This is a genomic window from Streptomyces sp. BE303 (assembly GCF_036290945.1).
In the GTDB taxonomy this organism is placed as follows: Bacteria; Actinomycetota; Actinomycetes; order Streptomycetales; family Streptomycetaceae; genus Kitasatospora.
On the sequence record NZ_JAQYWZ010000880.1, the window covers coordinates 171,672 to 227,870 of the forward strand.

Below are 56,199 nucleotides of genomic sequence, written 5' to 3' on the forward strand. Positions count from 1 at the left end.
GGCCGTCCTCGGGGTGTTCGCCGCGGCCGGGGCCGCCTCGGGCCTGGTCCTGCTGGCCGGTGGCGGTGTGCGCTGGATAGGTGCGGCCGCCGGTCTCGCGGCCGGTGCGGCGTTCTGGGCGGTCACCGGGTGGCTGGCGGAGCGGATCCGGCGCGACGCGGCGGCCCACTGATGGCGGCCCCGTTCGATCCGCTGCTCCAGCACCCGACCAGGCTCACCGTGCTGGCCTTCCTCAGCGCCTGCGCGGAGGCCGAGTTCGGCACCGTCCGCGACCACTGCGAGGTCTCCGACTCGGTGCTCAGCAAGGCCGCGACCGCGTTGGAGCAGGCCGGCTACCTCAAGGTCAGGAAGGGCGCGGTCGGCAGGCGTCCGCGCACCTGGCTCGTCGCGACCAGGGCCGGTCGGCGGGCCCTCACCGAGCACCTCGCGGAACTCCAGCGCCTGGTGGCCGCCGCCGAGGCCGCCGGCGCCGCCACCGCCGCCACCACGGCGACCGCCCCCGCCGACACCGTCCCCCCGCCCACCGACGCCGCGCCCACCGACGTCACGCCTGCCGTCTCCTGACCCGCCGCCCCCTGCCCGTCCCTGCGTACGCCGTCGGCCGCCGCCGGGCGTCTCCGCGTCTTCGCATCTCCGCGTCTCCGCGCAGCCCGTGGGGCCGGCCGCGCCGGGATCACAGGGCCCGCCGCCAGGTGATCCGGGCCCGAGGGCCGTGCGGTCCCCCGGCGAGCAGCACGGCCGGCTCCCGCAGCACGGGCGCCGGGTCGCGCCGCAGCTGGAGCGGGGTCGTGCGGACCACCGGCAGGCCGGCCACGGTGAGCCGGTTGGCCCGGGTCAGGCTCCGCTCGTGGTCGGCCGGGCGCAGGTGCCAGGCCCGGGAGTCGATCTCCAGCGCGACGCAGGCCTGCGGCCAGTAGGCGTCGGGCACGGCCAGGAACCGCCCGTCCAGCAGGAGGACCGGGTTCCAGAGCGGTTCCGGGAGCCCGGAGCCGCGCACCGCGTCCCGGGCCTCGCCCTCGACCACCGAGCGGACCCCGGCGGCCAGTTCCTCCACCACCCCGGCCAGCCCGGTCAGGTCGAGCGCGTCCGGCCGGGCCATCAACTGGTCCAGCAGCTCGCCGAGTTCGCAGTGCCGCCGCTGGACGGCCTCGGCGCAGAGCGCCCGGAACCGGCGCCGTCCGCTCTCCCGGGGTGCGAGGTCGGCCAGCGCCCGGGCGACCGTCGTGCTCCGGAGCCCGTCGTCGCGCTCGTACCCGCCCGGCATCGCTCCGGCCGCACGGTGGATCCGCACGAACCCCCGGTCGGAGACCCGTCGTGGGCCCGGGATCAGGACGTCCACCGAGGTCAGGTCGGCCGGGTGCCCGGCCGACGGCAGCCCCGCGTCGGCCAGGACGGCCGCGCCGGTCAGCAGCACGTCTCCGGCGGGCCCGTCCGCCCGGCCCTTGGGCGTCGCGTACGCGAGTGCCGCGCGCAGTCGTTGATGGGAGGTCAGCCGTCCGGTCTGCAGGCAGATCACCCGGGGAAGCACCTGTTGCCACGGTCCGCCCGGCCGCAGGCGGTGGGCGATGGTGCCGGACGGGACGCCGAGCCCGTGCAGTTGTGCACGGGTGACGATGTGCTGTTGGTCGGCGCCGAGCAGCAGCAGCGGGTCGACGAGTCCGATGGCGCGGGTCATGCCCGGGGTGCTTCCCGCCCGGGTCGGCGGTATGCGAAACGTCGCCCGTGCGGGGAGTCATGGGTCATGCGGGGTTGACGCAGGACCGGTCGGACGGGTGGGCTGGGGCCCGATGACGACTCCTCACACCGGCCCCGCGCTCGACGCGCTCGACGGCCTCTCGGTCGGCGACGCCTTCGGCGCGCAGTTCTTCGTTCCCGCCACCGCCAGGGCCCACCTGGCCGCCCGCACCGCCCCGCCCGGCCCCTGGCCGTGGACCGACGACACCGAGATGGCCTGTTCGGTGTACGCCGCGCACACCGAGCGCAGGGCCGTCGACACCTTCGACCTCACCCACGGCTTCGCCCGGCGCCACGACTTCGACCGCGGCTACGGCCCGGCCGCCAACCGGCTGCTCCGGCTGGTCCGCGAGGGCGGTGACGCCAAGGTACTGGCCGCCGAACTCTTCGACGGCCAGGGCTCGTACGGCAACGGCGCCGCGATGCGGGTCGCCCCGCTGGGGGCGGCGTACGCCGACGACCCGGGGGCGGCGGTCGAGCCGGCCGCCGACAGCGCGGCGATCACCCACACCCACCCGCAGGCCGTGGACGGCGCGATCGCCGTGGCGGTGGCCGCGGCCTGCGCGGTACGGGCCCGCGCGGAGCCCGTGACCGCGAGGGGCTTCCTGGAGTCGGTGCGGGACCTCACGCCGTTCGGAGCCGTGCGGGACGGCCTGACCGAGGCGGTCGCACTGCTGGACGAACGTGACCTCGGGGCCGTGGCGAAGGTGCTCGGCAACGGCAGCCGGGTCAGCGCCGCCGACACCGTCCCGTACGCGCTCTGGTGCGCGGCCCGCCGGCTCACCGACTACCGCGGGGCGCTCTGGGAGGCCGTGAGCGCCGGCGGGGACATGGACACCGTGGCCGCGATCACCGGTGGTGTGGTCGCGGCCCGTACCGGGGCGGGCGGCATCCCCGCCGCCTGGACGGCGGCCCGCGAACCGCTGCCCGCCTGGGCCTTCGTCGAGCCGGGCGGTGTGGCGAACGCGCCGGAGCGCGGCTCCCCGAAGCCGCTGCGGCTGCCGCGCCCGTGTCCCGTCCCGGACGTGGTCTGGAGCGAGGACGAGTGGCAGCGGATCAGGCGAGGCCTGCGCCCGCGCGGGACGGAGCAGCCGTGGGAGTCCTACACCTCCGAGGGGGTGCTCCACCTGCACCGTGCCCGGACCGGGTTCGCGATCTGGGCGGTCCGGGTGGCCCCCGTGCGGGGCGGCGGACGGCGGCCGGTGTCGGCGTTGGTCGAGGCGCATCCCGCCCACGTCGGGAGCGCGGACGGTCCGGAGCTCCTCGGCGAGGTCCTGGCCCTCGCCACCCGGGGGTACCGGCCCTGAGCACCGGTCGCCCCGGAGGGCCGTGACCGGACCCCCGAAGGCGACCGGACCCCCGGCACGAGGGCGGCCCCGAAGCGCCCGCAGGTGGCCCCGCCGCCCGCCGGCGGTCGTGTCGCCGTGACCGCCCGATCCGGGCGGTCACAGCGACACGACCGCGTCAGGCCGTGATCAGGTGCCCGCTGCCGCCGTGTCTAAGGCACTCCTGGTTGATCGCCGGATCCGGGGCGCTCGGCGAGGTGGCGGCGGCGATCCGCAACTCGATGATGTCGCGGACGGCGGGCCACTCGTCGTCCAGGATCGAGTAGAACGCGGTGGACCTGACCACTCCGTCGAGCCCGCGCGAGTGCGCCCGCCGGACGCCCTCCGAGGTGGCGCCGAGCCGCTCGATGGCGGCCCGCGACCGCTGGTTGCGGGCGTCGGCACGGAGCGAGATCCGCTGGACGCCCCACACCTCGAAGGCGTGCCGGAGCATCAGCAGCTTGGCCTCGGTGTTGATGCCGGTGCCCTGGGCGCGCGGGGAGAGCCAGGTGTTGCCGATCTCGGCGGCGTCGGGCACGGCGGTGGCCGGGTCGCCGAACGGCACGCCCGGCGCCGGGGGCCAGACCAGCGGGCCCTGCCAGTAGTCGAGTTCCAGGAAGCGGGTGGAACCGACGACCCGGCCGTCGGCCTGGCTCACGGTCGCGAACGGCAGCGACCGGCCCGCGGCCTGGTCGGCGAGGGCCCGCGAGATGTACTCGCGGGCCGCTTCCAGGCCGTGCGGGACGGGCGTGAAGGCGTAGGTCGTACGGTCCTCGGCGCCGGCCTGGGCGATGGCCTCGGCGTGGTGCGCGGCGAGGGGCTCCAGCCGCACGGTGCGGCCGGTGAGGATGAGAGGTACGGGCACGGAACCTTCGGTCCTTCATCGGTCGGAGGATGTCGGCCCGTGCCTGGGTGCGCGCGGGCCGAGCAGTGGACTTTTCGCCCCGCCCCGGAGGTCCGCCCGCCGGCACCCGCGCACGCCGGAGGTACCGGTCGGGCGGGTTGGGGGGCGGCGGCCCGGAGACGGGCAGCGCGGTGCCGGAACGGACACGGGTCCACGGACCGATCCGGCGGGATGAGCGAGGGGACAGTGTGCGTCCGCGAGATGGCCGATGAGGATACGGGAGCGCGAAGGGAAACAGGCGGCCAGGTGAAGGCAAGATGCGTCGTAGGTGGCTGGCCGAGCACCGGGCCGGGACGTGATCGACGGCGTTACGGACGACGTGACGACGACGCGACGATGCGAGGCAGCGAGAGGACGATACCCGCCAGAAGGCGGTGCGTCACTTCGCAGCACACGAATGGCCGCCGGGTGCGGCGGCGGGCTGCCTCGACGGGCCGTTCAGCCGCCCCTGACCAGGGCTTTTCCCATCGGGTGCGATCATGGTCGAGTCGGCCCTCCGGGGGCGCGCCGAGCGCTCGCGGGCGGCGCGGGACGGTGGCGGGCGCGGGCGGGCGGTGGCCGGAAAGGCGCGGGAGTCCACAGTGGGACCGGCGGAAGGCCGCGGAGGCGTTCCGGGGCCGTCGTGGGTGGCCGGGGCGGCCCGGCCGTCCGGTCGGTGCGGCGGGAGGATTCCGGGCAGCGGAACGGGGGGAGTCCCGCAGCCGGGTAGGCGAATCCCGGCAGCGGGAATTCCGGCGGAGCGCCGCACGCTGCACGAGGAGAACCGGCACGAGTCCGACGAGTAGCTAGAGACCGAGTAGAGAGCGGGGTGTGGGTACGCGGTGCGTGATCCCCAGGCGCTGTACGAGCTGGATCAGCAGGGCGTGGCCGCCGTGGCCGCGGCGAGGGCCGCGCTGGCCGACACCGGCGCGGGTCTGGTGCTGCTCCACCACTTCGAGGGCTTCATGGACGCCGGAGAGGCCGGCGGCCAGGTGGTCACCCACCTGCTGGAGGCCGGGGAGCCCCAGGTGGTGGCCCGCTTCGACCACGACCGTCTGGTGGACTACCGCGCCCGCCGCCCCGCGATGCTCTTCGACCGCGAGCACTGGTCCTCCTACGAGCCGCCGGAGATCCTGCTCCAGTTGGTCCACGACGCGGCCGGCTCGCCGTTCCTGCTGCTCACCGGGCCCGAGCCGGACGTCGAGTGGGAGCGGTTCATCGCGGCCGTCCGCGAGTTGGTCGAGCGGTTCGACGTCCGGCTGTCGCTCGACTTCCACGGCATCCCGATGGGGGTGCCGCACACCCGCCCGGTCGGTCTGACCCCGCACGGCAACCGCCTCGACCTCGCCGCCGGTTACCCGCAGTGGTTCGAGCAGGCCCAGGTGCCCGGCAGCGCGCAGGCCCTGCTGGAGTTCCGGCTCGCCGAGGCCGGGCACGACGTGCTCGGCTTCGCCGTGCACGTGCCGCACTACGTGGCGCGCACGGCGTACCCGGCGGCCGCGGTGCTCATCCTGGAGGCGGTGCAGTCCGCCACCGGGCTGGTGCTGCCCGGCACGCAGCTGCGCGAGCAGGTCGACGGCGTGTACGCCGACATCGAGGACCAGCTGTCGCAGGGGGACGGCGACCTGCGCTCGGCGATCCGCGGCATGGAGGGCCAGTACGACGCGGTGGCGGGCGCCGAGGGCCGGGAGAGCCTGCTGGCCGAGCCGGTGGACCTGCCGTCGGCGGACGAGCTGGGCCGGCGGTTCGAGCAGTTCCTGGCGGAGCACGAGCGCGGCCCGGAGTAGCGGAAGCCTCCGGAGCAGTGCGAGCCCCCGGGCCGGCGGACGCCGCCCGGGGGTGACGAATGCCCTCCGGGGGTGAGGAACACCCTCCGGAGAGACGGGCGCCGCCCCGAAGGACGGGCACGGTAGGGAGGCGCCGGAATCCGCCGGTTCCGGCGGGATCGATCCGGCGTCTCCGTCCGTTGGGATGGCGGTGCCCGGGGGACGGGCCGTCGTAGGAAGAACGCCAACGGCTCCTACCCGGGGGGATCCCGTGCCTCTGTCCGTACGCCCGAAGGGCGCGCCCACCGGCGCCCGGTCGGGCTCGTCGTCGACCACTGCGTCCGCCACGCCGCAGACCGACCCGTCACGCGCCGTACCGAGGGCCCTGACGGGTGCCCTGACCGTCGGACTCGCCGCCGTCCTGCTCACCGCCTGCTCCGGCACCGGAGGTACGGACACCGCCGTCGGCGCCGCCGTACCGGGGGGTCCGCAGGCGAACCGGGCGGCGTCGGCCACGCCGACCCCCACCCCGACACCGACCGGTCCGTACGTGGCGCTCGGCGACTCGTACACCGCGGGGCTCAAGATCAGCCCGCAGGCGGGGGAGCCGAAGGGCTGCGCCCGCTCGACGGTCAACTACCCCAGCCTGGTGGCCAAGGCGCTCGGCCTGGCGGGCGGTCAGTTCCGCGACGCCAGCTGCAGCGGGGCCCGCACCGGCGACCTGACCGGCTCCCAGGAGACGGGCAGCGGCACCAATCCGCCGCAGCTGGACGCGATCGAACCGGCCACCCGGCTGGTCACCGTGGGGATCGGCGGCAACGACGCCGGGTTCATGGAGGTCGTCACCCAGTGCGCCAAGGAGAACCTGGTCGACGCGGTCAAGGAACTGGTCGGCTCCGGCCGGGCGCCGGCACCGTGCCGCGAGCACTACGCCGCGTCGGACGGTGCCGACCAGGTGCAGCGCAAGGTGGACGCGGCCGGTGAACGGCTGGGCGAGACGCTGAAGGAGGTCAAGCGCCGCGCTCCGCAGGCGAAGGTCTACGTGGTCGGCTACCCCTCGCTGCTGCCGGCCGACCCGGCCGTCTGCGTGCCGGTGCTCGGCAAGACCGTCGCCGGGGGTGATCTGGGCTTCCTGGTGGAGAAGGAGCAGCAGCTCAACGCCATGCTCAAGCGGCGAGCGGAGGCGGCGGGCGCGGTCTTCGTGGACCTCGCCGCGCCCTCGTCCGGCCACGACATGTGCGCGGGTGAGGCCGCCCGCTGGGTCGAGCCGCCGTTCCCGGCGCCCGGTCTGGCGGGGATCCATCCCAACGCCAAGGGACAGGAGGGCGCCGCGGCGGCCGTCCTCAGGGCGGTCCGCGGCTGAACCGGCACCGGGCATCGGCTGTCGGCTCGTGAAGGCGCCGGCTCGTGAAGGCGCCGGCTCGTGAAGATGCCGGCTCGTGAAGATGCCGGGTCGTGAAGGCGCCGGGCCGTGGGGGCCAGTGGCTGCGGCAGGGGCGGCGGGAGGGCCCGGGAGGGCCCTTCCGCGGGCGGCCGAGCGTTCACGCCCCGGCCCGCGTCCCGTCGCGCGCGGCACACTTCCGGTGTCGGGGGCTCGGCGTACCGTGAAGGGCATATGGACGACACCACGCACCGCCTCGCCACCACGCCGAACCCGTACGACCACGCCGCCGAGGCCCGCTGGGTGCCCGAACCGGACAAACGCCCGGGCCGGACGGCGTTCCAGCGCGACCGCGCCCGCGTGCTCCACTCCGCCGCCCTGCGCCGGCTGGCCGGCACCACCCAGGTGGTCGCCCCGATGCGCAGCGACTTCCCCCGCACCCGGCTGACCCACTCGCTGGAATGCGCCCAGGTCGGAAGGGAGTTGGGCGCGGCGCTGGGCTGTGACCCGGATCTCGTCGAGACCGCCTGCCTGGCCCACGACATCGGCCACCCGCCGTTCGGCCACACCGGTGAGGAGGCGCTCGACCAGGCCGCCGAGGCCTGCGGCGGCTTCGAGGGCAACGCGCAGTCGCTGCGCATCCTGACCCGGTTGGAGCCCAAGCGGTTCGCCCCGCAGGACGAGGAACCCGCCCGGCTGGCCCCCTGGCCGGGCCGCAGCGTCGGGCTCAACCTGTCCCGCGCCGCCCTGGACGCCGCCACCAAGTACCCGTGGACGCACGGCGCGCACCCCACCGACCCGGCCTCGCCCAAGTACGGCGTCTACGCCGACGACCTGCCGGTCTTCCGCTGGCTGCGGGCCGGGTCCCCGGCCGGGCGCAAGTGCTTCGAGGCCACCGTCATGGACTGGTCCGACGACGTCGCCTACTCCACCCACGACGTGGAGGACGGCCTCCAGGCCGGTCACATCGACCCGGCCGCGCTGCTCGCCCCGAGCGAGCGCGCCGAACTGTTCAAGGTCGCCGAGCGCTACGCCACGGACGCCGAGCCGGAGGAGCTGTCGGACGCCCTGGACCGGCTGCTCGCGCAGGAGTGGTGGCCCCAGGCGTACGACGGCACCGCCCGGGCCCGGGCCGGGCTGAAGGACCTCACCAGCCAGCTGATCGGCCGCTTCTGCTTCGCCGCCGAGCAGGCGACCCGCGCCCGTTACGGCCCCGGCCGGCTCACCCGGTACGAGGCCGAGCTGGTGGTGCCGCGCGAGGTCCGCCTGGAGTGCGCGGTGCTGAAGGCGGTCGCCGTCCGGTTCGTGATGCAGCGCGACGAGCAGGCCCAGCTCCGGGCCCGTCAGCGGATCGTGATCGCCGAGCTGGCGTACGTCCTCAACGAGCGCGCGCCGGAGGGGCTGGACCCGGTCTTCGCCGCGCTCTACCACGAGGCCGAGGACGACCGGGGGGCCCTGCGCGCGGTGATCGACCAGATCGCCACCCTCACCGACGCCTCGGCGCTGGCCCTCCACGGCAAGCTGGTCGGGGCGGCCTGGACCTGAGCCCGCCGGGGCCCGCCACCGGACCGGATGGGGAGCGGCCCCGGGAAACCCCGGCCACCCCAGTAGACTTCCGGGGTGGCCGGGCGGATCAGGGACGAAGACGTACAGGCGGTGCGGAGCGCACTGCCGATCGATGCGGTGGTCGGCGACTACGTACAGCTGACCAACGGTGGCGGCGGCGAGTACAAGGGCGTCTGCCCCTTCCACGACGAGAAGTCCGCCTCGTTCTACGTCAACCCCGCCAAGGGCGTGTTCCACTGCTTCGGTTGCCAGGAGAACGGCGACACCATCGCCTTCCTGATGAAGATCGAGCACTTCACCTTCGCCGAGGCCGTGGAGCGGATGGCCGCTCAGGCGAACATCACGCTCCGCTACGAGGAGGGCGGCTACAGCCCCCGTCACCAGCAGGGCGAGCGCACCCGGCTGGTCGAGGCGCACAAGGTGGCCGCCGCCTACTACCAGGAGCAGCTGGTCTCCCCGGAGGCCGAGATCGGCCGCCGTTTCCTCTCCGAGCGGGGCTTCGACGAGGAGGCCGCGAAGACCTTCGGTGTCGGTTACGCCCCCGTCGGCTGGGAGCACCTGGTCCGCTACCTGCGCGGCAAGGGCTTCAGTGACAAGGAGATCCTGCTCGGCGGTCTGGCCTCGCAGGGCCAGCGCGGCGGTCTGATCGACCGCTTCCGGGGCCGGCTGGTCTGGCCGATCCGCGACATCGCGGGCGAGGTGATCGGCTTCGGCGCCCGCCGGCTCCGCGAGGACGACAACGGGCCGAAGTACCTCAACACCCCCGAGACGCCGATCTACAAGAAGTCGCACGTCCTGTACGGCCTCGACCTGGCGAAGAAGGAGATCGCCAAGTCGGGCCGGGCCGTGGTGGTCGAGGGGTACACCGACGTGATGGCCTGCCACCTGGCCGGGGTCACCACCGCGGTCGCCACCTGCGGGACGGCGTTCGCCGAGGACCACATCAAGATCATCCGCCGGCTGCTGATGGACACCTCCCAGTACCGCGGCGAGACCGTCTTCACCTTCGACGGCGACGCGGCCGGCCAGAAGGCCGCGCTGCGCGCCTTCGAGGACGACCAGAAGTTCGCCGCCAAGACCTCCATCGCGGTCAGCCCCGGCGGCATGGACCCGTGCGACCTGCGCCTGGCCAAGGGCGACGAGGCGGTCCGCGAGCTGATCGACAACCCCGTGCCGCTCTTCGAGTTCGCGTTGTCCTCGGCCGTCGCCCGGCACCGGGTGGACACGCCCGAAGGTCGGTCGGCGGCCCTGGAGGAGGCGGCGCCGATCGTCGCCAAGATCAAGGACCGTTCGATCCAGCACGAGTACGCCGTCCGGCTGGCCGGCATGCTCGGCATCCTGGACGAGCCCTTCGTCGTCCGCCGGGTCTCCCAGCTGGCCCGCTGGGACCGCGAACGCCAGCAGAACCCGCGCGGCGCCGGCCAGCAGCGCCGCCCCGACCCGTCGCAGCCGGTCCGCCCGGCGCGCCCCGTCTTCACGGTCAACCCGCGCGACCCGGCCCAGTTCGTCGAGCGCGAGCTGCTCAAGCTGGCGCTGCAGCACCCGGACCTGGTCGCCCCGGCCTTCGACAACTACGCCGAGGACGAGTTCCCCACCCCGCCGTACACCGCCGTGCGCCGCGCGATCGGGCAGGCCGGCGGCGCCGCGTACGGGGCGACACTGGCCGACTTCACCAGCACCGTGCGCGAGGCCTGCCCGGACGACCAGGTGCGCTCGCTGGTCACCGAGCTGACCGTGGAGCCGGTGCGCTCGCGCCGCAAGGTGGACGCCATCTACGCGGGGGAGTTCCTCGTCAAGCTGCGGCTGCTGGCCGTGGACCGGCGGGTGAACGAGGTCCGGGGCCACCTCCAGCGGCTCGGCAACCGGGCCGCCGCCGAGGAACTGCACGCCGTGCAGAGCGAGCTGTGGCAGCTCCAGCAGTACGGGCAGCAGCTGCGCAGCAGGGGTTCGGCCGCGCTGTAGCGCCGTCGGGGCCCCGGCGGCCGACGCGCGCCGCTCCTGGCGGACCGCGCTCAGAAAGTCCGCGCACGAGTCTCGGCCACGGAGCGTGGCGTGCCGCACACTGGAAGGCGTCCCACCTCCGTACAGCGCGGGTCCGCCAGAGTCGCGCCCGCCCCGAGGGGATGCCCGTGGACCGAGGCCTTGCCGCGACCGCTCAGCCGACCGACGAACCGCTCGCCCCCGAGGACGGGGCCTCCGACGGTCCCGGCCGTCCCGACGACGTCGAGGACCCTGACGGCGTCGAAGGCCCCGGTGGCGTCGAAGGACCCGACGGCGCCGGGGGGCTCGACGGCCCCGACGGTTCCGCGGACCACGGGCGGGCCGGGGCACCGCCCCCGGGCGGTGCCCGGATCCCCGCCCAGGGCCTCCCGGCGGGCCACCCTGAAGCCGAGGACGCGCCCGAGCGCCGGGCCGCCCCCGAGGGGAGCGGCCCGGCCGCGGACCTGCTCCGCCAGTACCTGCGCGAGATCGGCCGGATCCGGTTGCTCACCGCGGCTGAGGAGGTCGAACTCGCCCGCCGGATCGAGGCCGGCCTCTTCGCCGAGGAACGGCTGAACCGGGAGCCGCCGCCCGCCGACCCGCTGGCCCGTGACCTGGACACCCTGGTGGTGACCGGCCGGATCGCCAAGCGCAGGCTGACCGAGGCCAACCTGCGACTGGTGGTCTCCGTCGCCAAACGCTACGTCGGCCGCGGCCTGACCCTGCTGGACCTGATCCAGGAGGGCAACCTCGGCCTGATCCGGGCGGTGGAGAAGTTCGACTACGCCCGCGGCTACAAGTTCTCCACCTACGCGACCTGGTGGATCCGCCAGGCGATGAGCCGTGCGCTGGCCGACCAGGCGCGGACGATCCGGGTACCGGTCCACGTCGTGGAGCTGATCAACCGGGTGATCCGGGTGCAGCGCTCGCTGCTGCAGGAACGCGGCATCGAGCCGGGCCCGGCCGACATCGCCGCCGTCCTGGACCTCACCGAGGAGCGGGTCCGGGAGCTGCTCCGGCTCGCCCAGGAGCCGATCTCGCTGCACACCCCGGTCGGGGAGGAGGACGACGTCGCGCTCGGCGACCTGATCGAGGACGCCGACGCCGCCTCACCCGCGGAGTCGGCCACCTTCCTGCTGCTGCGCCAGCACCTGGAGGCGGTGCTCGCCACCCTCGGCGAGCGCGAGCGCCAGGTGGTGCAGCTCCGCTACGGGCTGGACGACGGCAGGCCGCGCACGCTGGAGGAGATCGGCACCCTGTTCGGCGTGACCAGGGAACGGATCCGGCAGATCGAGTCCAAGACCCTGGTCAAGCTCCGCGACCACGCCTTCGCCGCCCAGCTCCGGGGCTACCTCGACTAGCCCGGTCCCGCTCCTCGGGGCCGGCTCCCCGGATCCTGCCGGGCCGGCGGGGCCGTCCGACAGGATCCGGGCGAGGCGCCCTACGGCGTGGCCGCCGGGGACGGGGCCGCGGAGGCGGGCTCGGCGGCCGGGGGCTCGGTGGCCGTCGCGGCCGGTGCGGAGGCCATCGCCGGGGGCGGGGACGCCGGGCCGATCGGGATCGGCGTGGACGCGACCAGCCGGGCCAGGTCGGAGACGCCGTTCGTGCAGGAGACGCCCGCCGACTGGTGGCCGCAGACCTGGAGGGTGACGGCCGGATCCGCCGCGTTCACCATCGCCGAGTAGTTGTCGTACCCCCAGTGGATCAGGGCCGTCTCCGTCTCGCCGGCGCTGGTGGTGACGACCGCCTGGTTGCCCGGCTGGCCCTCGGTGATCGCCGCCCAGGCGGCCTGGCACTTCTGGCTGTACCGGAGGTAGGCGACCACCTTGCCGATGTTGGTGGTCTGCACGGTCCGTGCGTCGGCGCCGCAGCCGGTGGCCTTGGGGTCCTTGTGCGAGCAGCCGACGGCCTGACAGGCGGCCACCGTCGGGGCCGTCTTGGCGGGGGTGGACGAGGACACGGCCGGCTCGGCGACGGCGGTCGGCTCACTGCCGTCGCCCGAGGAGTACCGCATGCCGGCGAGCGCGAGCAGCACCACCGCCGCCGCCACGGCGGCGACGAGCGCGATCTGCCGCCCCGGCGTCCGGCGGGCGCGGGGCGTCCCCGGCCCTGCCTCCGAGGGCGCCGGGTCCTCCGGGTCCTCCGCGTCCTCGGGCGATCCGGCGGTCTCCGTCGCCTCCGTGGTCTCCGGGTCCGTCGTGGTTCCGGCGGTGGGCTCCGACGCGTCCGCCGCCGGTTCGACGGCCCGGTCCGCGTCCTCGGCCGTGTCCTCGGCCGTGTCCTCGGCCGCGTCCTTTGACGCCGGGCGCGCAGCGGCTCCGGGAGCCGTCAGGCCCGACGCCGGTTCAGACTCCGCTCCGGTGCGCCCATCGCTGGGCTCCCCGGCGAGCTCCGCTGCCGCCGTCGCCTCCCAGAGCGCCCGGAGTGCCGGTCCGTTGCACTCCACCGCCCCGATCAGTGCTTCGAGCGCCTGCTCGGTGACGATCCGTTTGCCGTTCAGCCAGCGCTCCCAGGAGGCCCGGCTGTAGTGGGTCCGGGCGGCCAGTTCGGACAGGGAGAGCCCTGTCACGTCCTTGACGGCGCGGAGCTCCTCCGTCAGGCGTCTGGCGGGAGCGGACAGTTCGTCCGGCAGCTTCTTCCAGGCGGAACCCATGAGGTCTTCCAAACATCCGAGGCCGGGGGCGGCGGGATCGGCGGGGCCTGGACGGCCACCGGCCCGGGCTGTGGGCGGGCGTGTCCGTCTCCCCCGACGTCAGCGGCGTCTCCAACCTCAGCGGCCCGGCGTCCCAAACCCCAGGTCCTGGAGCTGAGACGGACGGAAGTGTCTCACAACCCCGGCTGACGCTCGAACATTCATGTGTCCGTGGGGCATTGTTCTCGGGTCGGTCCGATTCACCGTCCGGGCGCTTCGTCCGGACATGTCCGTCACAAGCCGGACGATCGGCGATCCCTGACCCCCACCGGAACGAGGCAGCCTCACGGGGGGAGGCTGCCCCGGGCCGCAGGGACGCGCGGCGGGGAGGATGCTTCAGTGCAGCCCTCCCCGCCGCGACACTCACCCCCGCGCGGGGTCGAGCGCTTGCCCGAGCGCACCGTCCCGTCGTCCGCCTACCGCGTCTGTCGCGCCTGACGTCCGTCGTTCGCCTGCCGCCTGCGTCGCCGCCGGCGCGGGGCCGTCAGTGGTGGAAGCCCGACCGGACCGGCACTCCCATCTCCTTCAGCGGGACCGGCTGGCTGCGCAGCTCCGGCAGCAGCCGTTCGAGGTCGCCGAGCAGCAGGTCCGCGAGGTCGCGGGAGAACCCGTTGCGGCAGACCACCCGCAGGACCGAGAGGTCCTCCCGGTTCGCCGGGAAGGTGTAGGCGGGCACCTGCCAGCCGCGCTCCCTCAGCCGCCGCGACACGTCGAAGACGTCGAACGGCACGTCACCGGTGGTGGTGAAGGCGAAGACCGGCAGCTCGTCGCCCCGGGTCAGCAGCCGGAAGCCGCCGAGCGCCTCGATCCGCCCGGCCAGGTAGGTGGCCACCTCCCGGCAGGCTCCCTGCACGGCCCGGAAGCCGCCCCGGCCGAGCCGCAGGAAGGTGTAGTACTGCGCGATCACCTCGGCACCGGGCCGGGAGAAGTTCAGCGCGAAGGTCGGCATCTCGCCGCCCAGGTAGTTGACCCGGAACACCAGCTCCTCGGGGAGCGCCTCGTGGTCGCGCCAGAGCGCCCAGCCGACTCCGGGGTAGACCAGCCCGAACTTGTGGCCGGAGGTGTTGATCGAGGCGACCCGGGGCAGCCGGAAGTCCCACGTCAGGTCCTCGTCCAGGAACGGGGCGACCATGGCCCCGGAGGCGCCGTCCACGTGGACCGGGACGTCCAGGCCCGTGCGCCGCTGGAGGTCGTCGAGGGCGGCGCAGATCTCGGCCACCGGTTCGTAGGAGCCGTCGAAGGTCGAGCCGAGCACGCCGACCACGCCGACGGTGTCCTCGTCGCAGAGCGCCACCGCCTGCTCGGCGCCGAGGTGGAAGCGGTCGCCCTCCATGGGGGCGGTGCGGGCCTCGACCTCCCAGAAGGTGCAGAACTTCTCCCAGCAGACCTGGACGTTGACGCCCATCACGAGGTTGGGCCGGGCACCGGCCGCGTAGCGCTCGGCGTTGCGGCGCATCCAGCGGCGCTTGAGGGCGAGGCCGGCCAGCATGCAGGCCTCGCTGGAGCCGGTGGTGGAGCAGCCGACGGCGGTGTCCGGGTCGGGCGCGTGCCAGAGGTCGGCGAGGATCGCCACGCAGCGCCGCTCCAGTTCGGCGGTCTGCGGGTACTCGTCCTTGTCGATCATGTTCTTGTCGAGGCACTCGGTCATCAGCCGGGTGGCCTGGACCTCCATCGAGGTGGTGACGAAGGTCGCCAGGTTGAGCCGGGCGTTGCCGTCCAGCATCAGCTCGTCGTGGATCAGCTGGTACGCCGTGTCGGCGGGGACGGGGCCGTCGGAGAGCCGGTGCAGCGGCGGTGCCAGTTCCATCCCGCCGAGCGGGTCGGCGGCGCCGACGAACGGGTTGACGGTCAGCCGGCGGTCGTCTCCGGCCCCCTTGTGCAGTGCCATGGGATCTGCCGCCCTTCCGTCCGGTGGCCGCGTCCCCTCCCAACCTGCCATCGGCTCGGGGCCGGCGCATCCGCGCGCCGCGGTCCACCACCCGGGGGTGGGACGTCTCAGCCGGCCGTCTCCGGGTGGATCTGATCGCGGGCGGCCCGGTACTGCTGGCGCACGCCCGAGCCGATCGGCAGGTCCTGCTCGGCGTCGGGGGTGACGGTGACGGCCTCCGGGAGCTCCCAGCGCGGCGGCTCGGGGGTGCCGGCGAGCGCCCAGGCGGCCTGCCTGGCGGCGCCGCGGGCCGCGTGCGCACCGGGCGGCGGGACGACGACGGGGGCGCCGAACAGCTGCGGCGCGATCTGCCGGACGGCGGGCAGCCGGCCGGTCGCTCCGAGCAGGAAGACCCGCTTCACCTCGATGCCCTGCGCGCGCAGCACGTCCAGGGCGTCCGCGCTGTTGCAGAGCATGCCCTCGACGGCGGCCCGGGCCAGGTGCCGGGGGGCCATCGACTCGGCCCGCATCCCGGTCAGGGTGCCGGCCGCGTGCGGCAGCGCGGGCGTCCGCTCGCCGTCCAGGTAGGGGAGCAGCACCAGGCCGTACGCGCCGGGGGAGGACTGCAGGGCCAGGTCGCTGAGGCCCTCCAGGTCGCAGCCGAGCAGGGCGGCGGTGGAGCGGAGCACCTGGGCGGCGTTCAGGGTGGCGACCATCGGCAGGTGGCGGCCGGTGGCGTCGGCGAACGAGGAGACCAGGCCGGTGGCGTCGACCACGGCCCGCTCGTGCACGGCGAAGATCGTGCCGGCGCTGCCGAGCGAGACCACCGCGTCGCCGGGGCCGAGGCCGAGCCCGAGCGCGGCGGCCATGTTGTCGCCGGTGCCGGCCGAGATCAGCAGGCCCTCGGGAGTGTGTCCGGCGGGTTCGGCCGGGTCGAGGACGTGCGGCAGCCGCAGCTCGTGGCCGAGCGCGAGCTTCACGAGGTCCTGCCGGTACTCGCCGCTGATCGGGGACCAGTAGCCGGTGCCGGAGGCGTCACCGCGGTCGGTGGTGCGCCGCTTGGGGTGGCCGAGCAGTTGCCAGACCAGCCAGTCGTGGGGCAGGAGCACCTCGGCGATCCGCCGGGCGTTGGCCGGTTCGAACTCGGCCAGCCAGCGCAGCTTGGCGACGGTGTAGCTGGGGGCGGGGACGGCGCCGATCGCGGCGGTCCAGGCGGCCGGGCCGCCGAGCGCGTCCAGCAGGGCGGCGGCGGCGCCGCTGGAGCGCGGGTCGTTCCAGAGGATGGCGGGCCGGACCAGCACCCCGCCGGCGTCCAGGCCGATCATCCCGTGCTGCTGCGCGCTGACGCCGATCGCCCGGACGCCCTCCAGGAGGCCGCCGGCGGCGGCGTCGCCCAGCGAGTGCAGCCAGATCTGCGGGTCGGCCTCGCCGGGCCGGGCGTCCGGGTCGTCCGGTACGGGGTGGGGTGCCTTGCCGGACCGCAGTACCGCGCCGGTCCCGGAGTCGCACGCGACGATCCGGGTGCGACCCGTCGAGCTGTCTATCCCCGCGACGATGGCCATATCGAGATCATGCCTCAGCGGCCGTCCGGACGCGGCCCGACCGGGGAAGTGTTGCCCGTTCGGTACCGCGTCCGGGAGGCGGCGTACGGCGGGCCGTCACCGTCGTGTCACCCACCCGTCACGGGTGGGGTCCACGGGCCCCGCGGACCGCCGGTCTCACGGCCGGGAGGTGCCCCAGCTGTCGTCCTCGGCCTTGGGCCGGCTGAGGTACGGCACCCGGTCGGTGACGGCGTTCGGGAGCCGGTCGCCGACCTTGTCCGCGACGGCCCCGGCGGCCTTTCCGGCGACCGCGCCGGCCTGCTGCTTCGCCTTGTCGGCCGCGCCCTGGACCTTGGGGTTCTGGGCGACCTGCCGGGTGATCCTGGCGATCTGCTCGTAGCGTCGGCGCCCGGCCCGCGTGCCCAGGACATAGCCCGTCGCGAGTCCGACGCCGAACGACAGCTTCCACATGATCGGATTCCACCCTCTCCTGGCGGCCATTGCCGCATTGCCCTACCCGTCCGTCGGGACGGTGAACCGTCGGTGACCCCAGCATCTCCCGCGCGGTGTGCCGGGCGCGCGTCGGGCGCGCCGGGCGGGGTCGCCGGCGGGGCTGCCGGGGAAAGCGATTGGCGGACCACCCCCCCGAGTGCGCTAATGTATGTCCCGCAGCGAGCGCCGAGGAGCCCGGGAGACCGGGAGCCGGAGCGGAAGCTTGATCCCCCATAGCTCAATTGGCAGAGCAGCCGACTGTTAATCGGCAGGTTATTGGTTCGAGTCCAATTGGGGGAGCTCGGGTGCCGGCCCTCCTGGGTCGTCGTCCCGTTCGTGGTGCGCCAGGACCGCGATCCCGCATAGCTCAATTGGCAGAGCAGCCGACTGTTAATCGGCAGGTTATTGGTTCGAGTCCAATTGCGGGAGCTTCACCGGCTCCGCCCGGTGACTGCTCAGAGCGAAGGCCCCTCGGTAGACCGGGGGGCCTTCGTGTTGTCCGACACGTTCCCGGGCGTTCCCGGGCGTTCCCGCCGGGGTGGGCGGTGTCACTCGGTGGCCTGCCGGTACAGCTCGGTGACCCGGTCGTCGAAGGTCACGCTGTACGAGGTGCCCGGCGTCTCGCCGCCCTCCTGGTAGCCGCCGATCACGCCGATCACCCGGCCGGTCGTGGTGACCCACGGGCTGCCGCTGGTGCCGTCGGTGTAGCCGCCGCAGTCGAACCGCTCCTGGGTGGGACTCTGCGAGCTGGTCAGGCCCGAACAGGTGATCGGCTCGTCCTGCTCGTTGGGGTAGCCGGTGACCGACACCGCCAGCCCGAAGCCCTGGCCGGTGCCGAGCGGGTTGCCGCCGACCGCGTCCTCCACCTCCCGGCCGCCGACCGCCCGCACGGTGACGAACGCCACGTCGTACTCGGGATCGTCGTCGTACGCCCAGCGCGGATCGACGGTGACCGACTCCACCGGCCAACTCCCGTACGGCGAGTACCCGTTGCGATAGCCGGGGGTGAACACCAGGCCGTCCAGCAGGCCGATCCGGCGGCTCTGCACGCAGTGCGCGGCGGTCACCAGCAGATTGCGCCCGGGGCTCTGCACCACGCTCGCCGTGCACGCGCGGGGCCCCTGCGGGGTGCGGATCGAGAGGGTGCCGACCCGGTCCCCGGCCGGGTTCGGCGGCGCCACGTCGGCCATCCGCTCCTGCCCGCTCCCGCCGCAGGCGATGGCTGCGGCGAGCAGCAGGGCGGCCGTCGCGGCCGTTCTGGCCGCGCGCGCGGGCCGTACCGGGCGGGAGTCCATCGGGGGCTCCGTCTCGTCCTCGGGGCGGGCATCGAGGTTCGTGCGTTCCGCCGTTCGTGAGGAAGATCTATCAGGCCGGGCCGGGCTGCGCCACCGTCGCCGTCCCACGCCCCGTCATCCGCCCGCGGGCCCCTTCGGTCGGGGGCCGGTCGTCCGGGCGGTTCCCGCCGTTCGGGGGGCCTGTCGGCCCGTCCGCTTCGCCGTCGAACTGCGCGCACCCATGTGCGCCCCCGGCGCGCACCACGGGTGATCGACCGGCTATGCTGCCCGGGACGGCCTTTCGGGGCCGTCTGCTGCTGCCGCGACCGGGTGACCCGTCGTGTGCTGCGAACCGGGGCGGTAGCTCAGCCGGTTAGAGCAGGGGACTCATAATCCCTTGGTCGTGGGTTCGAGTCCCACCCGCCCCACCTTCGCCGTTTCGCCCGGAGTGCCGGGTTTGACCAGGTGCGGTCATCTGCACGAACTCTAGTGACCGGCGGCACCGCCGACCGCACCGACAGGCCGGGAATCACTCGAACAGGTCCGCGCCGGGGGCGCGTTGACGCCCGGCCGCCGCACCTCCGGCCCCGCTCCGACGCTCCGCGCTCCGATGCTCCGCCGTCCGGCTGCCTGCGCCCGCCTGTCCGCGGCCCCGCGGCCCCGCGGCCCGGTTCCGGCCCTCCGTGCCCCTGTCCGGGCGTCACGACGCCGTGGGGCCGCCACCGGTGTCCGGTGACGGCCCCACGGCCTTCGGTGCGGTGTCCGCGCGGCTCAGCCGAGCTTGACCGGCTGGACGGTCAGGGCGCCGTGCCCGTCACGCTTGAGGACGGACAACGCCAGGGCCGGGTGCTTGCCGCCGGCCGACAGCGCCTTGAGGTCGGCGACCAGCGGCGAGGTGTCGTCGACGTAGAACCGCAGGGGAGCGGCGGACGCCTCGGTGAACTTCACGATCTCCTCGGCACTGCGGCGGGTGAGCGACCAGGCCCACGGCTCCCAGGCACGGCCCTGGTTCCGGTTCATCACACTGAGCCAGATGTTGTCCTCGGCCGAGCCCCAGTCCTCGATCGGCTCGTTCCAGGCGCGGGTACCGGCGAGCGAGACCGCGACCCGGCCGTCCTGGGGGTGGTGGGCGGCGATCACGGCGATCCGTTCGGCGATCCCGGGGCGGGAGCCCTCGCCGCGCAGCAGCGCCCGTCCGGGGCTGCCCTGCCAGCCCTGCGGGCCGACCTCGGGGTTGGCGTTGCTGAGGACGGTGAAGCCCAGGCAGCCCGTGGCCGTCAGCACGGCCAGCCCGCGGCGGAACCGGGCCGAGGGGGCCCGGTGCGCACCCGGCGCCGCCGGGTCGCTCCGGCCGGCGATCACCCGGCGGCCGAGCATCGGCAGCAGGGCGGCGCCGAAGCAGATCACCCCGATCACCAGCAGCTGGTGGATCATCTTCTCGTAGAAGTAGGAGGTCGAGCCGACCGTGATCAGCTGGTACTCCATCACGCCGAAGCAGAGCGCCGAGACCGAGGCGAGGGTGATCAGGGCGACCCGGCGGGGCTTGTTGGCGAGCGAACGCCGGGTCAGCAGCGCCGCGAAGGCGGCCACGACGACGGGCAGGAGCAGGTGCCGGCCGACCGGGCCGATGCCGCCCGGCAGGGTGAGCACGTCCGCCGAACCGGCCGACTTGGCGTTGACGAACGGGGGGAACAGCACGAGGGCGCCGGCCGCCAGGGAGGTGGCCAGCACGGTGGGCCAGTGGCGGCGCCAGCCGCGCCAGTGCACGACGGCCCAGGCGAGCACCGTGGTGGCGGCCACCGGCAGCAGCAGGTAGTGGCCGAAGGAGACGCCGACCGCCAGGGCGCCGAGCGCCACGACCTGTTCCCGGGTCCGGCTGAGCGGCCGGATCGCCAGGGCGACCAGCAGGGCGAGCAGCCCGAGGGCGAAGATCTCGCTCAGGAAGCCGCGGCCGTGCATCCGGGGCAGCTCGGCGACGACCAGGTAGACGGCCATCGGTACGGCGAGGGCCAGGCCCCGCCAGCCGCGCAGCGCCGGGCCTGCGGCCCGCTGCACGGCCCAGAGGAGGGCGGCGGTGAGACCGGCGGTGACGACGGCGAACAGGGCGACGAAGAGCGAGATCTGGGCGAGCCCCGAGCCCCGGGCGGTGCCGCCGTGGAGGAAGCTGGTGAGCACCGCCATCGTCAGGTGGCTGCCCTGCGGGTAGGTGCCGAGGCCCAGTGTCACGGTCTCGGCGGCCTCGGTCTGGTGCAGGGAAGTGAGTCCGCCCAGGCGGAGGATGGTGTCGTAGAGCGCGGCGTGCCGGGCGAGGTCCTCCGCCGTGATGATGGTGGCCAGGCGGTCGATGGCGTCCCGGCGGAGGATCGGGTACAGCAGGAACGCGCCCGAGGCGGCGACGGTGAGCAGCAGCGGGAAGTCCCGGGTGGGGACCAGTCGGCGGAGCAGGGCGCGGAGCGGGGCGCGCCGGCGGGCCGGCCGGGGGCCCTGCACGAGCACGACGGCGGCCAGGGGTATCGCGGTGGCCTCGGCCAGGGCCACCGGGTGGAGGCCCCAGGGCCAGTAACTGGTCAGCAGGCTGAGCGCGCAGGCCCAGCCGATCAGCAGGCCGCCGGAGATCATCAGCCGGTCGAGGGCGGTGGTCTGCGAGCGGATCAGCGACGCGGCGGCGAACCAGACGAGCGCGAAGGTCAGCAGGTCGGCCGAGACCAGGTGGAACAGCGGAGGAAGGAGCACCAGCGCCGCGACGAGGCGAAGCTGGGGGGCACCCGGAAGCACGGGAAGCTGCCTCCGCCCGCCAGCTTCCTGTCCCGTCTTTTCCGGGATGTCCGCGGATCTGACGGGTGTCGCGATCGACATGCTTCCCCCACAATTATGCTGATAACTTGAGAATATCGAGCGGTCAGTATGAATATCCCGACCGCTACTAGTGTGAATCATGGGTGGGTGTGCGCAGCACACGGGGGGTGCCCGGGGGACGGGCTGTTTTCCGCCTTTGACCTTCCCTTGATATGGGCCTGCCAGGCGGGGTCGGGAGGGCCTCGTATCCTGACCGGATGCTCGCACCCGCACAGCTGCCGACACCCCTCGTGAATTGCCCCGACGAGGCGCTGGCGCGGGTCGGCGTGGAGCTGCGGCTCAAGCGGGACGACCTGGCGCATCCGCTGGTGCCGGGGAACAAGTGGCGGAAGCTGACGCCGAACCTGGAGGCCGCGGCCGAGCGGGGCGAGACCCGGCTGCTGACCTTCGGCGGCGCCTACTCGACGCACCTGCGGGCGACCGCGGTGGCCGCCGGCGCGCTCGGACTGGAGAGCGTCGGGCTGGTCCGGGGCGAGGAGCTGGCGCGCGCGCCGCGGAACTGGTCGCTGCGGGCCGCGGAGGCGGCCGGGATGGAGCTGGTGTTCCTGCCCCGGGCCGAGTACCGGGAGGCGGCCGGGCGCTGCGGGACGGACCCGGTGGTGGCGGCCGGCCTGCAACGGCGCTTCGGGCCGTGCCTGGTGCTGCCCGAGGGCGGGTCGAACGCCCTGGCGGCCCGCGGTGCGGCGGCGGTCGCGGCGGAGCTGACGGACCTCGGTGAGCGGGACGTGGTCTGCTGCCCGGTCGGGACCGGCGGCACGCTGGCCGGGATCGCGGCCGGGCTGCCCCCGGGCGCTCGGGCGCTGGGCGTGGCCGTGCTGCGCGGCGGGGCCGGCTACCTGGAGGACGAGGTGACCCGGCTCCACCGGGAGGCGTACGGGCGGGAGTTCGCCGGCTGGCGGATCGACCACGACCACCACGGGGGCGGGTACGGGCGGGTGCCGGCCGCGCTGGAGGAGTTCGCGGCCGGCTTCGAGCGGCGGCACGGCGTCGCCCTGGAGCGGCGCTACGTGGCCAAGCTGCTGTCCGCCCTGTACGGCCTGGCGGCGGCCGGTGCCTTCCCGCCCGGGACCAGGCTGACCGCCGTGGTCACCGGGCTGCCCGACCCGGTGGAGGGACCCTAGAGCTCGTCCGGCTCAGCCGAAGGTCAGGTCGAAGCAGGGGTCGATGTCGGCGGTGCGGCTGTTCTCGGCTATGCCGGTGGGGACGCCGGTCGGCAGCGGGGCGGAGGGGGTCGCCGCCGCGCCGCCGGGGACGCCCGGGACTCCGGGAACGCCCGGGGCGGTGCCGGCCGGGCCGGCGGCCGGGCGGTAGTCGCGGCCGAGGATCACGGTGATCCCCTCGGAGCCGGGCTCCTCGACCAGCCGGGCCTGCGGGAAGAGCTGGGCGACCTGCTCGGCGGCGGCCCTGAACGGCGGGTCGTAGGAGATCTCGGTGTGCAGCCGGCCGCCCTGGGTGGCGCCGAGGGCGACGTTCCGGAACCCCTTGCCGAGGATCGTCTCGGAGCCCCTGCCGGCCAGCCCGGAGGTGCCGACGCCGTTGATCACGGTGATCGGCACGGCCGCCTGCTCGGGCGTCAGGGGTGTGGGGGCGACGGTCGGCGCGGCGGCCGAGGGGGACGACGCGTCGGACGGCACGGCGGTCGAGGTGTCGGCGACCTGGCCGGTGCTCTGCCCGTCCAGGGTGCGGCCCTCCCGCAGCAGCTGCCAGAGGGTGTCCACGTCGGGGTGGACGAGGTCGATCCGGCCCGGCTTCGCGGTGGAGAACCGCCAGGGGGCGGTGACGAAGGTGATGTCGGCGAGCTTGATCTGCTGCAGCGACTGGGCGAAGTCCACCAGCTTCATCGCGGTGCCCAGGCCCTCGTCCACGGTGAGCGAGCGGGTGGCCGCGTCGGCCAGCGGGAGCAGGGTGGGGAGGGAGAAGCCGAGGCCCTGGATCTTGCGGATCATCGAGGAGAGGAAGGCCTGCTGGCGCTTCATCCGCCCGATGTCGGAGTTGTCGCCGAAGCCGTAGCGGGCCCGCAGGTAGTCCACGGCCGGCTGGCCGGAGATCTTCTGCATGCCCTTCCTGAGCTTGATGTCGTGCGAGTTGACGTCGTTGGGGATGCAGACGTCGACGCCGTTGATCGCCTCGGTCATCGCGGCGACGCCCTTGAAGTCGACCACGATGGTGTGGTCGATCCGCAGGCCGGTCATGGCCTCGACGGTGTTCTGCGTGCAGGCCGGGTTCCCCTTGGGGGACGCGCCGACGGTGAACGACTCGTTGAACATCTGGTTGGTCCGCGCGGTCGTCCAGCTGCCGTCGGGCTTCCGGCAGGACGGGATGGTCACCAGGGCGTCGCGGGGTATGGAGACCCCGACGGCGTGCTTCCGGTCGGCGTAGATGTGCAGCAGGATCGTGGTGTCGGAGTGGCCGACGCCCTCGTCGCCGCCCCCGAGGTCGGCGTTGCCGTCGTTGCGGGTGTCCGAGCCGAGGAGCAGGACGTTGACCGGGACGGAGGCGCCCGGGGTGGCGGGGACGGGTGCGGGCGGGCGCTCGGTGGCGACGCCGCCCGGGTCGAACGTGGTGATGTTGGTGTCGAGCCGGTGGTAGAACCAGGCGCCTGCGCCCGCCACGGACAGCACCAGCACGGCCGCGAGTCCTATCGCCGTCCGTATGATGCGCCGTCGGCGCGTGCTGCTGCTCATCCGCCCCGTCCCCCTGTTGTCCGTTCTCGGTTCCCACCCGCACGGTCCGCCGGACGGGCCGTGTCTGGTCTTCGAGAGTTAGACGTTTCGGGGGAGTGTTCGGTTACCTCCGATCGGCCGCCAATTCAGCCGGACCGGTCACCTGGCCTGTGATGCTCCTCACGCACCGGGGCCGGCGGCGCCCGTGAGCATGCGGCTGAGCAGGTCGCGCAGCTGGGTCCGCTCCTCGGGTTCGAGCGCCGCCAGCGGCTCGCGGGCGAAGTTGAGCGACTCGCGGAGCTCCTCGGACGCGGTGGCGCCGGTGTCGGTGGCGGCGACCAGCTTGACCCGGCGGTCCTGCAGGTCGGCCTGCCTGGTCACGAAGCCGCGCGACTCCAGCCGGTCGACGATGCCGGTGATGTTGGACGGCTCGCAGCTGAGCGTCTGGGCGATCTGGCGCATCGGCATCGGCCCGCGCCGCAGCAGCGCGAGGACCTTGGCCTGTGCTCCGGTGAGGGAGCGGGCGGCGGCGGCCTCCTCGTACTCGCGGTGGAAGAGCGCGACCAGATTGGCCATCAGGTCGACGACCTCACGGGTGATCTCGTCGGGCTGCGGCGTGGCGACCCGGGTCGGCTTGGTATCCATGCCCGTAGTCTACCTGAAAAGTTGACAACATGAACCTTTCATGCCCATTGTTACTTCACTGACTCAACCTTTCATGTAGGGAGTATTTCGATGGCCGCCGAGCAGGAAGCGCCCGCCACCGCCCGCGAATGGCACCTCGCCGCCCGCCCCCAGGGCTGGCCGGTCCCGACCGACTTCGCACTGGTCGAGGCACCCGTCCGGCGCCCGGGCCCGGGCGAGATCCTGGTCCGCAACACCTTCCTGTCGGTCGACCCCTACATGCGGGGCCGGATGAACGACGTCAAGTCCTACGTCCCGCCGTTCCGGCTGGGCGAGGCGATGGACGGTGGCGCCGTCGGCTACGTGGTCGCCTCCGAGGCGGAGGGCTTCGCCCCGGGCGACGCCGTGCTGCACGGACTCGGCTGGCGCGAGTACGCGACCCTGCCCGCGCAGCGCGCGGTCAAGGTGGACCCGGCCGCGGCGCCGCTCTCCGCCTACCTCGGCACCCTCGGCATGACCGGCCTCACCGCGTACGCGGGCCTGCTGGCGGTCGGCGGCCTCAAGGAGGGCGACCGGGTCTTCGTCTCCGGCGCGGCCGGCGCCGTCGGCTCGATGGTCGGCCAGATCGCCCGGCTCAAGGGCGCCTCGCTCGTGGTCGGCTCGGCCGGCTCGGCGGAGAAGGTCACCAAGCTGGTCGACGAGTACGGCTTCGACGCCGCCTTCAACTACAAGGACGCCCCGGTCCGCGAGCAGCTCGCGCTGGCGGCCCCGGACGGCATCGACCTCTACTTCGACAACGTCGGCGGTGACCACCTGGAGGCCGCGATCGGCGCGCTCGGCGCACACGGCCGGGCCGTCCTCTGCGGCGCCATCGCCCAGTACAACGAGACCACCGCCCCGGCCGCCCCGCGCAACCTGGCGCTGGTGATCGGCAAGCGGCTGCGCCTGGAGGGCATGCTGGTGGGCGACCACGCGGCACTGCAGCCGCAGTTCGTCGCCGAGGTCGCCGGTTGGCTGAAGGACGGGAGCCTGCGCCACGAGGAGACCGTGGTCGACGGCTTCGAGCACGCCGCCGAGGCGTTCCTGGACCTGCTGCGCGGCGCCAACACCGGCAAGATGGTGGTCCGGCTGGACGCCTGACGCCGCGTCCGCCGCGGCCCGGGGCTGCACCCCGCCGCCTCCGCACCGCCCCGCCGCCCGCCGGAACCCCGGCCGGGCGCGCGGGGCGGTTTGCGTACCCGGCGGAGGGGATCCGGCCGCACTACCGCATTCCGGCCCGATCCGAAAGTGCGTCATCCATGGTGCGGGGCGGCGCGGTACGGTGTTCCCGCCTGGCGATGGGGCCGTTCGGGGGAGAGATCCGGCCGAGGGGTGGACCTCGTTGAGGATTCGACTAGCATTGAGCGAAAGCCTGTCCGTTTTGCTCAATTTAGTGGCTTAATGTCGGCTAACGTGGGTAACTGTGGATCAACCGCAGGCACGAACGCGAGGCAGCTGGGGAAGGCGACCCTCGTCCACAGCCTGGAGGTCCCGGTGACGACACGTGGAGTCCTGTACGTCCACTCCGCGCCCCGCGCGCTGTGCCCGCACGTCGAGTGGGCCGTCGCGGGGGTGCTCGGTGTGCGGGTGAACCTGGACTGGATCCGCCAGCCGGCCTCGCCCGGACACTGGCGCGCCGAGCTCTCCTGGCAGGGGGAGCCCGGTACGGCCTCGAAGCTCGCCTCCGCACTGCGCGGCTGGCAGCTGATGCGGTACGAGGTCACCAGCGAGCCCTGCGCCACGGCGGAGGGCGAGCGGTACAGCAGCACGCCCTCGCTCGGCATCTTCCATGCCGTCACGGGCATCCACGGGGACATCCTGATCCCCGAGGACCGGCTCCGCGCCGTCCTGCTGCGCGCCCGCAGCGAGGGGGCGGACCTGGAGTCCGAGATCGCGATGCTGCTCGGCAAACCCTGGGACGACGAGCTGGAACCCTTCCGGTACGCCGGCGAGGGGGCCCCGGTGCGCTGGCTGCACCAGGTGGTCTGAGCCGCCGTCGCCGAACCGGCGTCCGAGGACGCCGACCGGTCGTGCCGAAGGGGCCGGCACCCACCAGGTGGGTGCCGGCCCCTTCGACGTGCCGGGCGTCAGCGGGTGCGGAAGGCCAGCACCACGTTGTGGCCGCCGAAGCCGAACGAGTTGTTCAGCGCGGCGATCCGGCCCTCGGGCAGCTTGCGGGGCTCGTCGCGGACGATGTCCGCGTCCACGTCGTCGTCCAGCTCGTCGACGTTGATGGTCGGCGGGGCGAGCCGGTGGTGCAGGGCCAGCACGGTGGCGACGGTCTCGATGCCGCCGGCGCCGCCCAGCAGGTGACCGGTCATCGACTTGGTGGCCGAGACGGCGATGTGGTTCAGGTCCTCGCCCAGCTCCTTGCGGAGCGCCTTCAGCTCGGCGGTGTCACCCTGCGGGGTCGAGGTGGCGTGCGCGTTGACGTGCACGATCTCGGCCTTGTCCAGGTCGTTGCGCTCGAACAGGTCGGCCAGCGCGCGGGCCACCCCGGCGCCGGTCGGCTCGGGCTGCGCGATGTGGTGGGCGTCCGAGGACAGGCCCTGGCCGACCGCCTCGCAGTAGATCCGGGCACCGCGGGCCTCGGCGTGCTCGACCGACTCCAGCACGACCACGCCGGCGCCCTCGCCCAGCACGAAGCCGTCCCGGCCCTTGTCGTACGGGCGCGAGGCGCGCTGGGGGTCGTCGTTGCTCTTGGACATCGCCATCATGTTGGCGAACGCGGCGATCGGCAGCGGGTGGATCGCCGCCTCGGTGCCGCCGGCCACCACGACGTCGGCGCGGCCGGTGCGGATCATCTCGATCGCGTAGCCGATCGCCTCGGCGCCGGAGGCGCAGGCGGAGACGGGGGTGTGCACACCCGCGCGGGCGCCGACCTCCAGGCCGACGTTGGCCGCCGGGGAGTTGGGCATCAGCATCGGGACGGTGTGCGGGGAGACCTTGCGGGAGCCCTTCTCCTTCAGCACGTCGTACTGGTCGAGGAGGGTGGTCACGCCGCCGATGCCGGAGGCGATGACCGCGCCCAGGCGCTCGGGGGCGAGCTTGGACGACTCGTCGGTGGCCGGGGTCTCGTAGCCGGCGTCGGCCCAGGCCTCGCGGGCGGCGATCAGGGCGAACTGCGCCGATCGGTCCAGCTTGCGGGCCAGCGGGCGGGGGAGGATCTCACCGGGCTCGACGGCGGTGCGCGCCGCGATCCGGACGGGCAGGTCGGCGGCCCACTCCTCGGTCAGGGCAGCCACTCCGGAGCGCCCGGCGACCAGGTTCTCCCACGTGGTGGCGGCGTCGCCGCCCAGCGGCGTGAAGGCGCCGATACCCGTGACGACCACGGTACGGTTTTCAGTCACTGGATCTTCTTCTCTCACATCGTGCGGGGGCGGTCGGCGGCGGCCGAAGGTGAGCCCGGCCGGGCGCCCCGGTGGGGCGTCCCGGCCGGCGGGTCGGCCGACTCGGAGGGAGCCGGCCGATGTCAGGCGTCGAACGAGTCGACCGCTCAGGCGTTGGTGAGGATGTAGTTCACCGCGTCGCCGACGGTCTTCAGGTTCTTGACCTCGTCGTCCGGGATCTTGACGTCGAAGCGCTCTTCGGCGGCCACGACGACCTCGACCATGGACAGCGAGTCGACGTCCAGGTCATCGGTGAAGGACTTGTCGAGCTCGACGTCCTCGGTCGGGATGCCGGCGATCTCGTTGACGATCTCGGCGAGACCTTCCAGGACCTCGTCCTTGGTAGCCATACTGGCTGCTCCTCTTCGGTGTTGAATGCGGCCGCCCGGCGGACGGACGCAGGTTTGCGGATGGTTCGGGCGAAAACGCCTAGGGGAGCGTAACGACTGCCGCGGCGTAGACGAGACCCGCCCCGAACCCGATGATCAGTGCGAGGTCGCCGCTACGGGCCTCGCCGCTCTCCAGCATGCGTTCCATCGCCAGGGGGATGGAGGCCGCGGAGGTGTTGCCGGTCTCCGCGATGTCGCGGGCGACCGGCACGGACTCCGGGAGCTTCAGGGTCTTGATCATGGTGTCGGTGATACGCATGTTGGCCTGGTGCGGGATGAAGGCGCCGAGCTGGTCGGCGGTGATCCCGGCGGCGTCCAGCGCCTGCTGGGCCACCTTGGCCATCTCCCAGACCGCCCAGCGGAAGACCGACTGACCCTCCATCCGGAGGGCCGGCCACTTGGTCTCCTCGCCCGCGCCGTTGACGGCCCCCTCCTTGGCGAAGGCGGTGTCCCAGGCCTGGGTCTGCGAGATGACGTCCTTCTGCGAGCCGTCGGAGCCCCAGATGACCTTGCCGATGCCGGGCGTGTCGGACGGGCCGACGACCGCGGCGCCGGCGCCGTCACCGAAGATGAAGGCGGTCGAGCGGTCCGACTGGTCGGTCAGGTCGCTGAGCCGCTCCACGCCGATCACCAGCACGTACTCGGCGCTGCCGCCGCGGACCATGCCGTCCGCCAGGCCGAGACCGTAGCCGAAGCCGGCGCAGGCCGCCGAGATGTCGAAGGCCGGGGCTGTGCCGCACCCGAGCCGCTCGGCGATCTCGGTCGCGACGGCCGGGGTCTGCTTGAGGTGCGAGACGGTCGCGACGACCACGGCGCCGATCCGGTCGGGGGAGATCCCGGCCTGGGCGATGGCCTTGCCGGCGGCCTGCACCGACATCTCGGCGACGCTCTCCTCCGGGCCGGCCCAACGGCGCTCGGCGATCCCGCTGCGGGTGCGGATCCACTCGTCGGAGGAGTCGATCCAGGTCAGCACCTCGGCGTTGGGAATCACCCGGACCGGGCGGTAGCCGCCGACCCCGTGGATGCGCGAGTACTGCGCACCGGTGGTCGGACGGATCTGGGGGGTGTTGCTCATGCCTGCTGCTCCTGCTCCTGACCGCTGTGCTCCCGGCCCGGGCCGGCGTGCTCGGCGATGAGCGCGTGGGCCTTCTCCAGGTCGGCGGGGGTCTTGAGGGCAAGCGACGCCACACCCTTGAGGTTGCGCTTGACCAGTCCGGTGAGGGTGCCCGCCGGGGCGAGCTCGATGACGGCGGTCGCGCCCAGCTGCTGCAGGGTCTCCATGCAGAGGTCCCAGCGGACCGGGTTGGAGACCTGCGACACCAGGCGGCGCAGCAGCTCGTCGCCGGCCGCGACGACCTCGCCGTCCTGGTTGGACACGTACGTGATCCCCGGGTCGGCGACCGGCAGGGTCGGCGCCAGCTTGGCCAGCCGCTCGACACCCGGCGCCATGTGCGTGGTGTGGAACGCGCCCGCCACCTTGAGGGCGACCAGGCGCGCTCCGGCCGGCGGGTCCGCCCGGAGGGCGTCCAGCTGGGGCAGCGTGCCGGCCGCGACGATCTGGCCGCCGCCGTTGTTGTTGGCCGCGGTCAGGCCGTGTTCGGCCAGCTTGGCCGCGACGACCTCCGGGTCACCGCCCAGCAGGGCGGCCATCCCGGTCTCGACGGCCGCGGCGGCCTCGGCCATGGCGAGGCTGCGTTCGCGTACGAAGGTCAGTGCGTCGTGGGGGGTCAGCGCGCCGGCGAAGGCGGCGGCGGTGATCTCACCGACGCTGTGGCCGGCCACCGCGCCGACCTGTGCGGTGGCGGTGTCCCCGTCCGGGAACAGCACGCCTGCGGTCACCAGGCCGGCGGCCACCAGCAGTGGCTGGGCGACGGCGGTGTCCTTGATCTCCTCGGCGGACGCCTCGGTCCCGGCGTGCACCAGGTCGAGCCCGGCGACCTCCGACCAGCCGCGGAGGCGGTCGGCGACACCGTCGAGCTCCAGCCAGGGGCTGAGGAAACCGGGGGTCTGGGCACCCTGTCCAGGGGCGACGATTACGAGCACGGTTCAACCCTCTCTCGCCGAGCGCCCGGGGGCGGGTAGGCGACGGTAACGAAGAAAAGCATCCCGGATTGTAAGGTCCCTACATCGGGCTCAGCCGGACTCTCCCGAGGCCGTGAGCCGCCCCAGCGCCAGTGCGATACGCAGGGTGAAGGCCGAACGAACGTCTGATGGAGCGTAGCCCGTGACGTCGGTCACACGTCGAAGCCGGTAGCGCACCGTGTTCGGGTGGACGAAGAGCATCCGGGCGGCGCCCTCCAGCGAGGACGCCTGCTCCAGGTAGACACTCAAGGTCTCCAGGAGTGCCGACCCGGCTTCGTCGAGCGGTGTGTAGATCTCCTCCACCAGCTGCTGGCGGGCCGCCTGGTCGCCGGCCAGCGCCCGCTCCGGCAGCAGGTCGTCGGCCAGGACCGGGCGCGGTGCGTCCGGCCAGGCCGGGCAGGCCCGCAGGCCGGCCGCGGCGGCGTGGGCCGAGCGGGTCGCCGACAGCAGGTCCGGCACGGTCGGGCCGACCACCACCGGGCCGGCCGCGAACTGGCCGATCAGCGCCCGGGCCGCGTGCACCGGCTCCTTGTCGCCACCGACCACCACCACCAGGCGCTTGCCCAGCACCCCGGTCAGCACGTGCAGCTTGGCGTAGCGCGCGGCCCGGCGGATCGCCTCGACCACGAGTTCGCTGTCACCGTCCGGAGCCGAGCCCATCACCACCCGGACCTGGCTCGGCTGGCCCCAGCCGAGCGCGGCGGCGCGCGAGAGCACACCCTCGTCGGCGTCCCCGGAGAGCAGCGAGTTGACCACCAGCGCCTCCAGCCGGGCGTCCCAGGCACCCCGGGCCTCGGCGGCCTGGGCGTACACCTGGGCGGTCGCGAAGGCGATCTCCCGGGCGTAGACCAGCACCGACTCGCGCATGTCCGCCTCGTCGCCGGGGGAGGCGACCTCCTCGATGGCCTCCTCCATCACCTCGATCGTGGTGCGGATCAGCTCGACCGTCTGGCGCAGCGTGATCGCCCTGGTCAGCTCGCGCGGCGCGGTGCCGAAGACGTCGGTGGAGATCGCCTGCGGGGCCTCCGGCTTGCGGTACCACTCGGTGAAGGCGGCGATGCCGGCCTGGGCGACCAGGCCGATCCAGGAGCGGTGCTCCGGCGGCATCCGCCGGTACCAGCCGAGCTGGTCGTCCATCCGCGCGATGGCGGCGGAGGCGAGCTTGCCCGAGGACTTCTCCAGCCGCTTGAGGGTCGCGACGCGGCGCTCCGCACGTTCGGCGGCGAGCCGGCGCTCCTGCGCGGTCAGGCGCGGGGCCGCCCGGCCGGGCCGGTCCCTCCCGGCGCCGGTCGTCGGGGCCTTCCCGCTCTTGTCGGGCTTGGCGGTCGGATCGCTCTTGGAGTTCGCGGAGGCGGCTGGCACAAGGACAAGACTGCCTCACCGGAGTGACTGCTTGTGCACGCCCCCCGGCGGAGCGGCACGGTGGCAACCGTCACAGTCGCGGGCCGACCGGCGCCGGCACCCCGTCCGGAGCGCCCGGGAACGCGCCCCGGACCACGCTACGGTGGGGCCGTGACCGACGCTCCCGCCCGTCCGCGCGCCGATCTGCGCCGGACCGCCGAACGCTACGTCTCCACCCCCGCCGAGGGCGTCGAGACCAGGCACGCCTTCTCGTTCTCCGGGCACTACGACCCGAGGAACACCCACTTCGGCGCGCTGCTCGCCTGCAACGAGGAACTTCTCTCCCCCGGCGCCGGGTACGACGAGCACAAGCACCGGGACACCGAGATCCTCACCTGGGTGCTGGAGGGCGCGCTGGCCCACCGGGACTCCGAGGGGCACGGCGGCGTGGTCCGCCCCGGCATGGTCCAGCACCTGAGCGCGGGCTCCGGGGTCACCCACACCGAGCGGAACGTCGGCGGCGCCGGGGGCCCGGTCCGCTTCGTGCAGATGTGGCTGCAGCCGGACACCTTCGACGCGCCCCCGGCGTACGGGCTGCGCCGGGTGGAACCGGACACCGGCGGGTTGACGCTGCTCGCCTCCGGGCTGGCGCGGGACGCCGGGACGGACGCGTTGCGGCTGCGGCGCGGCGACGCCGCGCTCTGGCTGGTGACGGCAGGGCCGTGGCAGCCGCTGCCCGAGCTCCCGGCCGCCGCCTGGCGGTACGCCCACCTGACGACCGGTTCGCTCGGCTACCGCACGGTGCCCGGGCCGCAGGGCGGCGGCCGCTCGATGGTGCCGGGCGACAGCGTGCGGATCACCGGGGACGCCTTCGCCGCGCCGACGGCCGGCGAGAGCGGCGCCGAACTGCTCCTCTGGGAGATGCACTCGCCGGTCTCGTACGGCTGAGGGGGCGGGCGCGGGCGGGCACGGGCTGAGCCGCCCGGCCCGTCCGGGGCCGTCCGAGTCCTAGAGCTCGGCGAGCACCGCGTCGCTGAGCACCGGCCAGACCTCGGCGGCCCACGGCCCGAAGTCCCGGTCGGTGAGCGCGAGGCAGGAGACGCCGGCCTCCGGGTCGACCCAGAGGAAGGTGCCGGACTGCCCGAAGTGGCCGAAAGTGGCCGGGGAGTTGGCGGTGCCGGTCCAGTGCGGGGCCTTGCCGTCGCGGATCTCGAAGCCCAGGCCCCAGTCGTTCGGACGCCGGTGCCCGAAGCCGGGCAGCACGCCGCTGGTCCCCGGGAAGGCGACCTCACGGGTGGCGGCGGCCAGCGTGGACGGGTCCAGCAGCTTGGGCGACTGGAGCTCGGCGGCGAACAGGGCCAGGTCGGCGGCGGTGGAGAGCCCGCCGGCGCCGGCCGGCGCCCGGTGGGCGGTGTTGATCAGCGTCGAGCGCATGCCGAGCGGCTCGAAGAGGGCCTCCGCGGCGTACCGGCCGAAGTCAATGCCGGCGGCCTGCTGGAGGGCCTGCGCCAGGACGTCGAAGCCGGCGTTGGAGTAGAGCCGGCGGTTGCCGGGCTCGGCCATCACCTTGTGCTCGTCGAAGGCCAGGCCCGAGGTGTGGGCCAGCAGGTGACGCACGGTCGAGCCCTCCGGCCCGGCCGGGTCGTCCAGCTCGAAGACGCCCTCCTCGACGGCGACCAGCACGGCGTACGAGGTGAGCAGCTTGGTCACCGACGCCAGCGGGAACAGGTGGTCCTGCGGCCCGTACGTGCCCAGTACCGCGCCGTCCTCGCCCCGCACCACGGCCGCCGCCGCGTTCGGCACCGGCCAGTCCTCGATCTTCCGCAAGCTCTCCATGGGCCCGACTCTAACGGGGAGGCCCGGGCCGCCGGGATGGCAGGCTTGGCCGGAGTGCAGTCCAGGCCGTCGGCGCCGACGGCATCGTCCGCCACCGGGGGTTCCACCATGGCCGTGCCCGCACCGATCGACCTCGATCCGCGCACCTGCTCCGACGTCTTCCGCACGCCGGTCGGGGAGCCGGACCGTACGCCCCGGCACACCATCGGCGAGGTGGCGGCGGCCAGCGGGCTGACCGCCCACACCCTGCGCTGGTACGAGCGGATCGGCCTGCTGGACCCGGTGGACCGGTCCGCCTCCGGGCAGCGCCGCTACAACGACGCCGACCTGCACCGGCTGGCCTTCCTGGGCCGGCTGCGGCTGACCGGCATGACGGTGGCCGACATGCTGCGGTACGTGGAGCTGGCCCGCGAGGGCGACCGGACCCTGGAGGACCGGCGCGACCTGCTGCTCGCCCACCGGGAGGAGGTGCGGCAGCAGGTCGCGGACCTGCACGCGACCCTGGCCGTGCTCGACCACAAGATCGACCTGTACGCCGGGCGGATCGCCGGGAGCGGCCCCGCTCGGTAGCCCGGGCCCGGCGGGCCGGCGTTCGCCCGGGCCCGTCGGCCCGGGGTACGCCGGTTCAGCTGCGCCGGCGCGGGTGGCGGCGCGGGTGGCGGCTCAGACCTCGCGGCCGAGGAAGGCCGCGAGGCGGGTGTAGGGATCGGCGTCGGCCGGGGCGGGGAGGTCCGGGCCGAACGGGGCGCCCTCGCGCGGGCCGGTCGGCAGTACGGCCTCGGCGATCGCCAGGGCGGTCTCGGCCAGCCGCTCGTCCAGCGGGACGCTGCTGCCGAGCGCCCGGGAGATGTCCCAGCTGTGGGTGACGGTCTCCAGGATGTAGCCGCCCACCGCGGCCCGGCCCGGGACCTCGCCCCACGGCGCGGCGGTCGGGCGGTCCAGCCGGGCGTCCTCGGCCCACGCGGCGGTCGCCCGGGTCCGGGCCCGGTCGAGGGCGGCCGGCCAGGCGTCGTCGGCCAGGTCGCCGGTCATCGCCGCGACGTCCTCGGACCGCCCGCCCTCACCGAGGTAGGCGAACCGGTGGATACCGCCGACCACGTGGCCGAGCAGGGTCCGCAGGTCGTACTCGGTGCACGGGGTGGGCCGGTCGAGCGTCTCCGGGCCGGCTTCGGCGATCAGCTTCTCCAACTGACCGAGTGCGAGCAGGTACAGCGGGCGCGGGTCCTGGGTGGTGTCCATGCGGGATCAACTCCATCGGTACGGAGGGTTTTTCGTCTCGAAGGCAATCTCCCGGTAAAACCTGACATCCGGCGTCAGGATTTCTGCGATCCTCGTGCCATGAAGGCCGACCGCCTGCTCTCGATCCTGCTGCTGCTCCAGACCCGCGGCCGGGTGCCCGCCACCGAACTGGCCGAACGGCTGGAGGTGTCGGTCCGCACCATCTACCGCGACGTCGAGGCGCTCTCCACGGCCGGCGTCCCCGTCTACACCGAGCGCGGCCGGCACGGCGGCGTCAGCCTGCTGCCCGGCTACCGCACCGACGTCAGCGGACTGACCGCCGACGAGGCGCGTGCCCTGTTCGTGCTGTCCGCCCAGGGTGCGCACAGCGATCTCGGGCTGGACGGCGCGCTCGGTTCGGCCCTGCGCAAGGTGATGGCCGCACTGCCCGCCCCGCACCGCCCGGGCGCCGAGCGGATCAGCGAACGCATCCTGGTCGACCCGGCGCGCTGGCTGCAGGCCGGCGCCCCGCGCGGGCCCGATCTCGGCGAGCTGCAGTACGCCGTCTTCGCCGACCGCCGGTTGCGGCTGCGCTACCGGCACAGCGGCACCCCCGGGCCGGTGGAGTACACCGTCGACCCGTACGGCCTGGTCAGCAAGGCCGCGGTCTGGTACCTGGTGGCCGATCTGCAGGGCGAGCCGCGGCTGTTCCGGGCCGACCGGGTGCTGTACGCCGAGACCTCCGAGGAACCGGCGCGCCGCCGTCCGGGGCTGGGCCTGAGCGACGTCTGGGGCGTGCTGCGGGAGCAGGTGGAGCGGCTGCCCAAGGAGGTGAAGGTCGCGGTGCGGGTGCGGCGCGCGCGGCTGGACATGTTCGTCCGGATCCACGGCGGGCGGCTGGCCGCCCCGCCGCCCGAGTCCGGCGGCGGGGCGCCGGAGGACTGGGTCGAGCTCGGGCTGGGCTTCCAGTCGCTGCCGGCCGTCCGTGCGCTGCTCGCCTTCGGCGCGGACGCCGAGGTGCTCTCCCCGCCGGCCGCCCGCCGGGAGATGGCGAGGGCGGCCGCGGAAGCGGTCCGGCTCTACGTGGACGCGCGCTGACGGACCCGTGGCCGCGATCACCCCGACCGCCGTCAGGCGCCGGCCGTCGGGCGGACCACGTTCTGGTAGTCGCCGAGCGCGACGGCCGCGAAGTTGTGCAGGCTGTCGGTGTCGGGGGTGAAGTAGCCGTTGTGACCGGCGGAGCGGGCCGAGGACACGTGCTCGGAGCCGAAGTCCGCCGAGGTCGGGTCGGCGCCGTGGCCGAGCCCGCCGAACTCCAGGTACGGCACGTTGCCGATCCAGTCGCTCTCGTTGCGGGTGGCCCAGACGTGCACTCCGGCGCCCAGCTCCGAGGTGCTCTCCACACCCATGCCGGGGGAGCCGAACACCACGACGTCGGTGATCCCGGAGGTGTCGGAGGGTGAGGCGGCGGCCCGGGGGATGTCGGGCGCGGCGGTGCCGCAGACCACCGATCCGTAGGAGTGGCAGAACAGTGCGGGCGGGGCCTGCGGCCGGGTCGTCTCCCGGAGCCCGGCGAGCAGTCGCCGCAGTCGCGGCGCCCCGACGTCGGCGAGCCGGGAGGTGACGGCGTCCGGGCCGAGGCCGGACGGCGTGACGTAACCGGTCCACGCGACCACCGCGGTCCGGGCGCCCGGGGACTGCCGGTGCTCCTCCGCGTACAGCGCGCGGGCCATCCCGGCGGGGGAGCGGAGCGGCTCGACCGCCTGGTCGAAGTGGCCGAGGTCGGCGTCCGAGCCGGGGACGATCACCGAGACCCGGTCGGCCGAGGCGAGGTCGCCCCAGACCTCGGTCAGCAGGCCGCGGCCGCGCGGGTCGAAGGCGAGGATCTGCCGCTCGGGGGCGAGCAGGCTCTCGACGTCGTTGGCGCGGGAGACCGCCAGCGCGTGCAGGTCGGAGTCGAGGTCCGGGTCGGCGGCGCGGGCCCGGGCACGGTCGCGCTCGGCGGCCAGTGCCACCCGGTTGGCCCGGTAGCGCAGGGCGAGCGGGGCGCCGTCGAAGTTGCCGACCACCAGCGGGTACGCCGCGACCAGCCGGTTCAGCTCGGCCTGGCCGAGCCCGGCGAAGAACTCGGCCGCGGTGGCCGCAGTGGTGGTGGCCGGGTCGGGGAGGTCGTGCCCGTAGGAGTGGTCCTCGACCCAGGCGAGACTGCCGGCCGGTGGTGTGGAGATGGCCAACTGTTCGGTGGCGGCAGCGGCTTGCGCTGCCGCCGCGCCCGCGTCGGCGAGTACCGCGCAGCCCGCGAAGGCACCGATCAGGACATGCTTCCACCGCCGACGGCGCATCGCCTCAACTCCCTGAGAGTCCCGTCACCGATCCGCGGGCGGGGCCCGAAGGGTGGTACGACTGCCAACTTCCAGCGCAAGCCTAGGGGCCCGGGAGAGGAGTGGGTGCACCTTAAACTGTGGGATGGATCACATGAACCGGAGATGACCGGACGGGCGTCACTCGTTCAGGCTATGCGTCGCCTCCGCCCGTCGACTTCGGCCTCCCCTTCGCCCGCGCCGGCTCCGCCGGCCCGGACTCCGGCCCGGCGCCGAACTCCCGGACCAGCCGCTTGGGCGCGGCGCGCCGCCAGGCCTCGGTCAGCAGGTCCCGCAGCTCGTCCCGGTCGACCAGGTCCAGCCGGACGCTCACCCAGCCGTGCCGCCCGACGTACGGGGCGCTGGAGAAGACCTCCGGCTCGGCGGCGAGCAGCTCGGCCTGGTCCTCCCGGGAGGCCTTGACGGTGACGGAGTCGCCGTCCGGGGAGCCCATCGCGAAGATCTTCGAGTCCACCCGGAGGGTCTCGGTCTCCCACGTGGGCTGCTGCGTCGCCTGCGGCAGGGCGAGGGCCATCGCCCGGAACTCGTCGAAGGTCACCATGGCCGCAGAGTAGGGCAGGGGTGCGACAGTCCGCCCCCGGCGCCGGGTGGGCGCCGGGGGCGGACGGGACGGCCGCCCGGGAGGGGCGGCCCGGGTCAGCTCAGCGAGTTCCAGCCGGAGCAGGAACGGTCGCCGCCGACCAGGCGGTCCGGGTGGCCGCTGCCGTCGGCCACCGAGATCCGGCGGTAGGTGTCGCCGTGGAACACCCAGTACTCGCTCTTGCCGCCGACCCGCTGCTGGTCGGGCACCGGGAGGAAGCAGTCCACCTTGCCGACGCCGTTCAGCGAGCCCCACTGGGAGAGTTCGCGGTCGGTGCGCTCCAGCACGTCGGTGTGCGCGGCGCCGTCGGCCACCGAGATCAGCCGGTACTGCTGGCGCCCGCCGGTGGTGTGGAACACCCAGTACCAGCTCTTCCCGCTGACCCGCTGCTGGTCGGGCACCGGGAGGAAGCAGTCCACCTGGCCGACGCCCTTCAGCGAGCCCCAGGAGGTGAGGTCGCGGTCCGGCCGCTCCAGCGTGCCGGCGTGGGTGCTGCCGCAGGTGAGCGAGACGGCCCGGTACTGCTGGCGTCCGCCGCTGCTGTGGAACACCCAGTACCAGCTCTTGCCGCCGGGGTTCTGCAGGTCGGGCATCGGCAGCACGCAGTCGAGCCGGGCGATGCCCTGGAGACAGGAGTGGCCGCTCAGCCGTCCGTCGCCCTTGACCACCCGGTCGGCGCCGGTGCCGTCGGAGACCGAGATCTTCCGGTACCGGTCGCCGTGGCAGACCCAGAACTCGCTCTGCCCGCCGCGCCGCCACCGGTCCGGGACGGCGACGATCTCGTCGCACGGGTACGCCCGGCCGGACTGCGGGGAGGTCTGGCCGCCCTGCTGGCCCTGCTGGTACTGGGTCTGGGTGCCGCCCTGGTTCTGGCCCTGCTGGCCCTGGGTGCTGCCCTGGCCGGTGAGCCGCCCGTCGCAGAGCGCCTTCAGGGTGCTGATCGACGGCGCGAAGGCGTAGACCGAGCCCTGGGTCTGGACGAACTGCTGGAAGCTCAGGGGCGTGTGCCTGACCGCGCCGTCCGAGCCTCGGCTCTCGAAGTCGACCTGGTCGGCCTGCTGGGTCACCGGGTCCTTGCCGGGCTCCGGGTTGCGGCCGGGCGGGAAGTCCGGCTGGTCCATCCAGTCGGCCTGGATGAACTCGAACTGCCGGGCGATGTCGGCCTGGTAGCAGACGAAGAGGAGGCCGCGCGGGTCGTCCGGACCGCCGGGGCCCTCGGAGGCCGGGTCGAACGGGTACCCGTACGGCGCGCCGCGCCGGATGATCCGCCGGCCGTCCAGGTCCCGGGCGTCGAGCGGCGGCACGCTCGGGTCGGGCGCCTGCAGGCCGGCCCGCGGGCTGGTCTTGCGCAGGTGGGAGAAGAGCGGGGTGGCCAGGCCCTCCAGGTCGTCCCGGAAGTCGAAGTCGTTGTCGGACGAGGCCGCCGGGTCGTTCGGGACGTCCCGGTCCTGGTGCTTGCAGACCGGCGCGCCGGAGCGCCAGCGGCCGACCAGCCGGGCGGCCAGCCACTCGGCGGTGGCGGACTCCGGGACGGCCTTGGCCTGCTTGAGCTCCTTCAGCTTGACCGAGACCTGGGCCCACCAGCCGGGCACGTCCTGGGACAGCCGGCGGACCACCTGGAAGGAGCCGTTGCGGGCCCACTCGGGGAACTCGGTGGCGCTGCCGGGGGCCGGCTGCTCGCCGACCACGAACTCGCCGGCCGGGACGATCCGGGTGCCCGGGTGTCCCTGGACCTCCTCGGGCCGGTTCGGGTCGGGCTGGTCGAAGAAGCGGACGCCGGGTTCGCTGATGCCGTCCTTGAAACCGAAGTGCTCCTTGCCGCGGCGGCTGCCCTTCAGGGTCTGGGCGTTCTGCTGGAACACGATCACGATCCGGTCGGTGGCGGCGGCCTCGCGCTGCGCCTCGACGGTGGTCCTCAGGTCCTCCTCGGTGTCCGAGGCGATCGTCAGCACCGCGTGCACCGGCTGGCTCTTCCCGTTCCCGAACAGCCAGTTCTCCGGGGAGTTGTCGCCGGTGTCGCCGAGCGCGCCGGCCCGCTTGGCCGAGCCCTCCTTGAACGCCTCCAGGCCGGTGCCGGGCGGCGCTCCCTGCGGGAACGGGTCGGTCGCGGAGAGCTGACGCATGCCCTCGTAGGTCAGGCTGAGGCCCAGCCAGGTGGCCCGGAGCGTCCGGGGGTCGTCGCCGCCCGAGGACTTGCGGGCCTCGCTGAAGGCCGCGTTGAAGCCGGCGACCTGGCGGGTGGTGGCGATCTGCGGGGCGAGCCGGCGCAGCCAGTCGCGGGCCCGGGCGGCGTCCTCGAACTTGAGGAACAGCAGGGTGACGTTGTCCTTCTTGAAGCCGGCGACGATGTCGCCCTGGATCTCGTCGCTCTCGCGGAGTCTCAGATCCGTTGCCGTGGTCATGGGGGTTGTTCTCCTCGTCGCGCGTGGGAGGTCGTCGGGTCAGGCCGAGGAGCTGAGCTGCACCCACTTGGCGACGGAGGGCACGCCCTGGTCGTTGAGCAGGAAGAGCATGTACCAGCCGGGCGGCGCCGCCTTGGCGTCCGGCGGGGCCTGGAGCTCCAGACGGTTGCCAGCCCGGCTGGTGACCCGCAGTTCGAGGTGGCGCTGGCTGGTGTTGACCGAGTGGGTCGCGGTGGTGGGCGAGAGCAGCACGGCCTTGGAGACGAGTCCGGGCGTGGTGGTGGTGACGAGGAAGTTCTTGTCGTAGCCGACCGCCGTGGTCGGGGCCCGGTCGATCGACGGACGGTTGCCCTGGTGGAGGTAGGCGGGCTCGTAGATCTCGATGCTGCCGTTCATGTTGTCCGTGATGTCCGGGTCGTTGGCGAGCTGCTGGAGCTCGTCGCCGGTCACCATGATGCGGCCGTCCGGGAGCACCACGGCGTTGGAGTGGTAGCCGCGCGGCAGCCGCTGGACCGGGCCGAGCTTCCAGTTGCCCTGGGCGTCGCGCAGCTCCGTCTGCCGGTACTTGAGGTCGGCGTTCGGGTTGTACGGGCCGTTGCCGTAGTCGCGGATGTCGTAGGCGCCGTTGACCGTCAGCAGCGTGCCGTTGGGGAGCAGCAGGGTGTCGTCCTGGGTGCGGCCGAAGGCGCGGGACTTCTCGGCGGTCCAGTTGCCGTTGGAGAAGCGCAGGGTGCTCGGGTTGTCCCGGTCGCCGCCGAGGAACAGCGTGGCCTCCGGGCCGTTGGGGCCGCCGGGGAGGGGGACGGCCGAGCCGTAGCCGCGCTTGCGGCCGTCCGGGCGGGCGAGGAGGTCGCGGCGGGTCTCGTTGACCGGGTCGAAGACCCACTGCTCGTCCGGGTGGCGGCCGAAGGCGTAGACGTTGCCGTCGCGCAGCGAGAACAGGTGCGGGTAGTCCAGGCTGAACGGGGCGTCGGCCTTGAAGCGGTCGACCGGGGTGTTCCTCGGGGTGTCGGTCTTGAGGGAGGGCACCGGGTAGGACTTGGCCGGGAACCGCTCGACCACCGGTGTCGGGGTGCCCCAGCCCAGCTCGGACTGGCCGGACATGATCAGCTGCCGGCCGTCCGCGCCGGTGACCACCGACGGGTACCAGCGGCCGACCGACATGTCGGGGTTGCGGGTCCAGGTCTCGGTCCAGGGGTCGAAGATCAGCGACAGCTTGGCGCCGGTGCCGCCGTTCCCGCCGAGGTTGCCGCCGAAGACGCCGAGCATGCCGTTGGGGAGGAAGGAGTGGCCGGCGCAGAAGAACGGCGCCGGGCGCAGCTCGCCGAGGCCGTCCGGCATGTCGATCACCGGCGGGGTGACCTTGGTGAACGAATCGGTGCCGGAGCCCTTGGCCGGGTCCCAGAGGTAGGCGCGCCCGGCGTTCTCCTTGCCGATGGTCTGGGTGGGGGCGGGTTCCTTCTCCGGGTTGGTCTCGATCCGTTCGAAGGAGAACAGCAGCACCTTGCCGGTCGGCAGCATGGCGATGTGGGCGGCGAAGTCGGGGGACGGGAAGTACGCCTTGAACGCGCCGAAGACGGCCGGGTCGAAGGCGGCGTTGAGGGTTGCCTGGGAGTCCGTCAGGGCCTTGAGCCGGTTGGTGCGGGTGGTCTGCGGGTACTCGCCGACGCCGCGCATGGCCGCCCGCGCACCGGCGTGCTCCTCGGCGTGCTCCTGGCCGAGCGCGGCGACCTCGTCGTCCCGCAGTTCGGCCTGCACGCGGGGGTCGGTGATGCGCGGGGCGGTACCGGCCGGGGCGTCGGCGCCGGCCGGGTCGTGGTGGCCGGAGCCGTGGGTGCCGACCAGGGCGGCGGCCGGGCCGGCGGCGGTCAGGACGGTGCCGGTGGTCAGCGCGCAGACCACGGCGGTGGCGACGGCGGCGGAGTGCCGCCGGCGGGTCCGCGGCCGGCCGGTGGGCCGCGGTAGGGACAGGGACATGGAACTCCTCGAAAACGTGGGAGGTAAGGAGTGAGGGGGACATCGGGGCATCGGGGGCGAACGGCGCGGGGGGACGGCCGTGGCGGTCGCGGGCGCACGAATGGTCGCCGACCGTCACAGAACATCACAGTGCGTGGTGGTTCGCATGCGGATGCACTGCGTTCGGCGTGTGCGTGTCGCAAGTGGGTGACGGCGCGTCGGCTGCGGGCGGAGCGGGCCGGTGCGGGGCGGCACCGGACGGCGTGGAACGACCGGTCCGGCGCGGTGGCGGGCACACGAGCGGGGCGTGGACCGCACCGGCCCACGCCCCGCCCTCGCTCCGACCGCCGGGGCGTTCAGACCACGCCCAGCGCGTACGCGGCGAAGAACGCCGCCCCTGCTCCGGCCACCGCCTTGACGGGCCGGGAGAAGGCCGTCCACGGTCCGTCGAACCGCCGGGTGAACCACCCGATCCCGATCAGCGCGGCCCCGAACAGCGGCAGCAGCGCCAGTCGGACGGCCACCCAGCCGAGCGAGTCCGGCGCCACGGTCAGCCCCGGCACCTCGCCCAGGACGGCCGCGCCGGGCACCGCGACGGCCAGCATGGCGCTCTGGTGCCAGCAGAAGATCGTCATCGCCGACAGGTTGACCGCCACCACCGGCAGCCAGAGCAGCGGACGCCGGGTCAGCAGCCGGCCGAGCCGCTCGCGCAGCAGCACCGCGGCGCCGCACTGCACCGAGGCCAGCGCCAGCACCAGCAGGGACGGCGGGTGGGAGTTGGTCCGCTCGGCGCCCGGCACCCCGACCATGCTGGCCGGGTAGTGCCAGAACAGCAGCAGCGCGGCGAACAGCGCGCCGCCGCCGAGCAGCAGCAGGCGGCCGGCCGGACGGCCCAGCCGGCCGCGCGCCCAGAGCACGCCGAGCTGGTAGCCGAAGAGCCAGCCCGGCAGGATGTTCAGCAGCCCGACCCAGGACGGCACCGCCTCGGCCCACGGCCCGTACCGGAGCACGTCGACCACGGCGACGGCGGCCAGGAGGACGCCCGCCGACCAGCCGCCCAGCCGCCGGGCGGCGGCCACGCAGAGCGGGGTGAGCGCGGTCAGGCCCAGGTAGACGCCGATGTACCAGAGGGGCTGCACCACCAGCGTCGACCCGGTCCGGACGGTGTCGGCGGGGACGCCGAGGTGTCGCAGCACCGGGATCAGCAGCGCCCAGACGGCCGTCACCCCGAGCACCGGGCGGAGCAGCCGGACGGCCCGGCCGCGCAGCCAGCGGGCGTTGCCCACGCCCTTGGCGCGGGCCCGCTCCAGCGAGTGCACCGCGGAGTGGCCGCCGACCAGGAAGAACACGCCGAGCATCTGGAGCATCCAGCTGGCCGGTGCGAAGAACCCGAGCGCGGGGGAGGAGAGCGGGCTGGCGTTGTGCAGTGCGCCGTCGGAGGAGAGGGTGAAGCCGCCGAGCAGCCAGTGGCCGACCGGTACGCCGAGCAGGGCGAGGGCGCGCAGGCTGTCGAGGGCCCGGTCGCGGGTCTCGGGGGTGCGGGTGTCCACCTGGTGGGCGGCCCGGCGCAGGGCGGTGAGCGGGCTGGGCATGACGGGGTCTCCGTTCGCGGGTGTGGCGAAGGGGCGGGGTGGCGGCGGGGCGGCCCGGGTGCGGGCGGCGGCGGTGCGGTTGCACGTGCGGGCGGCGGCCGGGGTCGGCGGCCGGTGCGGCCGGCCGGGTGCGGTCGGCCCGGGTCAGCGGCCGAGTGCGACGGCGGTGAAGGCGGCCAGCGAGGCGGTGCCCGGCGCGAAGTAGCCGGTGTGGCCGTGTGCGCCGGTGGCCGGCAGCGGGCGGGCGCCGAATTCCGGCCCGGTCGGATCGGCGCCGTGACCGAGACCGAGGAACCGGACGTAGGGCACGTGGCCGATCCAGTCCGAGTCGTTCCGCTTGACCGCCCAGAGCGGCACCCGCGGGTCGAGGTCGGCGGCCGAGTCGACCCCCAGGCCCGGCGAGGCGAGGACCACCACCCCCGAGGCCTGTTCCGGGCCCGGCCGGGCCAGCCCGCAGACCACCGAGCCGTAGCTGTGGCAGAACACCGTGGCCGGCGCGTCCGGGCGGGTGGTGACGGCGAGTCCGTCGAGCAGCCGGCCCAGCCGCCCGGCGCCGGCCTCGGCCAGCGTCTCGGTGGCGGCGTCCGGGCCCACCCCGACCGGAGTGGTGTAGCCGGCCCAGGCGATCACGGCCGTACCCCCGCCGGTCGCCCCGTGCAGCGCGCGGGCCATGCCGGCCGGGGTTCCGTACGGGTCACCGGCGCGGTCGAAGGTGCGCAGGTCGATGTCGGAGCCGGGGACGACGACCGCCGTCCGGCGGGCGGTGGCCAGGTCGCCGTACACCTCGGCGATCTGGCCCCGGCCGCGCGGGTCGAAGGCGAGGAACCGGCGGCCGCCGTCCCGCACCCCGTCGAGCAGCGTGCGGTACCGCGCGGCGCGCTCCCGGGCGGCGGTGTGGTCCTGCGGGGTGAGCGACGGGTCGGTGGCGCGGGCCAGTTCACGCCCGAGTTCCTCGGCGAGCGCCGCCTCGTTGGCCCGGTAGCGGAGCCGGACCGGCGCGCCGTCCAGGTTGCCGAGCACCAGCGGGTGGCGGACGGCCAGCGACTCCCGGGCCGCGGCCGGCAGCCGGTCGAAGAAGGCGGCCACCTCGGCCGGGGCGGCGGTGGCCGGGTCGGGCAGCCGGAGCCCGAGCGTGGTGTCCGCGACCCAGGCGGCGGTGCCGGGCGGGGGGCCGGTCACGGCCTGCTGGCCGTCGGCGGCGGCCCAGCCGCCCGCGCCGAGGACGGCGGCCAGTGCCAGCCCGGCGGCGGCGACCGTCCGCCGGATCCGCCGGGGCCTCCGCTCGGCGCGCTGCCGGGTACGCCCCTGGCCGGGCTGCTGGCTTGGCTGCTGCCGCATGTCCGTTCTCTCCCTCGTCCGTTCGACGTCGACGGGGAGGACGGTAGGAACGCGACGGCCCTGCGGACGTCACTCCGCAGGGCCAACTCCCGGGTGCTACCCGGGTATCACTGAGGTTTTCCCCACCACGGGGGCGGGGGCGGACCCTACTGGCCGGGCGTCACCAGGCCGGACTCGTAGGCGAGGACGACCGCCTGGGCGCGGTCGCGCAGGTCGAGCTTGGCCAGGATGCGGCCGATGTGGGTCTTGACGGTCTGTTCGGCGAGCACCAGCCGGGCGGCGATCTCCTGGTTGGAGAGGCCGCGGGCGATCAGCTCCAGTACCTCGGTCTCACGCGGGGTCAGTGCGTTGAGCCGCAGCTTCGGGTCGCGGCGCTTGGCCGGCCTGGTCCGGGCGAAGTCCTCGATCAGCCGCCGGGTCACCGAGGGGGCGAGCAGTGCCTCGCCGGCCGCGACCACCCGGACGGCCGCGATCAGGTCGGCCGGGGGCGCGTCCTTCAGCAGGAAGCCGCTCGCCCCGGCCCGCAGCGCCTCGTAGACGTAGTCGTCGACGTCGAAGGTGGTGAGCATCAGGACCTTCGGGCGGTGCGCGCCGGGCACGGCCGGGGCGAGCAGCCGGCGGGCCGCCTCCAGCCCGTCCATCACGGGCATCCGGACGTCCATCAGCACCACGTCGGGATGGGTCCGGCCGGTCACCTCCAGGGCCTGCGCGCCGTCCGCCGCGTCGCCCACCACGTCGATGTCGCTCTGGGCGTTGAGCAGGGCGGCGAAACCCGCCCGCACCATCGCCTGGTCGTCGACGATGATCACGCGGATGGTCATGCGGTGCTCTTCCGGTCGTCGTGCAGCCGGTCCTACGGCTGGGCCGGCGCAGTGCCGGCGGACCGAGTATCCGTCAGGCCGTCGAGCGGCAGGACGGCGGCCACCTTGAAGCCGCCGTCCGGCAGCGGCCCGGTGTCCAGCCGGCCGTCCAGCAGCCGGACCCGCTCGCGCATCCCGACCAGTCCCTGGCCGGTGCCCTCGACCGAGGCCTCCAGCGACTCCGCCCGCTCGGGCGGGGCCGCGTTCACCACCGTGACCAGCAGGGACGCGTCCGTGGCGGTCAGCGAGACCCAGGCGCCGGCGCCCGGGGCGTGCCGGACCACGTTGGCCAGTGCCTCCTGGACGATCCGGTAGACGGAGAGGTCGACGGCGGGCGGCAGCGCGTCGGCAAGTTCCGGGTCGACCGTCAGCTCGGCCGCGACCCCCGCCCGGCGGACCGTCTCGACCAGCTGGACGAGCTGGCCGACACCAGGCTGCGGCGCCCTCTCGGCGCCCGAATCCTCGCTGCGCAGCACGCCGAGCAGCCGTCGCATCTCCGCCAGCGACTCGCGTGCGGTGCCGGCGATCGCGGTGAACTCCTCGGCGGCGTCGGCCGGTACGCCGGGTATCCGGTACGGCGCGCTGGCCGCCTGCACGGCGATCACCGACATGTGGTGGGCGACCACGTCGTGCAGCTCCCGGGCGATCCGGGCGCGCTCCTCCAGCAGGGTCCGCCGTTCGCGTTCGGCCTCGCTGATGTGCTCCTGCACGACGAGCAGCCGCCGGGCCTCGGCCCGGTCCCGGACCGACCAGCCGAGCAGCAGGACGGCGCCGCTGAGCGCGACCAGCAGCACGGTGGTGCCGTCGCCGCCGCGCGGCAGGCCGAGGGTGAGGGTGAGGCCGGTGAGCAGCACGGTGGCGACCCAGACCGAGACCAGGGTGGCCCGGCTCTCCCGCAGGGCGAGCGCGATCAGCAGGAAGAGGTAGGCCAGGATCATCGGCGCCGTCCACGGCCAGGTGCCGCCGGTGTGGTCGTGGCGCGCGGTGACGGCGGCGGTGGCGACGAGGGCGCCCGCGCTGATCCACCAGGCGGGCAGCGGCCGGGCGACCGCCAGCACCAGCGGGGCGGTCTGGGCGACGGTGAGTGCGGCGGCGACGGGCAGGACCAGGTCGTAGGAGCCGGTCAGGACGGTGATGCCGGTGGGGATCAGCGAGGTCTGGAGGAGGAGGGCGACCACGTACGGCAGCCGTCGCACCCAGGCGCGCGGGGAGTCCCCGAGCAGGGGGGTGTGCCCGCCGGTGGGCGTGCTGAGGTTGTGCCGGAGCGTTCCGAGCAGGCGGAGGGCGTGGGCCCGGGCGGAGGCCTTGCTGAGCGTCTTCATCGCGGGCCAGCCTAGGAGTCGTGACACCCGCCCGTCGTCGGACCGTGGGCAGACCTTTCGGGCCCTGCCGTGGCCGGGAGTAGTACCCCGGTATGACCAGGTGCGACCCCGGTGCGGCCGGGGCCGGTCCTCAGTGCCGCCAGTCGCCGGCCAGGGCGGGGCCGAGCTGGTCGAAGTGGCGGCCGATCAGGGCGATCATGCCCTCCGGGCCGTCCACCTCCTGGTCGGCGGTCCAGGACAGGTGGGCGGCGCGCAGCACGCTGCCGAAGACGGCGGCCATCACGGCGGGCCGCAGGTCCTCGGCGGGGTCGAGGTTCTCGCGCTCGGCGATCACCCGGGTGACCACCCGTTCCTGGTCGGTGACCCGGCGCAGGTGCGCGGCGAGCAGGGTGGGGGTGTCCTCGATCATCCGGATCAGCTCCAGCGCGCTGGTCACCGAACCGGGTCCGGTGCGGTCCGGGGAGCCGAGCTCGCGCCAGGACTCGACGATCGCGGCGCGCAGTGCCTGCAGCGGGTTCTCGTCGGCGGGGCGGTTCCGGAGCCGGTCGATGAAGTAGTCCTCGGCGTCGGCGAGGACGGCGAGGGCGACCTCGTCCTTGTTGGCGAAGTACCGGAAGAAGGTGCGCTGCGAGACGTCGACGGCGGCGGCGATCTCGTCGACGGTGGTCCGGGCGAAGCCCTGGCTGAGGAAGAGCTGGTGGGCCGCCTCGATCAGCGCGTCCCGGGTGCGGCGTTTCTTGCGCTCGCGCAGTCCCGGGCCGGGCTCCGGCTCCGGGTCGCCGGGAGCCCGGCCGGCCGGGGCGGTGGCGGGGAGTGCGGGCTGAGCGGCCATGGCGGGGTGTCCTCCGGACGGTGACGCGGCTGGGGTGTAAAGCCCAACTCTATCGGTCTGACAAATGTCAGCCGGAGCCAGAAGTCAGTGTTTGCCGAATGTCAGTCGCTGACATAATCTGCCGGAGTGGCGTCCGTCGGGCCGGGCACTCGTGGGGACGGGTTGGGCCGGGGCGCCACGCCCACGTCCGCCCCCAGCCAGCCCACGGAGGGCCCAGATGAGCCAGTCCGCCGTCAAGAGCACGAAGGCCGACGCGCGGCCGCCCGTGCCGTCCGCCGGGAAGGGCCTCCAGGGGCACCCCTGGCTGACCCTGCTCACCGTCGCCGTCGGCGTGATGATGGTCGCCCTGGACGGCACCATCGTGGCGATCGCCAACCCGGTGATCCAGGCCGACCTCAAGGCCGCCCCCTCCGAGATCCAGTGGGTCACCAGCGGTTACCTGCTCGCCCTCGCGGTCTTCCTGATCACCGCCGGCAAGATCGGTGACCGGTTCGGCCACAAGAACACCTTCCTGGTCGGCGCGGTCGGCTTCGCCGCCACCTCGGCGGCGATCGGATTCGCCGGGAACATCCAGACGGTGATCGCGTTCCGCGTCCTCCAGGGCCTGTTCGGCGCGCTGCTCCAGCCCGCCGCGCTCGGCCTGCTGCGCGGGGCCTTCCCGGCCGAGAAGCTCAACATGGCCATCGGCATCTGGGGCGGGGTGATCGGCGCCTCCACCGCGGCCGGCCCGATCGTCGGCGGCCTGCTGGTCGAGCACGTCAACTGGGAGTCGGTGTTCTTCATCAACATCCCGGTCGGCCTGATCGCGCTGGCCCTCGGCCTGTGGATCCTCAAGGACGTCCGCGCCGAGAACGCCGCCAAGTCCTTCGACGTCCCCGGCATCGTGCTGCTCTCGGTGGCGATGTTCGCGCTGGTCTTCGGCATCATCAAGGCCCCCGAGTGGGGCTGGGGCGACCTCTCCACCGTGCTCTTCCTGGGTGGCGCCGTCGTGCTGATGACGCTGTTCGCGCTCTGGCAGCGGGTGGCCCGGGAGCCGCTGATCCCGCTCAGCCTGTTCCGCTCGCTGCCGCTGTCGGCCGGCACCCTGCTGATGGTGCTGATGGCCTTCGCGTTCTTCGGCGCGATCTTCTTCGTCACCTTCTACCTGCAGAACGTGCACGGCATGTCGCCCGTCGAGGCCGGCGTCCACCTGCTGCCGATGACCGGCATGATGATCATCGGTTCGCCGGTGGCCGGCGTGGCGATCGGCAAGCTCGGACCGCGCATCCCGATCGTGGCCGGCATGCTGATCACCACCACCGCGATGATCGGCATGTCCACCCTGGACGCGGGCTCCGGCAACGGTGCGATGGCGCTCTGGTTCGTCCTGATGGGCCTGGGCATCAGTCCGGTCATGGTGGGCGCCACCGAGGTCATCGTCGGCAACGCCCCGATGGAGCTCTCCGGCGTGGCCGGCGGTCTCCAGCAGTCCGCGATGCAGGTCGGCGGAAGTCTCGGCACCGCGGTGCTGGGCGCGCTGATGGCCGCCAAGGTCACCGACGTGCTGCCGGGCAACTGGGCGAAGGCGGGGCTGCCCCCGGTCGACCCCGCCCAGTCCGAGGGCCTCAACCAGGCCGCCCAGCTCGGCATCGCCCCGCCCGCTCCGGCCGGCACCCCCCAGCAGGCGGTCGACGCGATGGCCGGCGCCGTCCACGACTCGTTCGTCAGCGGCATGTCGCTCGCCTTCGCGGTCGCGGCCGTGGTCGCCTTCGCCGCCGCGCTCCTGGGCCTCCTGACCCGCCGCGGCTCCACCGACGCCGGCCCCGCCGTGCACATCTGACCCACCCCCGCACGCCCGAGCGACCCCGGACTCCGTCGAGCCCGGGGTCGCTTACGTGTACTACATGCGATCACATGAACACTTTGAGTTATTGACACGCGCGGTGTTACCCTTCGCCCATGGTTGCTGAACTGACTCCGGAAACGCCCCTCGCCGTCAGACGGTCGATCTCGCTCCCGGCCGATCTCGCCGCCGAGGTGGAACAGCGCACGGACAGGAACGGGTTCTCCGCAGTGGTGGCGGAGGCTCTTGAACACTGGGTGGCGATGGCCAAGTTGCGTGAGGTCGTGGAGGACAACGAGGCCCACGGCCACATCACCGACGCCGACCGGCAATGGGCGGAGGAAGCATGGGCCGCCAGCGCCTGACCAGGGCCAAGGCCTCCCCGCGCCGTTGCGGGACGGTAGTGCTCGACGCCCAGGCGCTTTCGCTGGACGCCGAGCGCGACAGTCGCGTGGCCGCGCTGATCGGCGCGGCCGAGCGGGACTCGGCCCCGGTGGTCGTCAGTGCCGTCACGCCACTGGAGGTTCGCCGAACCGGGCGCGTGGGTGACCGGCTGAGGTTCCTCCTGGCCCGGTACACGATCGCCCCGGTGTCGGAGCGGGTGATCGAGGCGGCCGGTGAACTGCTCGACACCTCCGGGCTGGACGGGCACGAGTGCCTGGTCGACGCGCTCGTGGTGGCCACCGCCGCGCTGTCCGAGCCTCCGGTGCGGCTGGTCACCTCGGACGCCTCGCACATCCCCAAGCTGTGCCAGGCGGCCGGCCAGGTGGACGGACTCGACGAGCCGCGTGTGATCACCGTCTGACGTCGTCCTTCGACGAGCGGCCCCGGACTCCGTCGAGTCCGGGGCCGCTCGGGTGTCCGGGGCGGGGTCAGGAGGGCGGTTCGGCCTCGGCCCGGCGCCAGGCCTCCTCGGCCTTCGCCCAGACCTCCTCCTGGGCGCGCCAGTACTCCTCCTCGGCCTGGCCCTCGGGCACCTGCGCGATGCCGGGGGCGAGTGACGGCGGGGTGGGCGCCAGGTGATGGCCGCCGCCCCAGGGGGCCGGTGCGGGCGGGGGGAGGACGGCCGCGGGCGGGGGAACCCCGGGGGAGGACTCGACGGTGAACGCCTCTTCCGGACCGGAGGCCCCGGTGCCGGGCTCCGTGGCCGGGGCCTCCGGAGGCGGCGGGGGTGCCGGAGGGGCGGTCGGTGCCGCGGGGACCCGCGGCACCTGCGGGGCCGGAGCGGTTGGCGAGGTGTTCGGGAGGGCGGCGGGCGGCGTCGCGGTCGCTGCGGCGGCCGGCGCGCCGGCGAGGCCCGCGCTCAGCGGGCGGGTGGGCGCGGCGGTCGAGGCGGACTTGCCGGCCCCGTCGGACCCGGGCGGCTCCGGCGCTTGTTCCACCGGGCCCACCGGGAGCACCGGGCCCGCCGGATCCTGCGGCAGGGGCACGGACCCGGGGCCGGGCGCGGGCGCCGGCGAAGGCACGGGAACGGGCAGCAGACCGGTCGGCGGCCGGTCCGGGGCGGGCAGGGCCACCGACGGCCGCCCGAGTTCGTCCGGGGTCGGTAAGAGCTGCCAGACCAGGCCCCCCGCCGTCAGCCCGACCAGGACCGCGAGGGGGAAGGCCCCCGTCCTCGGTGTGCGCACGGAACCGGCCCCCTCCCCTTGCCTCCCGCGGTCCCACCTTAAGCGGGACTCTCGGGAAGGTTAAGAGGGAGCCGGGGCCGGACTCAGGCGGCGGGGCGGAGCTCCACCAGGGGGACGGTACGGCTGGTGCGGGCCCGGAAGTCGGCGAAGAGCGGTTCGACGGAGATCTGCCGGGCCCAGAGGTCCTCGTGATCGTCCGGATCGACCGGGACGGCGTGCGCCGCGAAGCGGTCGGCGCCGAGTTCGACCGTGACCTCGGGGGCGGCCGCGAGGTTGCGGTACCAGAGCGGGTCGGCGGGGGCGCCGCCGTTCAGGGCGAAGACGACCACCCGCCCGCCGTCGCGCAGGTAGACCAGCGGGGTGGTGCGCGGCTCGCCGCTCTGCCGGCCGCGCGTGGTGAGCAGCAGCAGGTTCTTGCCGGCGAAGTCGCCGCCGACCGTACCCGCCGAAGTGCGGAACTCGTCGATCACCTGGCGGTTGTAGTCGTTGCCGCCGGCGGCGGGCTCGGGGTGGACGGCGTTCATCGGAGACCCTCCTGGACTGGTCCGGTTCGTCGTGACGAGCCTAGGAGCTGACACCGGTGTGAGGTTCAAGCGGATGTGACCGGCATCACACGGAAAGCGCGAAGGGCCGGCCCTCCCCGGGCGGGGAGGGCCGGCCCTCAGGACCGGTCAGGCACTCAGGCCTCGCCGCCGGCGGCGCCCGGGTCCGCCGCCGCCACGTCCAGCAGCTGGTAGCGGTCGATCGCGTCCTTCAGCGCGCTGCGGTCGACCTTGCCCTGCTTGGCGAGCTCGGTGAGCACGCTCAGCACGACCGACTGCGCGTCGATGTGGAAGAAGCGACGGGCCGCGCCACGGGTGTCGGCGAAGCCGAAGCCGTCGGCGCCCAGCGACTGGTACTGGCCCGGAACCCAGCGGGCGATCTGGTCCGGCACCGCGCGCATCCAGTCGGACACGGCGACGAACGGGCCCTCGGCGCCCTGGAGCTTCTGGGTCACGTACGGGACGCGCTGCTGCTCCTCGGGGTGCAGCAGGTTGAACTCCTCGGCCTCCACCGCGTCGCGGCGCAGCTCGTTCCAGGAGGTCGCGGACCAGACGTCGGCCTTGACGTTCCACTCCTCGGCGAGGATGCGCTGGGCCTCCAGGGCCCACGGCACGGCCACGCCGGAGGCGAGGATCTGGGCCGGGATCTGGCCGGCGGTGCCGGGCGCGTACCGGTGCAGACCCTTGAGGATGCCGTCGACGTCGACGTTCTCCGGCTCGGCCGGCATCTTGATCGGCTCGTTGTAGACGGTCATGTAGTAGAACACGTCCTCGCCGTTCGGGTGTTCGGCGCTGGAGCCGTACATCCGACGAAGACCGTCCTGGACGATGTGCGCGATCTCGAAGCCGTACGCCGGGTCGTACGCGACGACGCCGGGGTTGGTCGAGGCCAGCAGGTGCGAGTGGCCGTCGGCGTGCTGCAGACCCTCACCGGTCAGGGTGGTGCGGCCGGCGGTGGCGCCGATCACGAAGCCGCGGGCCAGCTGGTCGGCCATCTGCCAGAACTGGTCGCCGGTGCGCTGGAACCCGAACATCGAGTAGAAGACGTACACCGGGATCAGCGGCTCGCCGTGGGTGGCGTAGGCCGAACCCGCGGCGATCAGCGAGGCGGTGCAGCCGGCCTCGGAGATGCCGTCGTGCAGCATCTGCCCGGTCGGCGACTCCTTGTACGCGAGCAGCAGGTCGCGGTCGACCGACTCGTAGGTCTGGCCCAGCGGGTTGTAGATCTTCGCCGACGGGAACAGCGAGTCCATGCCGAAGGTGCGGTACTCGTCGGGTGCGATCGGCACGAAGCGGTTGCCGATGCCCTTGTCCCGCATGAGGTCCTTGAGCACCCGGACGAACGCCATGGTGGTGGCGATGGTCTGGTTGCCCGAGCCCTTCTTGACCGCCTTGTACGCGTCGTCGCCCGGCAGCTCCAGCTTGCGCGGCCGCACCTTGCGGGTCGGCACGTAGCCGCCCAGCTCCTGGCGGCGGTCGTGCATGTACTGGATCTCTTCGGAGTCGCGGCCCGGGTGGTAGTAGGGCGGGTAGCCCTCTTCGAGCTGCTTGTCGGTGATCGGCAGGTGCAGCCGGTCGCGGAAGCGCTTCAGGTCCTCGACCGTCAGCTTCTTCATCTGGTGGGTGGCGTTGCGGCCCTCGAAGTTGGGGCCCAGCGTCCAGCCCTTGACGGTCTGGGCGAGGATGACCGTCGGCTGGCCCTTGTGCTCGCGGGCCGCCTTGAACGCCGCGTAGATCTTGCGGTGGTCGTGGCCGCCACGGCCCAGGTGCTGGATCTGCTGGTCGGTCATCGACTCGACCATCTTGCGCAGCCGCAGGTCGCCGCCGAAGAAGCTGTCGCGGATGTACGCGCCGGACTCGGTCGCGTAGGTCTGGAACTGGCCGTCCACCGTGGTGTTCAGCTTGTTGACCAGGACGCCGTCGCGGTCCTGCGCGAGCAGCGGGTCCCAGCTGCGGTCCCAGACGAGCTTGATCACGTTCCAGCCGGCACCGCGGAACTGCGACTCCAGCTCCTGGATGATCTTGCCGTTGCCGCGGACCGGGCCGTCGAGGCGCTGCAGGTTGCAGTTGACCACGAAGGTCAGGTTGTCCAGGCCCTCGCGGGCGGCCAGGGACAGCTGACCGAGCGACTCGGGCTCGTCCATCTCGCCGTCGCCGAGGAAGGCGTAGACCTGCGAGTCGGAGGTGTCCTTGATCCCGCGGTGCTCCAGGTAGCGGTTCATCCGGGCCTGGTAGATCGCGCCGAGCGGGCCGAGGCCCATCGAGACGGTCGGGAACTCCCAGAAGTCCGGCATCAGCCGCGGGTGCGGGTAGCTGGAGAGGCCGTACGGGGCCTTCGACTTCTCCTGGCGGAAGGCGTCGAGCTGCTGCTCGGTGAGCCGGTCCAGCAGGAACGCCCGGGCGTAGATGCCGGGGGAGGCGTGGCCCTGGAAGAAGATCTGGTCGCCCGACTCGCCCTCGGCGTCCTTGCCGCGGAAGAAGTAGTTGAAGCCGACGTCGTAGAGCGACGCGGAGGAGGCGAAGGTGGCGATGTGGCCACCGACGCCGATGCCCGGGCGCTGCGCCCGGGAGACCATCACCGCGGCGTTCCAGCGGGTCGCGTTGAGGATCTTGCGCTCGATCTCCTCGTTACCGGGGAAGAACGGCTCGTCCTTGGTGGCGATGGTGTTGACGTAGTCCGTGCTGCGCATCTCGGGCACGGCGACACGCTTCTCGCGGGCGCGCTCGATCAGCCGCAGCATCAGGTAGCGCGCACGCTCGCGCCCCCGCTCGTCGATGGCCGCATCGAGCGACTCCAGCCATTCCGCGGTCTCCTCGGGATCGAAGTCCGGGACCTGACTCGGAAGGCCGCCAATGATGATCGGGTTGCGATCGGATCCGGAAGCCACGCTGTTCCTTCACTGTCGGTCGAAACTGAGGTGTGTCGCGCCGCCTCCATCGTGCTACCGCGCTCGGAGATCCGTCATCTCTACCGATCGGTAACCGCTCTCCCTGACAGAAGGAGCGGTCTGGAGGTGTGCGGTTCGGACAGCATCGTCCGGGCCGCGCGCCTCCGGGTGTTACGAAAAGAGGTGGTCCGACCTGGTTGCCCGTCCGTCCGATGGCGGACGGCCGGGGTGAGGGCCAACAGGAGACTCTACGCCCGCGCACGCGCGGACCCGAATGCCGTTCGCATCTCGGGCGTGCGTACGGCCTGTGGACCGGGACCACCCGAAGCATCCTTGTCCTACGCAGAGAAGGGCAAATCGGTGTGATTCGCGACACATCGCACGGCGTGTCCCCATGCGACACGTCAACCTTTGGAGGGGATCGGGGGTCGGGTACTTGCGCGAACCGCCGCTCCCGTGTGGACTACGGCCACAGCCTCGGCATGGATGCCGAGCCGAATACTGGAGGTTATTCCCGTGAGCGCGACCGCGGACCCCGCGGACAAGTCCAACCCGGCAGCTCGTCTTGGCTTCGATGAGGGCCAGATCATCCAGGAGCTGGGGTTCGACGAAGACACTGACCAGGATCTCCGAGAGGGCATCGAGGAGATCACCGGTACGGATCTCGTCGACGAGGACTACGACGACGTCGCCGACGCTGTCCTGCTGTGGCACCGCGACGACGACGGGGACCTCACCGACTCCCTCGTCGACGCCCTGGAATACCTGGCCGAGGGCGGCCTGATCTGGCTGTTGACCCCGAAGACCGGTCGGGACGGCCACATCGAGGCCTCGGACATCGCCGACGCGGCCAAGACTGCAGGCCTTTCCCAGACCAGCTCGATCGCGGTCGCCAAGGACTGGGCGGCGACCCGCCTGGCAACCAAGTCCACGGCCAGGCCGGGCAAGCGCTGAGCACCCCCTGACGGGCCCGACCGGGCCCCGCCGGAGCATCCTCCGGCGGGGCCCGGTCCTTTTGGCGTTCCGACCGGAGGCCCTGACCAGCAGGTTGTTCGCCCAGGGCGAAAGCGGTGGCCCCGGACGGCGCGGCCGTCACCCGTCCGGCCGAACCGGTACCG

General features: G+C 73.7%; 46 protein-coding genes, 3 tRNA genes and 1 pseudogene (1 of these 50 cut by a window edge). 21 read left to right on the plus strand and 29 right to left on the minus strand.

What is annotated here, in order from left to right:
- Both PUR56_RS32045 and PUR56_RS32050 read left to right on the plus strand, forming a co-directional pair.
- Nucleotides 1-172 carry the end of a hypothetical protein gene (locus PUR56_RS32045; protein WP_329879007.1) on the plus strand. 305 nt of this gene lie to the left of the window's left edge, so the window shows 172 of its 477 coding nt (coding positions 306-477); the start codon falls outside the window, past its left edge; it ends in the stop codon at nucleotides 170-172.
- A complete protein-coding gene (locus tag PUR56_RS32050; protein WP_329951523.1) occupies nucleotides 172-564 on the plus strand; it encodes a transcriptional regulator in 393 nt (130 codons plus the stop codon). The genes PUR56_RS32045 and PUR56_RS32050 overlap by 1 nt, the downstream gene beginning before the upstream one ends.
- A 109-nt stretch (nucleotides 565-673) precedes the next feature.
- Here PUR56_RS32050 and PUR56_RS32055 read toward each other — a convergent pair whose 3' ends face one another.
- Nucleotides 674-1,675 (minus strand): hypothetical protein, encoded by a 1,002-nt coding sequence (locus PUR56_RS32055; RefSeq protein WP_329951524.1) that lies wholly within the window; start codon nucleotides 1,673-1,675, stop codon nucleotides 674-676.
- A 112-nt stretch (nucleotides 1,676-1,787) separates the two neighbouring features.
- Between PUR56_RS32055 and PUR56_RS32060 the strand changes: the two are divergent.
- A pseudogene (locus PUR56_RS32060) lies at nucleotides 1,788-2,669 on the plus strand (ADP-ribosylglycohydrolase family protein); the annotation flags it as partial.
- A 529-nt stretch (nucleotides 2,670-3,198) separates the two neighbouring features.
- On the opposite strand, the gene PUR56_RS32065 reads toward PUR56_RS32060, so the two are convergent.
- The gene (locus tag PUR56_RS32065) at nucleotides 3,199-3,924 is read right to left on the minus strand and encodes a GNAT family N-acetyltransferase (RefSeq protein ID WP_329879004.1); all 726 of its coding nucleotides are present in this window, start codon (nucleotides 3,922-3,924) and stop codon (nucleotides 3,199-3,201) included.
- Nucleotides 3,925-4,784: 860 nt separating this feature from the next.
- Between PUR56_RS32065 and PUR56_RS32070 the strand changes: the two genes are divergently transcribed.
- The 5 genes from PUR56_RS32070 to PUR56_RS32090 all read left to right on the plus strand — a co-directional run bounded on the left by PUR56_RS32070 (nucleotide 4,785) and on the right by PUR56_RS32090 (nucleotide 11,996).
- The gene (locus PUR56_RS32070; protein ID WP_329879003.1) at nucleotides 4,785-5,729 is read left to right on the plus strand and encodes a PAC2 family protein; all 945 of its coding nucleotides are present in this window, start codon (nucleotides 4,785-4,787) and stop codon (nucleotides 5,727-5,729) included.
- Between the two features lie 250 nt (nucleotides 5,730-5,979).
- Nucleotides 5,980-7,071 carry an SGNH/GDSL hydrolase family protein gene (locus PUR56_RS32075; protein ID WP_329951526.1) on the plus strand — a complete coding sequence of 364 codons (1,092 nt, stop codon included), beginning with the start codon at nucleotides 5,980-5,982 and terminating at the stop codon, nucleotides 7,069-7,071.
- Between the two features lie 252 nt (nucleotides 7,072-7,323).
- Nucleotides 7,324-8,634, plus strand: coding sequence for a deoxyguanosinetriphosphate triphosphohydrolase (locus tag PUR56_RS32080; RefSeq protein WP_329879001.1), 1,311 nt, complete (start codon nucleotides 7,324-7,326; stop codon nucleotides 8,632-8,634).
- Between the two features lie 75 nt (nucleotides 8,635-8,709).
- Nucleotides 8,710-10,617, plus strand: coding sequence for a DNA primase (gene dnaG, locus PUR56_RS32085; RefSeq protein WP_329951527.1), 1,908 nt, complete (start codon nucleotides 8,710-8,712; stop codon nucleotides 10,615-10,617).
- Between the two features lie 167 nt (nucleotides 10,618-10,784).
- A complete protein-coding gene (locus tag PUR56_RS32090) occupies nucleotides 10,785-11,996 on the plus strand; it encodes a sigma-70 family RNA polymerase sigma factor (protein ID WP_329951528.1) in 1,212 nt (403 codons plus the stop codon).
- An 80-nt stretch (nucleotides 11,997-12,076) separates the two neighbouring features.
- On the opposite strand, the gene PUR56_RS32095 is transcribed toward PUR56_RS32090, so the two are convergent.
- The 4 genes from PUR56_RS32095 to PUR56_RS32110 all read right to left on the minus strand — a co-directional run bounded on the left by PUR56_RS32095 (nucleotide 12,077) and on the right by PUR56_RS32110 (nucleotide 17,206).
- Nucleotides 12,077-13,288, minus strand: coding sequence for a helix-turn-helix domain-containing protein (locus PUR56_RS32095; RefSeq protein WP_329951529.1), 1,212 nt, complete (start codon nucleotides 13,286-13,288; stop codon nucleotides 12,077-12,079).
- Nucleotides 13,289-13,811: 523 nt separating this feature from the next.
- Entirely contained in the window at nucleotides 13,812-15,215 is a 1,404-nt protein-coding gene (locus PUR56_RS32100; RefSeq protein WP_329878997.1) for a glutamate decarboxylase, read from the minus strand.
- Between the two features lie 107 nt (nucleotides 15,216-15,322).
- A complete protein-coding gene (locus PUR56_RS32105) occupies nucleotides 15,323-16,756 on the minus strand; it encodes an FGGY family carbohydrate kinase (RefSeq protein ID WP_329951530.1) in 1,434 nt (477 codons plus the stop codon).
- Nucleotides 16,757-16,912: 156 nt separating this feature from the next.
- Nucleotides 16,913-17,206, minus strand: a complete 294-nt coding sequence (locus PUR56_RS32110; RefSeq protein ID WP_380360528.1) for a hypothetical protein — start codon at nucleotides 17,204-17,206, stop codon at nucleotides 16,913-16,915.
- A 248-nt stretch (nucleotides 17,207-17,454) separates the two neighbouring features.
- Between PUR56_RS32110 and PUR56_RS32115 the strand changes: the two genes are divergently transcribed.
- Nucleotides 17,455-17,527: transfer RNA gene (locus PUR56_RS32115), tRNA-Asn, on the plus strand.
- A 56-nt stretch (nucleotides 17,528-17,583) separates the two neighbouring features.
- Nucleotides 17,584-17,656 (plus strand) — tRNA-Asn (locus tag PUR56_RS32120).
- A gap of 119 nt (nucleotides 17,657-17,775) precedes the next feature.
- Here the strand turns inward: PUR56_RS32120 and PUR56_RS32125 are convergent.
- A complete protein-coding gene (locus PUR56_RS32125) occupies nucleotides 17,776-18,522 on the minus strand; it encodes a trypsin-like serine peptidase (RefSeq protein WP_329951531.1) in 747 nt (248 codons plus the stop codon).
- A gap of 333 nt (nucleotides 18,523-18,855) precedes the next feature.
- On the opposite strand from PUR56_RS32125, the gene PUR56_RS32130 reads away from it, so the two are divergent.
- Nucleotides 18,856-18,929: transfer RNA gene (locus tag PUR56_RS32130), tRNA-Ile, on the plus strand.
- A 343-nt stretch (nucleotides 18,930-19,272) separates the two neighbouring features.
- On the opposite strand, the gene PUR56_RS32135 is transcribed toward PUR56_RS32130, so the two are convergent.
- Nucleotides 19,273-21,276 (minus strand): hypothetical protein, encoded by a 2,004-nt coding sequence (locus PUR56_RS32135; protein ID WP_329951532.1) that lies wholly within the window; start codon nucleotides 21,274-21,276, stop codon nucleotides 19,273-19,275.
- Between the two features lie 278 nt (nucleotides 21,277-21,554).
- On the opposite strand from PUR56_RS32135, the gene PUR56_RS32140 reads away from it, so the two are divergent.
- Nucleotides 21,555-22,478 carry a 1-aminocyclopropane-1-carboxylate deaminase/D-cysteine desulfhydrase gene (locus tag PUR56_RS32140; RefSeq protein WP_329951533.1) on the plus strand — a complete coding sequence of 308 codons (924 nt, stop codon included), beginning with the start codon at nucleotides 21,555-21,557 and terminating at the stop codon, nucleotides 22,476-22,478.
- A 12-nt stretch (nucleotides 22,479-22,490) separates the two neighbouring features.
- Here the strand turns inward: PUR56_RS32140 and PUR56_RS32145 are convergent, their stop codons facing one another.
- Nucleotides 22,491-24,041: an LCP family protein gene (locus tag PUR56_RS32145; RefSeq protein ID WP_329951534.1), complete on the minus strand. Its 1,551-nt coding sequence runs from the start codon at nucleotides 24,039-24,041 to the stop codon at nucleotides 22,491-22,493.
- A gap of 159 nt (nucleotides 24,042-24,200) precedes the next feature.
- Nucleotides 24,201-24,665 (minus strand): MarR family winged helix-turn-helix transcriptional regulator, encoded by a 465-nt coding sequence (locus tag PUR56_RS32150; protein ID WP_329951535.1) that lies wholly within the window; start codon nucleotides 24,663-24,665, stop codon nucleotides 24,201-24,203.
- Nucleotides 24,666-24,755: 90 nt separating this feature from the next.
- Between PUR56_RS32150 and PUR56_RS32155 the strand changes: the two genes are divergently transcribed.
- Together PUR56_RS32155 and PUR56_RS32160 are read left to right on the plus strand one after the other, a co-directional pair.
- Nucleotides 24,756-25,784, plus strand: coding sequence for an NADP-dependent oxidoreductase (locus tag PUR56_RS32155; protein ID WP_329951536.1), 1,029 nt, complete (start codon nucleotides 24,756-24,758; stop codon nucleotides 25,782-25,784).
- A gap of 393 nt (nucleotides 25,785-26,177) precedes the next feature.
- Nucleotides 26,178-26,672, plus strand: coding sequence for a DUF3145 domain-containing protein (locus PUR56_RS32160; protein ID WP_329878989.1), 495 nt, complete (start codon nucleotides 26,178-26,180; stop codon nucleotides 26,670-26,672).
- Between the two features lie 98 nt (nucleotides 26,673-26,770).
- On the opposite strand, the gene fabF is transcribed toward PUR56_RS32160, so the two are convergent.
- The 5 genes from fabF to PUR56_RS32185 all read right to left on the minus strand — a co-directional run bounded on the left by fabF (nucleotide 26,771) and on the right by PUR56_RS32185 (nucleotide 31,791).
- Nucleotides 26,771-28,033: a beta-ketoacyl-ACP synthase II gene (fabF, locus tag PUR56_RS32165; RefSeq protein ID WP_329878988.1), complete on the minus strand. Its 1,263-nt coding sequence runs from the start codon at nucleotides 28,031-28,033 to the stop codon at nucleotides 26,771-26,773.
- A gap of 146 nt (nucleotides 28,034-28,179) precedes the next feature.
- A complete protein-coding gene (locus PUR56_RS32170; RefSeq protein ID WP_030310143.1) occupies nucleotides 28,180-28,422 on the minus strand; it encodes an acyl carrier protein in 243 nt (80 codons plus the stop codon).
- A gap of 79 nt (nucleotides 28,423-28,501) precedes the next feature.
- Nucleotides 28,502-29,536, minus strand: coding sequence for a beta-ketoacyl-ACP synthase III (locus tag PUR56_RS32175; protein ID WP_329878987.1), 1,035 nt, complete (start codon nucleotides 29,534-29,536; stop codon nucleotides 28,502-28,504).
- The gene (locus PUR56_RS32180; RefSeq protein WP_329878986.1) at nucleotides 29,533-30,504 is read right to left on the minus strand and encodes an ACP S-malonyltransferase; all 972 of its coding nucleotides are present in this window, start codon (nucleotides 30,502-30,504) and stop codon (nucleotides 29,533-29,535) included. The genes PUR56_RS32175 and PUR56_RS32180 overlap by 4 nt, the downstream gene beginning before the upstream one ends.
- Before the next feature lie 90 nt (nucleotides 30,505-30,594).
- Nucleotides 30,595-31,791, minus strand: coding sequence for a PucR family transcriptional regulator (locus tag PUR56_RS32185; protein WP_329879032.1), 1,197 nt, complete (start codon nucleotides 31,789-31,791; stop codon nucleotides 30,595-30,597).
- A 264-nt stretch (nucleotides 31,792-32,055) separates the two neighbouring features.
- Here PUR56_RS32185 and PUR56_RS32190 point away from each other — a divergent pair, with 264 nt between their 5' ends.
- Nucleotides 32,056-32,832 (plus strand): pirin family protein, encoded by a 777-nt coding sequence (locus PUR56_RS32190; RefSeq protein WP_329878985.1) that lies wholly within the window; start codon nucleotides 32,056-32,058, stop codon nucleotides 32,830-32,832.
- A gap of 60 nt (nucleotides 32,833-32,892) precedes the next feature.
- Here the strand turns inward: PUR56_RS32190 and PUR56_RS32195 are convergent, their stop codons facing one another.
- Nucleotides 32,893-33,720: a serine hydrolase domain-containing protein gene (locus PUR56_RS32195; protein WP_329951537.1), complete on the minus strand. Its 828-nt coding sequence runs from the start codon at nucleotides 33,718-33,720 to the stop codon at nucleotides 32,893-32,895.
- Nucleotides 33,721-33,828: 108 nt separating this feature from the next.
- Here PUR56_RS32195 and PUR56_RS32200 point away from each other — a divergent pair, with 108 nt between their 5' ends.
- Entirely contained in the window at nucleotides 33,829-34,290 is a 462-nt protein-coding gene (locus tag PUR56_RS32200; RefSeq protein ID WP_329878983.1) for a MerR family transcriptional regulator, read from the plus strand.
- A 93-nt stretch (nucleotides 34,291-34,383) separates the two neighbouring features.
- On the opposite strand, the gene PUR56_RS32205 is transcribed toward PUR56_RS32200, so the two are convergent.
- Nucleotides 34,384-34,959, minus strand: a complete 576-nt coding sequence (locus PUR56_RS32205; RefSeq protein WP_329878982.1) for a TIGR03086 family metal-binding protein — start codon at nucleotides 34,957-34,959, stop codon at nucleotides 34,384-34,386.
- 99 nt (nucleotides 34,960-35,058) lie between these two features.
- On the opposite strand from PUR56_RS32205, the gene PUR56_RS32210 reads away from it, so the two are divergent.
- The gene (locus PUR56_RS32210) at nucleotides 35,059-36,036 is read left to right on the plus strand and encodes a helix-turn-helix transcriptional regulator (RefSeq protein WP_329951538.1); all 978 of its coding nucleotides are present in this window, start codon (nucleotides 35,059-35,061) and stop codon (nucleotides 36,034-36,036) included.
- A 32-nt stretch (nucleotides 36,037-36,068) separates the two neighbouring features.
- Here the strand turns inward: PUR56_RS32210 and PUR56_RS32215 are convergent, their stop codons facing one another.
- The 9 genes from PUR56_RS32215 to PUR56_RS32255 form a co-directional block, all read right to left on the minus strand.
- A complete protein-coding gene (locus PUR56_RS32215; RefSeq protein WP_329951539.1) occupies nucleotides 36,069-37,280 on the minus strand; it encodes an alpha/beta hydrolase in 1,212 nt (403 codons plus the stop codon).
- A gap of 172 nt (nucleotides 37,281-37,452) precedes the next feature.
- Nucleotides 37,453-37,860, minus strand: coding sequence for an MmcQ/YjbR family DNA-binding protein (locus PUR56_RS32220; protein WP_329878979.1), 408 nt, complete (start codon nucleotides 37,858-37,860; stop codon nucleotides 37,453-37,455).
- A 95-nt stretch (nucleotides 37,861-37,955) separates the two neighbouring features.
- Nucleotides 37,956-40,301 (minus strand): Dyp-type peroxidase, encoded by a 2,346-nt coding sequence (locus tag PUR56_RS32225; protein WP_329951540.1) that lies wholly within the window; start codon nucleotides 40,299-40,301, stop codon nucleotides 37,956-37,958.
- 39 nt (nucleotides 40,302-40,340) lie between these two features.
- Nucleotides 40,341-42,278, minus strand: a complete 1,938-nt coding sequence (locus tag PUR56_RS32230) for a galactose oxidase early set domain-containing protein (protein WP_329951541.1) — start codon at nucleotides 42,276-42,278, stop codon at nucleotides 40,341-40,343.
- A 335-nt stretch (nucleotides 42,279-42,613) separates the two neighbouring features.
- Complete coding sequence (locus PUR56_RS32235; protein ID WP_329951542.1) at nucleotides 42,614-43,849, minus strand: acyltransferase family protein; 1,236 nt, start codon at nucleotides 43,847-43,849, stop codon at nucleotides 42,614-42,616.
- A 144-nt stretch (nucleotides 43,850-43,993) separates the two neighbouring features.
- On the minus strand, nucleotides 43,994-45,187 hold the full coding sequence (locus tag PUR56_RS32240; RefSeq protein WP_329951543.1) for an alpha/beta hydrolase: 1,194 nt from the start codon (nucleotides 45,185-45,187) through the stop codon (nucleotides 43,994-43,996).
- Between the two features lie 146 nt (nucleotides 45,188-45,333).
- Nucleotides 45,334-46,008, minus strand: coding sequence for a response regulator transcription factor (locus tag PUR56_RS32245; RefSeq protein ID WP_329951544.1), 675 nt, complete (start codon nucleotides 46,006-46,008; stop codon nucleotides 45,334-45,336).
- 32 nt (nucleotides 46,009-46,040) lie between these two features.
- The gene (locus PUR56_RS32250; RefSeq protein ID WP_329951545.1) at nucleotides 46,041-47,369 is read right to left on the minus strand and encodes a sensor histidine kinase; all 1,329 of its coding nucleotides are present in this window, start codon (nucleotides 47,367-47,369) and stop codon (nucleotides 46,041-46,043) included.
- Nucleotides 47,370-47,499: 130 nt separating this feature from the next.
- Nucleotides 47,500-48,201, minus strand: coding sequence for a TetR/AcrR family transcriptional regulator (locus PUR56_RS32255; RefSeq protein WP_329878972.1), 702 nt, complete (start codon nucleotides 48,199-48,201; stop codon nucleotides 47,500-47,502).
- A 217-nt stretch (nucleotides 48,202-48,418) separates the two neighbouring features.
- Between PUR56_RS32255 and PUR56_RS32260 the strand changes: the two genes are divergently transcribed.
- The 3 genes from PUR56_RS32260 (at nucleotide 48,419) to PUR56_RS32270 (ending at nucleotide 50,828) form a co-directional block, all read left to right on the plus strand.
- Nucleotides 48,419-50,020, plus strand: coding sequence for an MFS transporter (locus PUR56_RS32260; protein WP_329951546.1), 1,602 nt, complete (start codon nucleotides 48,419-48,421; stop codon nucleotides 50,018-50,020).
- Nucleotides 50,021-50,139: 119 nt separating this feature from the next.
- Entirely contained in the window at nucleotides 50,140-50,388 is a 249-nt protein-coding gene (locus PUR56_RS32265) for a hypothetical protein (protein ID WP_329878970.1), read from the plus strand.
- Entirely contained in the window at nucleotides 50,370-50,828 is a 459-nt protein-coding gene (locus PUR56_RS32270) for a type II toxin-antitoxin system VapC family toxin (RefSeq protein WP_329951547.1), read from the plus strand. The genes PUR56_RS32265 and PUR56_RS32270 overlap by 19 nt, the downstream gene beginning before the upstream one ends.
- A 67-nt stretch (nucleotides 50,829-50,895) precedes the next feature.
- Here PUR56_RS32270 and PUR56_RS32275 read toward each other — a convergent pair whose 3' ends face one another.
- The 3 genes from PUR56_RS32275 to aceE all read right to left on the minus strand — a co-directional run bounded on the left by PUR56_RS32275 (nucleotide 50,896) and on the right by aceE (nucleotide 55,081).
- Entirely contained in the window at nucleotides 50,896-51,651 is a 756-nt protein-coding gene (locus tag PUR56_RS32275; RefSeq protein ID WP_329951548.1) for a hypothetical protein, read from the minus strand.
- 83 nt (nucleotides 51,652-51,734) lie between these two features.
- Complete coding sequence (locus tag PUR56_RS32280; protein WP_329878967.1) at nucleotides 51,735-52,175, minus strand: nitroreductase family deazaflavin-dependent oxidoreductase; 441 nt, start codon at nucleotides 52,173-52,175, stop codon at nucleotides 51,735-51,737.
- 155 nt (nucleotides 52,176-52,330) lie between these two features.
- Nucleotides 52,331-55,081, minus strand: coding sequence for a pyruvate dehydrogenase (acetyl-transferring), homodimeric type (gene aceE / locus PUR56_RS32285; RefSeq protein ID WP_329878966.1), 2,751 nt, complete (start codon nucleotides 55,079-55,081; stop codon nucleotides 52,331-52,333).
- Nucleotides 55,082-55,597: 516 nt separating this feature from the next.
- Between aceE and PUR56_RS32290 the strand changes: the two genes are divergently transcribed.
- Nucleotides 55,598-56,035, plus strand: a complete 438-nt coding sequence (locus PUR56_RS32290) for a DUF3052 domain-containing protein (protein WP_329878965.1) — start codon at nucleotides 55,598-55,600, stop codon at nucleotides 56,033-56,035.
- Nucleotides 56,036-56,199 lie beyond the last annotated feature (164 nt).

What these genes read in the sequence shown, in the direction of transcription:
- PUR56_RS32255 (WP_329878972.1), bottom strand. Translation starts at nt 48,201, where the DNA reads ATGGCCGCTCAGCCCGCACTCCCCGCCACCGCCCCGGCCGGCCGGGCT.
- PUR56_RS32210 (WP_329951538.1), top strand. Translation starts at nt 35,059, where the DNA reads ATGAAGGCCGACCGCCTGCTCTCGATCCTGCTGCTGCTCCAGACCCGC.
- PUR56_RS32260 (WP_329951546.1), top strand. Translation starts at nt 48,419, where the DNA reads ATGAGCCAGTCCGCCGTCAAGAGCACGAAGGCCGACGCGCGGCCGCCC.
- PUR56_RS32250 (WP_329951545.1), bottom strand. Translation starts at nt 47,369, where the DNA reads ATGAAGACGCTCAGCAAGGCCTCCGCCCGGGCCCACGCCCTCCGCCTG.
- PUR56_RS32175 (WP_329878987.1), bottom strand. Translation starts at nt 29,536, where the DNA reads ATGAGCAACACCCCCCAGATCCGTCCGACCACCGGTGCGCAGTACTCG.
- PUR56_RS32280 (WP_329878967.1), bottom strand. Translation starts at nt 52,175, where the DNA reads ATGAACGCCGTCCACCCCGAGCCCGCCGCCGGCGGCAACGACTACAAC.
- PUR56_RS32215 (WP_329951539.1), bottom strand. Translation starts at nt 37,280, where the DNA reads ATGCGCCGTCGGCGGTGGAAGCATGTCCTGATCGGTGCCTTCGCGGGC.
- PUR56_RS32195 (WP_329951537.1), bottom strand. Translation starts at nt 33,720, where the DNA reads ATGGAGAGCTTGCGGAAGATCGAGGACTGGCCGGTGCCGAACGCGGCG.
- PUR56_RS32150 (WP_329951535.1), bottom strand. Translation starts at nt 24,665, where the DNA reads ATGGATACCAAGCCGACCCGGGTCGCCACGCCGCAGCCCGACGAGATC.
- PUR56_RS32055 (WP_329951524.1), bottom strand. Translation starts at nt 1,675, where the DNA reads ATGACCCGCGCCATCGGACTCGTCGACCCGCTGCTGCTGCTCGGCGCC.
- PUR56_RS32100 (WP_329878997.1), bottom strand. Translation starts at nt 15,215, where the DNA reads ATGGCACTGCACAAGGGGGCCGGAGACGACCGCCGGCTGACCGTCAAC.
- PUR56_RS32265 (WP_329878970.1), top strand. Translation starts at nt 50,140, where the DNA reads ATGGTTGCTGAACTGACTCCGGAAACGCCCCTCGCCGTCAGACGGTCG.
- PUR56_RS32225 (WP_329951540.1), bottom strand. Translation starts at nt 40,301, where the DNA reads ATGACCACGGCAACGGATCTGAGACTCCGCGAGAGCGACGAGATCCAG.
- PUR56_RS32205 (WP_329878982.1), bottom strand. Translation starts at nt 34,959, where the DNA reads ATGGACACCACCCAGGACCCGCGCCCGCTGTACCTGCTCGCACTCGGT.
- PUR56_RS32235 (WP_329951542.1), bottom strand. Translation starts at nt 43,849, where the DNA reads ATGCCCAGCCCGCTCACCGCCCTGCGCCGGGCCGCCCACCAGGTGGAC.
- PUR56_RS32095 (WP_329951529.1), bottom strand. Translation starts at nt 13,288, where the DNA reads ATGGGTTCCGCCTGGAAGAAGCTGCCGGACGAACTGTCCGCTCCCGCC.
- PUR56_RS32145 (WP_329951534.1), bottom strand. Translation starts at nt 24,041, where the DNA reads ATGAGCAGCAGCACGCGCCGACGGCGCATCATACGGACGGCGATAGGA.
- PUR56_RS32270 (WP_329951547.1), top strand. Translation starts at nt 50,370, where the DNA reads ATGGGCCGCCAGCGCCTGACCAGGGCCAAGGCCTCCCCGCGCCGTTGC.
- PUR56_RS32220 (WP_329878979.1), bottom strand. Translation starts at nt 37,860, where the DNA reads ATGGTGACCTTCGACGAGTTCCGGGCGATGGCCCTCGCCCTGCCGCAG.
- PUR56_RS32245 (WP_329951544.1), bottom strand. Translation starts at nt 46,008, where the DNA reads ATGACCATCCGCGTGATCATCGTCGACGACCAGGCGATGGTGCGGGCG.
- PUR56_RS32200 (WP_329878983.1), top strand. Translation starts at nt 33,829, where the DNA reads ATGGCCGTGCCCGCACCGATCGACCTCGATCCGCGCACCTGCTCCGAC.
- PUR56_RS32125 (WP_329951531.1), bottom strand. Translation starts at nt 18,522, where the DNA reads ATGGACTCCCGCCCGGTACGGCCCGCGCGCGCGGCCAGAACGGCCGCG.
- PUR56_RS32105 (WP_329951530.1), bottom strand. Translation starts at nt 16,756, where the DNA reads ATGGCCATCGTCGCGGGGATAGACAGCTCGACGGGTCGCACCCGGATC.
- PUR56_RS32110 (WP_380360528.1), bottom strand. Translation starts at nt 17,206, where the DNA reads ATGTGGAAGCTGTCGTTCGGCGTCGGACTCGCGACGGGCTATGTCCTG.
- PUR56_RS32080 (WP_329879001.1), top strand. Translation starts at nt 7,324, where the DNA reads ATGGACGACACCACGCACCGCCTCGCCACCACGCCGAACCCGTACGAC.
- PUR56_RS32155 (WP_329951536.1), top strand. Translation starts at nt 24,756, where the DNA reads ATGGCCGCCGAGCAGGAAGCGCCCGCCACCGCCCGCGAATGGCACCTC.
- PUR56_RS32230 (WP_329951541.1), bottom strand. Translation starts at nt 42,278, where the DNA reads ATGTCCCTGTCCCTACCGCGGCCCACCGGCCGGCCGCGGACCCGCCGG.
- PUR56_RS32240 (WP_329951543.1), bottom strand. Translation starts at nt 45,187, where the DNA reads ATGCGGCAGCAGCCAAGCCAGCAGCCCGGCCAGGGGCGTACCCGGCAG.
- PUR56_RS32140 (WP_329951533.1), top strand. Translation starts at nt 21,555, where the DNA reads ATGCTCGCACCCGCACAGCTGCCGACACCCCTCGTGAATTGCCCCGAC.
- PUR56_RS32170 (WP_030310143.1), bottom strand. Translation starts at nt 28,422, where the DNA reads ATGGCTACCAAGGACGAGGTCCTGGAAGGTCTCGCCGAGATCGTCAAC.
- PUR56_RS32050 (WP_329951523.1), top strand. Translation starts at nt 172, where the DNA reads ATGGCGGCCCCGTTCGATCCGCTGCTCCAGCACCCGACCAGGCTCACC.